Annotated in this window: 56 protein-coding genes, 1 pseudogene and 1 riboswitch (2 of these 58 cut by a window edge); of the genes and pseudogenes, 44 read left to right on the top strand and 13 right to left on the bottom strand. The window is 54.2% G+C overall.

Going from position 1 to position 57671, the window contains the following annotated elements; translation table 11 throughout:
* The 4 genes in view from HF685_RS06880 to HF685_RS06865 are tightly spaced (at most 6 nt apart) and all read right to left on the bottom strand, a layout consistent with a single transcriptional unit that may run on beyond the window.
* Window positions 1-138, bottom strand: partial view of a hypothetical protein gene (locus HF685_RS06880; RefSeq protein ID WP_168818882.1) — the 5' portion only. The gene continues 102 nt to the left of window position 1, outside the view; 138 of the gene's 240 nt are visible here — the first part of the coding sequence; its start codon is at window positions 136-138; the stop codon falls past the left edge of the window.
* The gene (locus tag HF685_RS06875; RefSeq protein WP_168818881.1) at window positions 125-529 is read right to left on the bottom strand and encodes a MerR family transcriptional regulator; all 405 of its coding nucleotides are present in this window, start codon (window positions 527-529) and stop codon (window positions 125-127) included. Before HF685_RS06875 ends, HF685_RS06880 begins: the two co-directional genes overlap by 14 nt.
* Before the next feature lie 6 nt (window positions 530-535).
* Complete coding sequence (locus HF685_RS06870; RefSeq protein ID WP_168818880.1) at window positions 536-772, bottom strand: hypothetical protein; 237 nt, start codon at window positions 770-772, stop codon at window positions 536-538.
* A 2-nt stretch (window positions 773-774) separates the two neighbouring features.
* A complete protein-coding gene (locus HF685_RS06865) occupies window positions 775-1110 on the bottom strand; it encodes a hypothetical protein (RefSeq protein ID WP_168818879.1) in 336 nt (111 codons plus the stop codon).
* 244 nt (window positions 1111-1354) lie between these two features.
* On the opposite strand from HF685_RS06865, the gene HF685_RS06860 reads away from it, so the two are divergent.
* Entirely contained in the window at window positions 1355-2056 is a 702-nt protein-coding gene (locus tag HF685_RS06860; protein WP_168818878.1) for a glutathione S-transferase family protein, read from the top strand.
* Window positions 2057-2059: 3 nt separating this feature from the next.
* Here HF685_RS06860 and HF685_RS06855 read toward each other — a convergent pair whose 3' ends face one another.
* Window positions 2060-2992, bottom strand: a complete 933-nt coding sequence (locus tag HF685_RS06855) for an AEC family transporter (protein WP_168818877.1) — start codon at window positions 2990-2992, stop codon at window positions 2060-2062.
* Window positions 2993-3013: 21 nt separating this feature from the next.
* The gene (locus tag HF685_RS06850; RefSeq protein ID WP_168818876.1) at window positions 3014-3865 is read right to left on the bottom strand and encodes a crotonase/enoyl-CoA hydratase family protein; all 852 of its coding nucleotides are present in this window, start codon (window positions 3863-3865) and stop codon (window positions 3014-3016) included.
* A 286-nt stretch (window positions 3866-4151) separates the two neighbouring features.
* Between HF685_RS06850 and HF685_RS06845 the strand changes: the two genes are divergently transcribed.
* The 28 genes from HF685_RS06845 to HF685_RS06710 all read left to right on the top strand — a co-directional run bounded on the left by HF685_RS06845 (window position 4152) and on the right by HF685_RS06710 (window position 37044).
* The gene (locus HF685_RS06845; RefSeq protein WP_168818875.1) at window positions 4152-5789 is read left to right on the top strand and encodes a peroxidase family protein; all 1638 of its coding nucleotides are present in this window, start codon (window positions 4152-4154) and stop codon (window positions 5787-5789) included.
* A 98-nt stretch (window positions 5790-5887) separates the two neighbouring features.
* Window positions 5888-6883, top strand: a complete 996-nt coding sequence (locus tag HF685_RS06840) for a cysteine synthase A (RefSeq protein WP_168818874.1) — start codon at window positions 5888-5890, stop codon at window positions 6881-6883.
* A 26-nt stretch (window positions 6884-6909) separates the two neighbouring features.
* On the top strand, window positions 6910-7257 hold the full coding sequence (locus HF685_RS06835) for a hypothetical protein (RefSeq protein WP_246218789.1): 348 nt from the start codon (window positions 6910-6912) through the stop codon (window positions 7255-7257).
* Window positions 7258-8058, top strand: a complete 801-nt coding sequence (locus HF685_RS06830) for a Gldg family protein (RefSeq protein ID WP_168818873.1) — start codon at window positions 7258-7260, stop codon at window positions 8056-8058. It begins immediately after the preceding gene.
* A 256-nt stretch (window positions 8059-8314) separates the two neighbouring features.
* Window positions 8315-8818, top strand: a complete 504-nt coding sequence (locus tag HF685_RS06825; protein WP_168818872.1) for a division/cell wall cluster transcriptional repressor MraZ — start codon at window positions 8315-8317, stop codon at window positions 8816-8818.
* The gene (rsmH, locus tag HF685_RS06820) at window positions 8815-9777 is read left to right on the top strand and encodes a 16S rRNA (cytosine(1402)-N(4))-methyltransferase RsmH (RefSeq protein ID WP_168818871.1); all 963 of its coding nucleotides are present in this window, start codon (window positions 8815-8817) and stop codon (window positions 9775-9777) included. Before HF685_RS06825 ends, rsmH begins: the two co-directional genes overlap by 4 nt.
* Window positions 9774-10370, top strand: coding sequence for a hypothetical protein (locus tag HF685_RS06815; protein WP_168818870.1), 597 nt, complete (start codon window positions 9774-9776; stop codon window positions 10368-10370). Before rsmH ends, HF685_RS06815 begins: the two co-directional genes overlap by 4 nt.
* The gene (locus tag HF685_RS06810) at window positions 10367-12055 is read left to right on the top strand and encodes a peptidoglycan D,D-transpeptidase FtsI family protein (protein WP_168818869.1); all 1689 of its coding nucleotides are present in this window, start codon (window positions 10367-10369) and stop codon (window positions 12053-12055) included. The genes HF685_RS06815 and HF685_RS06810 overlap by 4 nt, the downstream gene beginning before the upstream one ends.
* A gap of 5 nt (window positions 12056-12060) precedes the next feature.
* Window positions 12061-13575, top strand: coding sequence for a UDP-N-acetylmuramoyl-L-alanyl-D-glutamate--2,6-diaminopimelate ligase (locus HF685_RS06805; RefSeq protein ID WP_168818868.1), 1515 nt, complete (start codon window positions 12061-12063; stop codon window positions 13573-13575).
* On the top strand, window positions 13572-14966 hold the full coding sequence (locus HF685_RS06800) for a UDP-N-acetylmuramoyl-tripeptide--D-alanyl-D-alanine ligase (RefSeq protein WP_168821337.1): 1395 nt from the start codon (window positions 13572-13574) through the stop codon (window positions 14964-14966). Before HF685_RS06805 ends, HF685_RS06800 begins: the two co-directional genes overlap by 4 nt.
* On the top strand, window positions 14966-16036 hold the full coding sequence (gene mraY, locus HF685_RS06795) for a phospho-N-acetylmuramoyl-pentapeptide-transferase (RefSeq protein WP_168818867.1): 1071 nt from the start codon (window positions 14966-14968) through the stop codon (window positions 16034-16036). Before HF685_RS06800 ends, mraY begins: the two co-directional genes overlap by 1 nt.
* Complete coding sequence (murD, locus tag HF685_RS06790) at window positions 16033-17367, top strand: UDP-N-acetylmuramoyl-L-alanine--D-glutamate ligase (RefSeq protein WP_168818866.1); 1335 nt, start codon at window positions 16033-16035, stop codon at window positions 17365-17367. The genes mraY and murD overlap by 4 nt, the downstream gene beginning before the upstream one ends.
* A complete protein-coding gene (locus HF685_RS06785) occupies window positions 17364-18650 on the top strand; it encodes an FtsW/RodA/SpoVE family cell cycle protein (protein WP_168818865.1) in 1287 nt (428 codons plus the stop codon). The genes murD and HF685_RS06785 overlap by 4 nt, the downstream gene beginning before the upstream one ends.
* Window positions 18647-19831, top strand: a complete 1185-nt coding sequence (gene murG, locus HF685_RS06780; RefSeq protein ID WP_168818864.1) for an undecaprenyldiphospho-muramoylpentapeptide beta-N-acetylglucosaminyltransferase — start codon at window positions 18647-18649, stop codon at window positions 19829-19831. Before HF685_RS06785 ends, murG begins: the two co-directional genes overlap by 4 nt.
* Complete coding sequence (gene murC, locus HF685_RS06775) at window positions 19828-21234, top strand: UDP-N-acetylmuramate--L-alanine ligase (RefSeq protein ID WP_168818863.1); 1407 nt, start codon at window positions 19828-19830, stop codon at window positions 21232-21234. Before murG ends, murC begins: the two co-directional genes overlap by 4 nt.
* Complete coding sequence (murB, locus tag HF685_RS06770) at window positions 21231-22127, top strand: UDP-N-acetylmuramate dehydrogenase (RefSeq protein WP_168818862.1); 897 nt, start codon at window positions 21231-21233, stop codon at window positions 22125-22127. The genes murC and murB overlap by 4 nt, the downstream gene beginning before the upstream one ends.
* 40 nt (window positions 22128-22167) lie before the next feature.
* Window positions 22168-23100, top strand: coding sequence for a D-alanine--D-alanine ligase (locus HF685_RS06765; RefSeq protein WP_168818861.1), 933 nt, complete (start codon window positions 22168-22170; stop codon window positions 23098-23100).
* Window positions 23097-23981 carry a cell division protein FtsQ/DivIB gene (locus HF685_RS06760; protein ID WP_168818860.1) on the top strand — a complete coding sequence of 295 codons (885 nt, stop codon included), beginning with the start codon at window positions 23097-23099 and terminating at the stop codon, window positions 23979-23981. Before HF685_RS06765 ends, HF685_RS06760 begins: the two co-directional genes overlap by 4 nt.
* Before the next feature lie 45 nt (window positions 23982-24026).
* Window positions 24027-25286, top strand: a complete 1260-nt coding sequence (ftsA, locus tag HF685_RS06755) for a cell division protein FtsA (RefSeq protein WP_168818859.1) — start codon at window positions 24027-24029, stop codon at window positions 25284-25286.
* 105 nt (window positions 25287-25391) lie between these two features.
* Window positions 25392-26915 (top strand): cell division protein FtsZ, encoded by a 1524-nt coding sequence (gene ftsZ / locus HF685_RS06750; RefSeq protein WP_168818858.1) that lies wholly within the window; start codon window positions 25392-25394, stop codon window positions 26913-26915.
* A 113-nt stretch (window positions 26916-27028) separates the two neighbouring features.
* Window positions 27029-29104, top strand: coding sequence for an SPOR domain-containing protein (locus HF685_RS06745; RefSeq protein ID WP_168818857.1), 2076 nt, complete (start codon window positions 27029-27031; stop codon window positions 29102-29104).
* A 99-nt stretch (window positions 29105-29203) separates the two neighbouring features.
* Entirely contained in the window at window positions 29204-30283 is a 1080-nt protein-coding gene (locus HF685_RS06740; RefSeq protein WP_246218788.1) for a deoxyguanosinetriphosphate triphosphohydrolase, read from the top strand.
* Window positions 30276-31004 carry an NAD-dependent epimerase/dehydratase family protein gene (locus tag HF685_RS06735; protein WP_168818856.1) on the top strand — a complete coding sequence of 243 codons (729 nt, stop codon included), beginning with the start codon at window positions 30276-30278 and terminating at the stop codon, window positions 31002-31004. The genes HF685_RS06740 and HF685_RS06735 overlap by 8 nt, the downstream gene beginning before the upstream one ends.
* Window positions 31005-31029: 25 nt before the next feature.
* Window positions 31030-31126, top strand: a riboswitch (glycine riboswitch).
* 259 nt (window positions 31127-31385) lie between these two features.
* Window positions 31386-32528, top strand: coding sequence for a glycine cleavage system aminomethyltransferase GcvT (gcvT, locus tag HF685_RS06730; protein WP_168818855.1), 1143 nt, complete (start codon window positions 31386-31388; stop codon window positions 32526-32528).
* Between the two features lie 25 nt (window positions 32529-32553).
* The gene (gene gcvH / locus HF685_RS06725) at window positions 32554-32925 is read left to right on the top strand and encodes a glycine cleavage system protein GcvH (RefSeq protein WP_168818854.1); all 372 of its coding nucleotides are present in this window, start codon (window positions 32554-32556) and stop codon (window positions 32923-32925) included.
* Window positions 32926-33016: 91 nt separating this feature from the next.
* Window positions 33017-34375 carry an aminomethyl-transferring glycine dehydrogenase subunit GcvPA gene (gene gcvPA / locus HF685_RS06720; RefSeq protein ID WP_168818853.1) on the top strand — a complete coding sequence of 453 codons (1359 nt, stop codon included), beginning with the start codon at window positions 33017-33019 and terminating at the stop codon, window positions 34373-34375.
* Window positions 34372-35955 carry an aminomethyl-transferring glycine dehydrogenase subunit GcvPB gene (gene gcvPB, locus HF685_RS06715; protein WP_168818852.1) on the top strand — a complete coding sequence of 528 codons (1584 nt, stop codon included), beginning with the start codon at window positions 34372-34374 and terminating at the stop codon, window positions 35953-35955. The genes gcvPA and gcvPB overlap by 4 nt, the downstream gene beginning before the upstream one ends.
* Window positions 35956-35988: 33 nt before the next feature.
* Window positions 35989-37044 carry a bile acid:sodium symporter family protein gene (locus HF685_RS06710; protein WP_246218787.1) on the top strand — a complete coding sequence of 352 codons (1056 nt, stop codon included), beginning with the start codon at window positions 35989-35991 and terminating at the stop codon, window positions 37042-37044.
* Here the strand turns inward: HF685_RS06710 and HF685_RS06705 are convergent.
* Window positions 37041-37511 carry a methyltransferase family protein gene (locus tag HF685_RS06705; protein ID WP_168818851.1) on the bottom strand — a complete coding sequence of 157 codons (471 nt, stop codon included), beginning with the start codon at window positions 37509-37511 and terminating at the stop codon, window positions 37041-37043. The genes HF685_RS06710 and HF685_RS06705 overlap by 4 nt on opposite strands.
* 47 nt (window positions 37512-37558) lie before the next feature.
* Here HF685_RS06705 and HF685_RS06700 point away from each other — a divergent pair, with 47 nt between their 5' ends.
* Window positions 37559-38197: a DUF938 domain-containing protein gene (locus tag HF685_RS06700; RefSeq protein ID WP_168818850.1), complete on the top strand. Its 639-nt coding sequence runs from the start codon at window positions 37559-37561 to the stop codon at window positions 38195-38197.
* Window positions 38198-38269: 72 nt separating this feature from the next.
* Window positions 38270-39841, top strand: coding sequence for a long-chain-fatty-acid--CoA ligase (locus HF685_RS06695; RefSeq protein WP_168818849.1), 1572 nt, complete (start codon window positions 38270-38272; stop codon window positions 39839-39841).
* Between the two features lie 123 nt (window positions 39842-39964).
* Here HF685_RS06695 and HF685_RS06690 read toward each other — a convergent pair whose 3' ends face one another.
* Both HF685_RS06690 and HF685_RS06685 read right to left on the bottom strand, forming a co-directional pair.
* The gene (locus HF685_RS06690; RefSeq protein ID WP_425500178.1) at window positions 39965-40909 is read right to left on the bottom strand and encodes a copper resistance protein B; all 945 of its coding nucleotides are present in this window, start codon (window positions 40907-40909) and stop codon (window positions 39965-39967) included.
* Window positions 40906-42720, bottom strand: a complete 1815-nt coding sequence (locus HF685_RS06685; RefSeq protein ID WP_168818848.1) for a copper resistance system multicopper oxidase — start codon at window positions 42718-42720, stop codon at window positions 40906-40908. Before HF685_RS06685 ends, HF685_RS06690 begins: the two co-directional genes overlap by 4 nt.
* 61 nt (window positions 42721-42781) lie before the next feature.
* Here HF685_RS06685 and HF685_RS06680 point away from each other — a divergent pair, with 61 nt between their 5' ends.
* The 3 genes and pseudogenes from HF685_RS06680 to HF685_RS06670 all read left to right on the top strand — a co-directional run.
* Entirely contained in the window at window positions 42782-43057 is a 276-nt protein-coding gene (locus tag HF685_RS06680; RefSeq protein ID WP_168818847.1) for a metal-sensitive transcriptional regulator, read from the top strand.
* A 13-nt stretch (window positions 43058-43070) separates the two neighbouring features.
* Entirely contained in the window at window positions 43071-43538 is a 468-nt protein-coding gene (locus HF685_RS06675) for a DUF411 domain-containing protein (protein WP_168818846.1), read from the top strand.
* A gap of 44 nt (window positions 43539-43582) precedes the next feature.
* Window positions 43583-43765: pseudogene (locus tag HF685_RS06670) on the top strand (glutaredoxin); the annotation flags it as partial.
* A 538-nt stretch (window positions 43766-44303) separates the two neighbouring features.
* Here the strand turns inward: HF685_RS06670 and HF685_RS06665 are convergent.
* Window positions 44304-45224: a DMT family transporter gene (locus HF685_RS06665; protein ID WP_168818845.1), complete on the bottom strand. Its 921-nt coding sequence runs from the start codon at window positions 45222-45224 to the stop codon at window positions 44304-44306.
* Window positions 45225-45315: 91 nt separating this feature from the next.
* Here HF685_RS06665 and HF685_RS06660 point away from each other — a divergent pair, with 91 nt between their 5' ends.
* The 9 genes from HF685_RS06660 to HF685_RS06620 all read left to right on the top strand — a co-directional run bounded on the left by HF685_RS06660 (window position 45316) and on the right by HF685_RS06620 (window position 53849).
* Entirely contained in the window at window positions 45316-46818 is a 1503-nt protein-coding gene (locus tag HF685_RS06660; protein ID WP_168818844.1) for a CoA-acylating methylmalonate-semialdehyde dehydrogenase, read from the top strand.
* An 84-nt stretch (window positions 46819-46902) separates the two neighbouring features.
* Entirely contained in the window at window positions 46903-47409 is a 507-nt protein-coding gene (locus tag HF685_RS06655) for a hypothetical protein (protein WP_168818843.1), read from the top strand.
* A 97-nt stretch (window positions 47410-47506) separates the two neighbouring features.
* Complete coding sequence (locus tag HF685_RS06650; protein WP_168818842.1) at window positions 47507-48487, top strand: polysaccharide deacetylase family protein; 981 nt, start codon at window positions 47507-47509, stop codon at window positions 48485-48487.
* An 11-nt stretch (window positions 48488-48498) separates the two neighbouring features.
* Entirely contained in the window at window positions 48499-49746 is a 1248-nt protein-coding gene (locus HF685_RS06645) for a dipeptidase (RefSeq protein WP_168818841.1), read from the top strand.
* The gene (locus HF685_RS06640) at window positions 49743-50885 is read left to right on the top strand and encodes an acyl-CoA dehydrogenase family protein (protein WP_168818840.1); all 1143 of its coding nucleotides are present in this window, start codon (window positions 49743-49745) and stop codon (window positions 50883-50885) included. The genes HF685_RS06645 and HF685_RS06640 overlap by 4 nt, the downstream gene beginning before the upstream one ends.
* Window positions 50886-50919: 34 nt before the next feature.
* On the top strand, window positions 50920-51966 hold the full coding sequence (locus tag HF685_RS06635) for an enoyl-CoA hydratase/isomerase family protein (protein ID WP_168818839.1): 1047 nt from the start codon (window positions 50920-50922) through the stop codon (window positions 51964-51966).
* A gap of 12 nt (window positions 51967-51978) precedes the next feature.
* A complete protein-coding gene (locus tag HF685_RS06630; protein ID WP_168818838.1) occupies window positions 51979-52761 on the top strand; it encodes an enoyl-CoA hydratase-related protein in 783 nt (260 codons plus the stop codon).
* A gap of 2 nt (window positions 52762-52763) precedes the next feature.
* Window positions 52764-53645, top strand: coding sequence for a 3-hydroxyisobutyrate dehydrogenase (mmsB, locus tag HF685_RS06625; RefSeq protein ID WP_168818837.1), 882 nt, complete (start codon window positions 52764-52766; stop codon window positions 53643-53645).
* Between the two features lie 21 nt (window positions 53646-53666).
* Window positions 53667-53849: a hypothetical protein gene (locus tag HF685_RS06620; protein ID WP_211051412.1), complete on the top strand. Its 183-nt coding sequence runs from the start codon at window positions 53667-53669 to the stop codon at window positions 53847-53849.
* Window positions 53850-53858: 9 nt separating this feature from the next.
* On the opposite strand, the gene HF685_RS06615 is transcribed toward HF685_RS06620, so the two are convergent.
* The gene (locus HF685_RS06615) at window positions 53859-55400 is read right to left on the bottom strand and encodes a TadA family conjugal transfer-associated ATPase (protein ID WP_168818835.1); all 1542 of its coding nucleotides are present in this window, start codon (window positions 55398-55400) and stop codon (window positions 53859-53861) included.
* Window positions 55401-55631: 231 nt separating this feature from the next.
* On the opposite strand from HF685_RS06615, the gene HF685_RS06610 reads away from it, so the two are divergent.
* Complete coding sequence (locus tag HF685_RS06610; protein ID WP_168818834.1) at window positions 55632-56507, top strand: DMT family transporter; 876 nt, start codon at window positions 55632-55634, stop codon at window positions 56505-56507.
* Window positions 56508-56550: 43 nt separating this feature from the next.
* Here the strand turns inward: HF685_RS06610 and HF685_RS06605 are convergent, their stop codons facing one another.
* Together HF685_RS06605 and atpD are read right to left on the bottom strand one after the other, a co-directional pair.
* Window positions 56551-56808, bottom strand: a complete 258-nt coding sequence (locus tag HF685_RS06605; RefSeq protein WP_168818833.1) for an ATP synthase F1 subunit epsilon — start codon at window positions 56806-56808, stop codon at window positions 56551-56553.
* Between the two features lie 141 nt (window positions 56809-56949).
* Window positions 56950-57671, bottom strand: partial view of a F0F1 ATP synthase subunit beta gene (gene atpD / locus HF685_RS06600; protein WP_168818832.1) — the final stretch only. It continues 724 nt past the right edge of the window; only the last 722 of its 1446 coding nucleotides appear in the window; the start codon falls outside the window, past its right edge — the gene reads right to left on this strand; its stop codon occupies window positions 56950-56952.

Below are 57671 nucleotides of genomic sequence, written 5' to 3'. Positions count from 1 at the left end.
GATGAGCAATGCATAAGTGGCTGCGAGGATGCAGCCTACTGCAAAGCTAGCGATGAAAATCGGCGATCTTTTTTCCAGTGCATAGCTACCGACCATTATCACGATTGCAAAAATGCCAAGCGCCTCAGTTCCGCTCATGATTGATTACTCTTTTTTGTTTGATACCTGTTTCAATGCACTCGGTTAGTGATCCACAGTTGCAAGATACGAGCTCATTGAGAATACGATCCATCTGCTTCAGTTCCTGGATTTGTGTTTTTAAAATAGCTCGCTTTTCTTCCGCCAGAACCATCCAGGGGCCTTTGGCGCTCGGATCTTTTTCATAGGCTTTCAGTAGTGACTTTATCTCTGCAATTGAAAAACCAGCGGTTTGAGCAAGGCGCACAAATTCCAATGCGAACAACGCCTGTACATCAAATTTTCTTCGACCTGAAACACGTTGCTGTGGTTCGATCAATCCAATTTTCTCATAGTAGCGGATGGTCGAAGCTGGCATCCCTAATTTTTGTGAGACATCCCCTATGTGCATAGCTCGCTAATCCTCTGATTTCCGTTTTCTTATAAAATGAAATGACAAAAGCAGGCTCCCGATGAAAACTAATGCGATGGCTAAGATTTCAATGGATTGCGAAGGACGCAGTACCTTTGCACCAGCGCTCAGGCCGCCAAAACCAATAACCGCCAAGATTACCGGAAGTTCGCAAGCTAACAAAGCCATTGCTCCTAATGCGAGGCTTGATAGGCCGGTTCTTTTCAGCTTTTTCTCGTTCATTTTCAACTGCGTCCGGTTTGGACAGCAGCAGCGAAAATATCTATAGTCGCAGATGCTTCCGGCGGCCCGGATATTTTGAGCGCGGTTGGTTGACCGTCGTCAACATCAATGATTTTGAATGTTAAGAAGCCGCAGCATTGCTGCTCCAATGTGACGAAGTCCTCAATGGTTTGACGAAGGTCACTCGATTGATAGAAGGTAAAGAGGAGAATGTCGCCGGTGCGATCACAACTTTCTATTTTTGGTATGAGCGTGCGCCGTGCCAATGCGCGTCGATCCCGAAATTCTTCATCATTGAGTGAGCACGAAACCGCTGCATTCTTGTCTAATCTTTCCATTTTTATCCCTTTCAAATGATCAGGATCGACTGAGTAGCACTTAAAGCACGCTTTAAGTCAATAGAGAAATTTTTGATGCTGATTGGGGATTGCAGTAGTGCCCTCTTTTGCGCCCATAGCGGACAGTAGGCTTGCACTCTAATAAATGATCTGTCCTGTATTTATATGACCATCAACCAAAATGAGTTGGCAGCAGGTGTCTGACGCTCTAGCAAATAATCAAATCAACGTAGAACCCAAGCCAATGACCACTCCCTATATCCTCTATGGCTCGCCCCTATCCCCCTTCCAGCGCAAGGTCGAAGCCGTGCTGGCGCTAAAGGGTCTCGATTATGAATGCGAGGCGGTTAATGTGATGGGGATGCCGGACTGGTATATGGAAATATCGCCGCTGGCGCGCATCCCGTCACTCCGCGACACTACCATCGCCACAGAAGGTGCGGCGGGAACGATAACCGATAGCTCGGCGATTTGCGGCTATCTGGAGAAGAAGCAGCCGGAACCGGCGCTCTATCCCGATGATGCGTTCGACCATGGCCGGGCTTTGTGGCTGGAGGAATATGCCGATACCGGCATGGCGATGGCGGGCGGGATGGGATTGTTCCGGCCGATTATCTTCAATCTCTTCCAGAAAAAGGAGCCGGACCTCGACACCGCGCGCAAGACCTGGAACGAAAAACTGCCGCCGCTTTATGATTATCTGGAAAAGCAACTCGATGGCCGCAGCCACTTTATTGGCGATAGCATTACGATTGCGGATATTTCAGTTGCCTGCCAAATCTACCAAACCGATATGCTCGCCGGAACGCCGGACGCGAGCAAATGGCCATCGCTCGTCGCGCACTATGAAGCGATGAAATCGCATGATTGCTTTGCCGTCAATCGGACCGCATGCGAAAAAATACTCGCCAAAGTGGTGCCGGAGAAATTTGACCTTTCGGCCTGATGCTTAGCTTTGGGTAAGCAAAAACAGGGCGTAGATCGCTGGCATGGTGAGCATAGATAACACCGTCTGGACCGCAATAAGGTTCGCGGATAGCGTCGCGTCGCCGCCAAGCTGGCGAGAGAGGATATAGCCGCTGCTCGCGGTTGGCGTTGCAGCTGCGATAGTCACGATGGCTAGATTGATCGGCGCAAGGTCGAGCGCCAAACCGATGCCAAGGGTCACGACCGGAAACCCGGTTAGACGGATGACGGACCAGATCATAGTGGTCTTGCCCGCCCGTTTGAACGCATCCACATCGACTGCAGCCCCCAGCACGAGCAGGCCCAATGCAAGCGTTGCACCGCCCAATATGTTGAGCGTTTCCTCCACCATGCCCGTCGGCGCGAGGCCGAGCATATTGAGCGCAAAACCCATGGCACAGGCGATGATCAGCGGATTGCGGAGCAGGTCCATGGCAATATGCGGCTTCGGTTTGCCATTGGGCGCAGCATATCGCGTGAGCGCCCAGACAGAGATGACATTTGCAACCGGGGTCAGCACAGCAGCTGCAAACGCCATCAGGACCAGCCCTTCTTCGCCAAATAATGTGCCGCCAATCGATAGCCCGATAAATGTGTTCCAGCGGACGTTGGACTGGATGATCGATCCCTTTCGCGGGCTAGCCGTTTGCGCCTTATCGCCGGTTTGCCGTGACGCCAGTCCAATCAGGCCGAACACCAGCTGCGCCCCGACCAGAGCAACAGCCATGCCGAGCGGGGCAGTGTCAAACGACGCTTTGGCCAGGAGCTGGACGATCAATGCTGGGAAAAAAATGAAGTAAGTCAGCCGCTCCATCGCGCGCCAGCCATCTTCGGGAATGAAGCTTCGGGCCGCCAGTAGCCACCCCATCATCACCAATATGACGACAGGGACCAGCGCCTGGACAAAAGGTATCATGCGTTCACTCGGGTGATCGGGCTACATCGGCGTTTTGCGCAGTGGCAGCAAATCCGGAAAGTCCGCTTCGCGCTTCTCGCCCATCGCGGCAACCGCTTCCTGAATATGCGAAGGCGGGAACATGCCGGCATTCCACACACCGATATAATCCAGTGTATCGGTGGTGTTATGATCGCGGCCATAGTTGATCAGAACCTTGCATCCGGTCACTGCGAGCGGCGATTTGGACGCGATTTCTTTCGCCGTCTGCATAACATAAGCGAGGCACTCTTCCTGCGTTTCAAACACGTCATTGACCAGGCCAATTTCCTTTGCCTTGGCCGCGTCAATTCGGCGGCCAGTATAGGCCATTTCCTTGACCCAGCCTTCCGGGATGTAACGTTGCAGGCGCGGAAAAGTACCAACGTCGGCGGTCATCCCGATATTGGTTTCCTGAATGCAGAAGAACGCGTCTTTGGTGCACCAGCGGATGTCGCCCGCCGTCACCATATCAATCGCCCCACCAATGACGCCGCCGTGGAGCGCGAATAGCACCGGAATGCGGGCTTCTTCCAATGCGTTAAAACTATGCTGAATGCGACGCACATTGGACCGGAACATTTCGGCGACGACATGCTTATCCGCTCCGTCGATTTTATTGTCGGGGTCTGGCGCAAAAACCGACAGGTCCATGCCTGCAGAAAAATGCCGCCCGGTGGAACTAATCACAATCACCCGCGCCCGGGCGTTCTGGTCAATATCCTCGACGATTTCCGGCAGATCGTTCCAAAACGCCTTGTTCATACTGTTAAGCTTTTCAGGCCGGTTGAGCCGGATATGCGCGATGTTATTTTCGATTTCGACGTCGAAACATTCATATTCTGATTTTGCCATGATTGCGCTCTCCTTGCTTTGCAATATCTTTTGCCCAGAATAGCTGCCTATCCCAATCAGTAAAACTATCAATAGCCGATATCGGTGTTTTTATTCTCTGATCGAATTATTGTAATAGTGCCGCAATCCGAGTGATTTTAAAAGTTTGACACATGCTGCGATTTCTAACCGGTGGATTTCATGCGAAATAATCAACTTCAATTTACGTCCCGAAACATATAGACTGGCGGCATAACAAAAAAACTCCTTTGGGTTCGCACCAACAGTCACATCGAGGGGCTATTGCATGGGAAGTTCACTGGAAGATATCGCGCTTGCGGCAGGATCGTTCGTTCTTGGCGGCAGCAAGCTCAATCGCATTTTGGTCAACAAGTTGGTCAAAGCCGGGCGCAACCGTCCGCATCCCTGGACCACCAAGCATGGATATATTAGCTGGTCCGGGCTGACAGACCGGACTTTTAATGCGCGGCTGTTGCCCGCCAAACCCTATCCAGCGGATGAAGCCTTGGGTACGCGGAGACCGCCGATTGACGATGTGGTTAGATTGTTTCTGGCTGATCCAGCAGGTCAACGCGAGTGCCCCAAGTCTACCATGCTTTTTCCCGCTTTTGCTCAGTATCTGACCGACGGTTTTCTGCGCACCCAAATGTCAAACGATCCGCCATTCGGATCGGGCGAGGAAGATCGCAGGCGCACGACATCCAACCATGAAATCGATCAAAGTCCTCTTTATGGGCGCACGCCGGTCCAAACAGAAGTGTTGAGGACGATGAGTGAGGAAGCCGGAAAACGGGGCCGGCTCAAATCCCAGTCCATGAGCGGAGAAGAATATTCGCCGTTTCTTTTCGGTACAGATGGCAAAGTGAAGCCGGAATTTCTGGATGCCGATGGGAATGCTATTCTTGATTTACCGCTTGGTCTCAGCAGTCTTCCGCCCGGTGCGCCACAATTTGCTAATCTTTTTGCTGTTGGCGGCGACCGGGTCAATTCGACACCGCAGGTGATGATGATGAACACGCTTTGGCTGCGTGAGCATAATAGGCTGGCTGGCATATTGGAAAGCAAGCATCCTGATTGGGATGATGAACGGATGTTTGAAACCACGCGAAACATCATCATTGTGATGTTCATCAAAATTGTCGTTGAGGAATACATCAATCATATCAACACGGCGAAGTTCAAATTTCTGGCCGATCCCAAGGTTGCCTGGGCCGCAGACTGGAACAGGCCCAACCTGATGACCACCGAATTCAGTCTGCTATATCGCTGGCATCCACTGGTTCCTCAGAGTGTCAATTGGGGTGGGCAGGTTCATGATGGTAAATCGTTATTGTTGAACAACTCGGTTCTGATTAATTCCGGTCTGGTACAAAGCTTTGTCGATATTTCAGCGAACCACTCAACCGCGCTTGGTCTTCACAATTCGGCCAGTTTCTTGCTCGCTGCTGAGCAAAAGGCGATTGCGCAGGCACGGACAAACAACGTCGCGACCTATAATGATTATCGCCGCGCGATGGGTATGGATCCCGCAAAGTCTTACGCCGATCTGGTTGGAACATCAAAAGAACCTGCAGAGAGGGCACGGCGAGCGGCACTGGCTGCGGAGCTTCAGCGGTTATATGGCGATATTGAAAATGTTGAATTTTATGTCGGCCTTTTTGCCGAACCAAGCGACAAAAATGGGCCACTGCCCGAACTCATTCTGGCGATGGTAGCGATGGATGCATTTTCACAAGCATTTACAAACCCGCTGCTCAGCGAGCATGTCTATGGAAATGAAGAAAACCGCTTGCTGGCTTTCACCAAGGAAGGTCTTGAAGCGATTAACGACACAGATACGTTGCGCGACATATTGGAGCGCAATTCTACGGGACTGGGTGATCGGTTTGTCGGGATGACCCGGCGCGACTGGAAGAGAAATTGACATTTGAAAAATTGGAAGCTGGCAAATAAAGTAAAGCTTTGTGCTGCCCAAATTCTTCCCTTCTTGCGGCTAAGCAGAGCCACGCCTATTAAGTGGTTATGTTTATCATTCCCAATACGCTCGATCTGATCGGAAACACGCCTTTGGTAAGGCTTGAAACTGCTAGCGAGGAAGCGGGCTGCGACATTTATGGCAAATGCGAATTTGCCAACCCGGGCGCATCAGTGAAGGACCGCGCTGCTCTCTACATTATTCGGGATGCGGAAGAGCGCGGCCTATTGAAAACCGGCGGGCGGATAGTTGAGGGGACGGCAGGTAATACCGGCATAGGCATTGCGCTGGTCGCCAATGCAAAGGGCTATAAGTCAACAATAGTGATGCCCGAAACGCAATCGCGTGAAAAAATGGACACTTTGCGTGCACTAGGTGCGGAACTGATCACTGTGCCAGCTGCGCCTTATTCCAGCCCATGTCATTTTGTCCACCAGTCGCGCCGCATCGCTGAAGAAACCGAAGGTGCGGTCTGGGCCAATCAGTTTGACAATGTCGCCAATCGCCGCGCGCATATCGAAACCACGGCGGAGGAAATTTGGCAGCAGATGGATGGTCGGATCGACGGTTTTACCTGTGCTGCAGGCACTGGTGGGACCATCGCCGGCGTAGGAATGGGCCTGAAAGCCAAAGACGCGAAGGTCACCATTGCCCTAACCGATCCGCATGGCGCAGCGCTATATGAATATTATGCCCATGGCGAATTAAAGTCCGAAGGCAGCAGCGTAGCTGAAGGGATTGGGCAGGGCCGGATAACCGGCAATCTGGAGGATGCGCCGATTGACCGGCAATATCGGATTTCTGACGAAGAAGGTTTGCAATGGGTTGAGCGATTGTTGCAGGAAGAAGGCCTTTGTCTTGGACTTTCATCCGGCATAAATGTCGCTGGTGCTATCGCTCTTGGCAAGGAATTGGGGAAAGGTAGCCGTATAGCGACAATATTATGCGACACCGGATTTCGTTACCTGTCATCACTCTACAATGCCGAGTGGTTGAGGGAAAAAGGGCTGCCCGTTTTTCCGTGGCTTCAGAATGAAGAATAGGAAGATTTGCAAATGAGCAAACGGATATGAGTAATCGTCAAGACACAATACAGCGGCTGCAGGTTGGCGTTATTGGACTAGTGACGGTTTTGTTACTTGTCAGCATAGCAAATTTTGTTCTCCAGCGCGCTAGCGATGAGCCAACCGCGCTGGAGGAAATTCAGGCGGGCACGGCAAATAGTGCGCGTGAATTGGCCGATGGCATCGACGAGAAACCTGCTGAACCGCTTGCGGAAATTGGCATTACGCCCGCACCCATGCCAGAGGACGACGTAATCCAGCCGGTGGTTAAACCCAAGGTAGAAAGCCAGATTGTGCCCGATCTCAAGCCGGATCCCAAACTTGAAGCGCCGATGGATCGGGAATCCCGCTAATTGTTTCGCGCGAGCACAATTTTGCTGGCGTTAGCAGCGGTAATATTTGGTTGCTGGCAGTTATTTGCGTCCAAGTCCGAGGCCGACAATAAAGCCCGTGATAAACCAAGCATAGAGTTGATGACCAGCTTGCCGATTATCTGGGGTGAGGGCTCTTCAATGGAGAAAATTCTCTCCGGCGACGCATCGCCAGCGGCAATTTATGAATATTGGCAATCGCAATATGATCTGAAAGCCGTTGATAGCCTGGAAGGTTTGACCGGCCGCGACACAGATATAGTCATGCTCGCGCAGCCGCGCGCAATGGATCCGGCAGATATCGCATTGCTGGATGACTGGATCAGAAAAGGCGGTCATGCGATCATCCTCACTGACCCGGCCCTGGTCTGGCACAGCGATTTACCGATTGGCGATAGCCAGCGGCCATTGGCGAGCGGAATGCTCTCGCCGTTGCTGCAATATTGGGGTCTGGAGTTGCTGGCACCGGATGATGAGAGAGCAGGGCTTGTCGAATTAGAGTTTGATGATTTTTCGATAACCACTGCGGGCGTCGGATCGTTCGCCGAATTGCAGCAGGCTAGCGAAGCAAAAGCCGTTTGTTTGATGAGCGCTGGCGGGATCATGGCGCGCTGCAAGGTTGGTCGGGGGCAGGCCATATTGGTTGCCGATGCCGATTTTTTAAATCAGGAATTGTGGCCAGATGCTTCTGCTCTGGAGACAGGCGGCGAGACTCAGGCGATGCGGTTTACCGACATGTTATTGGCAGAATCGGGGGATGTTTCGAGTGTTTCCAATGACTAATCAGGTAAATATAGGTAAACTTGTCAACCGGAGGAAAAATAAAATACCATAATATCAGTAATATAACTATCAAAACCCGTTCAATCCCCGATTATCCCCTTTTCACCCATCCAAACCCCTGTTAACCCTGTTGCGTTATCGGGGTGATTTTCCTGTCCGGGATTCTTTTTTCCGGGAGAGGCGCGAATATGCGCTTCTTCCGCCGGGAAAACGCGTCCCGGATGAACCGTTGGGGGTTCAGGATGAGGGATTGGCTGTGTCAGGTGCGTACGCATATTCAGGATCTGCAATATCGGCAATAGACGATAAAGGTCGCCTGTCGATTCCGGCCTTCTTGCGCAATCACCTGGTCGCAAGCAGCAATGGCCGGACCTTGTGTCTTGGATTTCACGAAAAATGGCATTGTCTGGTCGGCTACGGGTTGAGCCGCAAAGCGGATATTCTTTCTGACATTGAGAAACAATGGGAAGCCGCCATGGCCCGCGGCGATGATTTTGACAAAGACGCTGCCGGGGCCAGCAAGTTTACCTCGCTCCAGGAACTAAGCTTTGACGCTAGCGGACGCTTTGTCATGCCCCCGCAGCTCAGCGGCATTCGCAGCATTAAAAACAACGTATTCATCCACGGCATCGGCTCCACTTTCTGCTTGTGGGATCCGCAAACGCTGCTGGACACAACCGACGATGTTCCCGTCGACCGCCAATTGGTAGAATTTTACCTCAAGGAAGCGGATCAGAAAAGCAGCGGGAAGCAGAAATGATTGCTGTCACTGCTCCCCATATTCCCGTCCTGCGTAACGAAGTGATTGAAGCGCTGGCCATTGCTCCTGGCGAAACGCACGTTGATGGTACCTTCGGCGCAGGCGGGTACAGTAAGGCGATGCTGGCAGCGGGGGCGTCGGTTCACGCTTTTGATCAGGACCCGGACGCGATCACCGCTGGGCAACTGATGGTTGAAGAAAGCGGCGGCAGGTTGACGCTGCATCACGCGTGCTACTCGCAAATGGCCGATCTGCTGGCTGACGAAGATATTGACGGCGTCACCCTCGATATTGGCGTGTCCTCCATGCAACTCGATCAAGCCGAGCGCGGTTTTTCTTTCCAGAAGGATGGACCGCTGGATATGCGCATGGCGCAAGACGGGCCTACAGCGGCTGATTTCCTCAATGAAGCGGACGAGGACGAAATTGCCAACGTGATTTATCGCTATGGCGAGGAACGGCGATCGCGCAGAATTGCGAAAGCCATTGTAGATGCACGGCCACTGACCCGCACATCTGAACTGGCGAATGTCGTGCGCAAGGCTCTTGGCCACAAACCGCATGACAAGAAAGATCCGGCAACCCGGACCTTTCAGGCCATTCGTATCTACATCAACCGCGAACTTGGCGAACTGGAAGACGGTTTGGAAGCGGCTGAACGCTTGCTTAGACCCGGCGGCAGGCTGGCCGTTGTTTCCTTCCACAGTCTTGAAGATCGCATCGTCAAAAATTTTCTGCGCGACCGCAGCGGACAAAAGTCCCGCGGATCGCGCCATTTACCAGAAGTTTCAGAGATCCGGAACGCGCCCAGTTTTCACAAACCAGCCAAAGCGGTGCGCCCGGCTAAGGCGGAGCAGGCGTCTAATCCCCGAGCCCGCTCCGCCACCCTACGATCAGCTATCCGGTCCGATGTCCCTGCTTGGGTGTCCGCCAAAATAGCGCAAGGAGGTGCCGCATGAAACTCGCAGCCAAGCGCCTTGAAGGAATTGGATGGCTCGCCCTGGTCTTCCTTGTCGCTATCCTGCTTTATCCGTTGTCGCTTAGCGTTGCGACGATGCGCAGCGATCTGGCGCGGACAGACAAGAAGATCGTCGCGGTAAAAAAAGACATCCGTTATCTGGAAACGGAATTTAGCGCGCGGGCGAATTTGCGGCAGCTGGAGTATTGGAACAAGTTGGAATACGGCTATGTTTCCCCCAAGGCTGCACAATATCTGGACGGCGAGCGGGCGCTGGCAAATCTGGGCGGCACCGATCTTCGCAAACCTGTCAAGGTTGCTGTGATCAGTTCGATGGATCAAGTGGCCCCAGCCGGGATTATCGGTTCGGTTTTTGGTACGGCTTCAGCAAAAGCGCGCAACTCCGATGGTAGTGCCATTGGCACAAAAACTGAAAAGTCGGTACCCTCAGGTGATGAGCCGACCAGCGAAGAGCTCAGCGAAACCCGAACAAAACGTGTTGCGAGCATGGAAGCCAAGCTTCTTGATGATGGCCTTGTCAAAACCTTGAACAAAAAAGCCACTCAGGAACAGACACGGGGTCAGTCCGAATGACTACCTTATTGGCGAACAGCAGAAAAGTGCAGTTCTCCGGCAAGCACAAGCAGATTACCGCCAACGCGCATTTCCGGCTGATGATGCTTTTGCTGGTATTTTTGGCGGGCTTCACTGTCGTGGTTGGCCGCTTGATAAGTTTCAGCATCATCGAAGACGCGCAGCCTAACCGTATTTCCAGTGCAACATATGTACCAGCGCGCGGCGATATTATGGACCGCAATGGTGTCGCTTTGGCGCGGACGATGCAAGGTTATGCCATCCGCGTCGTTCCGGAGCGTGTGTTGGGTGACAAAGAGCTTCTGGCAAATCAATTGGCAGCGCTGTTTCCAGATACTTCACGCGAACAATTTCGTTCGAGGCTAAACGGCAGCCGACCCACATATCTTCGCCGCCGTGCTTTGCCGAGCGAGGTCAAACAAGTCCACGCGCTTGGCGAAATAGGAATTGAGTTTCCGCGCGAAAACGAGCGTCTTTACCCGCAGCGAGAATTGGCAGCGCATATATTGGGCTATGTCGATGCGGATAACCACGGTATCATGGGAATGGAGCGGGTACTCAACGACCGGTTAACCGACGAAAGCCACCGCAGCGAGCCTGCGGTCCTCTCGATTGACAGTCGCGTGCAAGCGGCGTTCGAGAGTGAGCTTTCATCCGCCATGATTTCGCAAAGCGCCAAAGGTGCGGCGGGGATCATATTGGATGTGCAAACCGGAGAGGTTATGGCGCTGGCGTCCCTGCCGATGTTTGATCCGAACAAGATTCGCAGTGAAACCATGAAACATCAGGTCAACGAAGTGACCCAAAGTGTGTTTGAGCTGGGCTCCACCTTCAAGCCTTTTACCATTGCTGCCGCGCTTGATGCCGGAACGGTTACCGATCTCGCCGTGCGCTACAATGCGATGGAACCCATCAAAGTCGGCGGCTTTACAATCAAGGACGATCATAGCCAGGGGCGTTATCTCAATGTTCCGGAAACGCTGGTTCATAGCTCGAACATCGTGACTGCGCGCATTGCTGATAATCTGGGCAAAGAAGGCATGGAGCACATGATCCGAAGCCTCGGCTTTGATGAAAGGCCTCATATTGAGCTGGCCGAGCGCGGGCATCCATTGTGGCCGAAAAGCTGGGGCCGCGTAACCAATATGACGATTGCTTATGGTCATGGCATTGCCGTGACCCCTTTGCATTTGGCCAGCGCTTATGCTGCATTGGTCAATGGCGGAATTTGGCGTCCGGCAACATTGCTGAAAGTCGAACCCGGCAAAGAGTCCGAAGGGCGGCGTGTTTTCAAGGCCGCGACAAGTGCCCGGATGCGGCAATTGCTCCGGATGATCGTTTCCAGCGGTACGGGCCGGAAGGCCGATGCGCCGGGATATCGGGTTGGTGGAAAAACGGGCTCCGCTGAAAAGCCTTCTGCAGGTGGATATAACAAAACCTCGCTCGTTTCGACTTTTGCAGCAGCCTTTCCGATGGACAATCCGCGCTACGTCATCATCGCCATGCTTGATGAGCCGCAGGGCAATGCCGAATCTGCTGGACAGCGGACTGCCGGGTGGACCGCAGCACCGATAGTAAGCAAAGTCGTGACGCGTGTTGGCCCTATGCTAGGGGTTGTGCCTGACGAGCACCGCGACGTTGATGTATCCGAACTAACCCCGCTGCTTTGGGCTCCGAAGGGATAGGATGGATGCAGCTCAGCGCCCTCATAGCCGGATTGACCGACGCTGATCTGAACGGAGATGCGAGCCAGATACCCGCTACCGGTTTCGCCATCGACCATCGAAAGGTCGCTGCCGGTAATATCTTTGGCGCCTTTCGCGGGGCCAAATTTAACGGCGAAGACTATATTGAAGCTGCGGTAAAGGCAGGAGCCATAGCCATTGTCGCTCGACCGGAAGCGGTGGTTGAAGGCGCTGTCCACATCGCTGACGACGAACCGCGCCGGGTTTTTGCACTTATGGCGGCTCGCTATTTCACTCCGTCGCCGCAATATGTCGCCGCAGTTACCGGAACCAATGGCAAGACCTCGACTTCGGAACTGACCCGTCAACTCTGGCGGATGGCGGGGCTGAACAGCGCGTCGATCGGTACGCTTGGCGTTACCACAGCTGACGAACAGGTGAAAACTGGCCTTACGACGCCGGATATCGTTACGTTTCTATCCAATATGTCAGGGCTGGCGCGGGAAGGTGTCTCTCATGCGGTTTTCGAGGCATCGAGCCACGGCCTTTCCCAGTATCGTACGGAGGGGCTGCCGGTCCAAGTCGGAGCCTTCACCAATTTGAGCCGTGATCATCTTGATTATCACGGTGATATGGAAAGCTATTTCGAAGCCAAAATGCGTCTGTTTGAGGAGGTTGTCGAGCCCAATGGCTCTGCCGTCGTCTGGGCGGATGACCTATGGTCCGATAAAGTCATCAAGCGCGCAATGGATCGTGGTCTGAACATCTTCACCGTTGGCGAGCAGGGAACCGCACTGAAACTGGTATCACGCACGCCCACGCAGTTGGGGCAGGTTCTGATGGTCATGGCAGGTGGCAACACCCACCGGATTGCGCTGCCATTAATCGGTGCCTATCAAGCAGCGAATGCGCTTTGCGCGGCCGGGATTGTCTTGAATACCGGCGGCACTCTGGAAGATGTTTTCGATCATATGCAGCGCCTGCAACCAGTTCGGGGACGTCTGGAGCGCGCGGTCATCACCAAGGCGGGAGCGCCCGTCTATGTCGATTACGCACATACGCCCGATGGGCTGGTTGCTGCAATTGGGGCGCTGCTTCCGCACGTCAAAGGCAAGCTCATCACCATCATGGGAGCGGGGGGAGACCGGGACACCGGCAAGCGTCCGGAAATGGGTAAGGTAGCCATTGAATATTCCGATCATGTCATAGTGACGGACGATAATCCGCGCGGCGAGGATCCGGCAAAAATCCGGGCCGATATTATGGCAGGTGCAGCCGGTGCCGAGGAAATCGGGGATCGCCGCGAAGCGATTGCGAAAGCCATTCAACAGGCTGGCGCAGATGATATTATTCTGCTCGCTGGCAAAGGCCACGAGCAGGGCCAGATTGTCGGTGATCGCATCATTCCGTTTGATGATGTGGAAGTGGCGCGGGAATGTGCCGGAGATCAGATCCGCGAACAAACACGTGATCAGGCCCCCGATCAGGCCCATGATAAGAACGCAGAGCAGGCGTCCTGATGGCGCTCTGGACATCATCCGAGCTTGCAGAAGCGGTTGGCGGCAAAGCCAGTGAAATATTCGAGGCCAATGGGGTTGCGTTCGATTCAAGGGAAGTCGGCAAGGGCGATTTGTTTTTCGCGCTGAAGGGCGAGCAAAGCGACGGGCATTTGTATCTGGATAAAGTCTACGCCGCTGGAGGCGCTGGTGCTATAGTCAGTGAAGCGACTGATGGACCCCATATTTTGGTGGACGATACAACCGACGCACTGAACGCGCTGGCAAAGGCATCGCGCAGTCGTACCGGTGCAAAAATTATCGGAGTGACCGGTTCCGTTGGTAAAACCGGCACCAAGGAAGCCCTGTTTGCCGCGCTGGAGCGCAGTTCGATGGGCAAGGCGCATCGTTCGCTCAAAAGCTATAACAACCATGTTGGTGTCCCGCTCAGCTTGTCACGGATGCCCGCCGATACAGAATTCGGCATTTTTGAAATGGGCATGAACCATGCCGGAGAATTGTCCCGGCTGACGCAGTTGGTCAGGCCAGATGTTGCGATCATCACCGCGATAGCGCCCGCCCATATCGGTCATTTTTCATCAGTGGAAGAAATCGCCGATGCGAAAGCAGAAATTTTCGAAGGCCTGACAGCGGTTGGCACAGCAGTTATCCCGTTTGATAGTCCGCATTATGAGCGCTTGAAATCTGCCGCTCTGAAGCACACACAAAATATCCTGAGTTTCGGTTTCTCCGAGCAAGCGGATGTGCGGGCGGTTGATATTGTGCCAGCGCCGCGTGGCGGTTCTCTGGTAACTGCCAGTCTCGGTGACCAAAGTCTGTGCTTTACGATTTCGGAACCGGGCAGGCATTGGGTTTCCAATGCCCTTGCGGTTTTGGCGGCTGTCCGGGCGGCTGGTGGCGATCTTGCCTCGGCCGGTCTCGCACTGGCAGAGTTGGAAGGCTTGGCCGGGCGCGGCAAAAGGCACAAACTGTCGCTGGTCTCAGGTGGCAGCGCGCTTTTGATTGACGAGAGTTACAACGCTAATCCGGTATCGATGAAAGCGACCCTGGCGCAACTTGCGAGTGAGGCCGGCAAAGGCAAGAAAATTACAGTTCTCGGCGCGATGGGCGAGTTGGGCGAGGCTGCTCGAGCCTATCACGAAGCACTGGCTGAAGACATTGCAGCTTCAGGTGCATCGATAATCATCCTTGTGGGCGATGAAATGGCACATACCGCCGCAAAGCTTGACGAGGCGCTTGATCACAACGCTGAAATATTCCATGCCGCCAGCTCTTCGGACGCGCTGACCGAGGTCGCAAAACAAATCGGCGACGGAGACATCCTTCTTATCAAGGGGTCAAATTATCTGGGGCTCGCGAGCGTGGTTTCCGCGTTGGTGAATGGGGAATACTAATGTTTTACTTGCTGGCTCAATGGCTTGAATTTGAAGGTATTTTTAACGTTTTTCGTTATCTTAGCTTTCGCTCGGGCGCCGCTGTGGCTACCGCCTTGTTTATCGGCATGCTGATCGGTCCGCGCTTCATCAATATGCTGCGTATGCGTCAGGGCAAAGGGCAACCGATCCGCGAGGATGGGCCTGTCACCCATCTGAAAAAGGCAGGCACTCCCACAATGGGCGGTTTGATGATCCTGATTTCTCTGATTATTTCGCTGCTGCTGTGGATGGATCTCAGTAATATTTTTGTCTGGTCTTGTATATTCGTGACCCTCGGTTTCGGCGCAATCGGGTTCATGGATGATTACGACAAGGTTACAAAAGCCAGTCATAAGGGGGTTCCGGGCAGAGTCCGCTTGCTGATGGAATTTGCGGTCGCAGGCTTTGCTGCCTGGATGATTATCCAGCAGATTGGCACCAGTCTCTATGTGCCTTTCTTCAACGATGTGCAGATCGACCTCGGCTGGTTTTATTTGCCCTTCGCCGCTTTTGTCATGGTAGGCGCTGGCAATGCCGTGAATTTGACCGACGGCCTCGATGGCTTGGCAACTATGCCGGTTGCGATAGCCAGTGCGACATTCCTGATACTGGTTTATTTGTCCGGCAACGCTGTGTTCTCGGAATATCTTGGTATTCCGTTCGTAAAAGGGGCAGGCGAACTCGCTATTTTCTGTGCGTGCATTGTTGGAGCGTGTCTGGCGTTCCTTTGGTTTAACGCGCCACCGGCAGCGGTTTTCATGGGCGATACCGGCAGCCTGGCTTTGGGCGGTGCGCTCGGAGCGATTGCGGTTTCGATCCATCACGAAATCGTTCTTGCCATTGTCGGTGGATTGTTCGTGCTGGAGGCGGTGTCGGTGATCGTTCAGGTGTTCTTCTTCAAACGTACTGGCAAACGCGTGTTTCGCATGGCGCCGATCCATCACCATTTTGAACAGCTTGGCTGGTCTGAATCCACGGTCGTGATCCGTTTCTGGATTATTTCTCTGGTTCTGGCGCTGGCTGGATTGGCAACGCTGAAGCTGCGATGATTACCTCTCCCGTCTTTGCTGGCAAACGGTACGCCATATTGGGTCTCGCAAGATCCGGCATGGCAACGCTGGATGCCTTGCATGCAAGCGGGGCCGAGCTACTGGCCTGGGATAATCAGGTACACCTTCGTAACGAAGCCGAGGATAAAGCGGATATCGGAGATCTGCTGGAAGCGGATTTAAGCGGCTTTGATGCGATAATTGTGTCCCCTGGTGTTCCGCTTAACAACCACCCGATTTCGCAAAAAGCTAAAGATTCCAATGTTCCGATTATCGGAGATATCGAACTATTTGCGCAAGCGCGGTCAACGCTGCCGCCGCACCGGGTAGTTGGTATTACCGGTACCAACGGCAAATCGACAACCACGGCGTTGCTGCATCATATTTTTCAGAGCACAGCGCGACCGTCATTAATGGGCGGCAATATCGGCATCCCGATTATGGCGCAAAAGCCGTTGACAGCCGGGGGCGTTTATGTGCTTGAGCTTTCCAGCTACCAGATTGATCTGACTCACACCTTGGACTGCGATGTGGCGATCTTGCTCAATATCACGCCTGATCATCTGGATCGTTATGATAGCTTTGACGCTTATGCTGCTTCCAAAGCGCGCCTGTTTGATATGTTATCGCCAAAACATACGGCGATCATTTCCGGCACGGACGATAAATGTCAGCTGATCATAAAATATCTGCGGGAGGAAAACCGCATTGGTGATGTCGTCGATTTAAGCTCTGCTGAAGCAACGGGTCAGGAGACCTGGCCATCCCTGCAAGGACCGCATAATTTGCAAAATGCGATTGTCGCGTGTTCAGCGGCGCACAGTCTTGGAATCAATGAACAGCAGCTGCGCAAGGCGTTGGCCAGCTTCAGAGGGTTGCCGCACCGTATGGAGCGTGTTGCCGAACAGAACGGCGTGCTGTTTGTCAACGACAGCAAGGCCACCAACCCGGCATCAACCGGGCCAGCATTGGGCGCATATCCCAAGATTCACTGGATCGTTGGCGGACTGCCAAAGAGTGAAGACCTGGATGAGTGCGCTGAATTTTTCGGGAATATTGTCAAGGCTTACACTATTGGTGAAGCGGGGCCGATGTTCGGAAAACTTCTTGAACCACATATGCCTGTGGAGCCTTGCGAGATGATGCTCACCGCTGTTCAGCGCGCGGCTGGCAATGCCCAACCGGGTGAAGTTGTATTATTGTCACCGGCCTGTGCGTCCTTTGACCAGTTCAAAGATTTCGAAGCGCGCGGTGCCTGCTTTAAATCGGCGGTCAATTCGGTGATTGAAAAGAAACAAGTCGGCACCGCTGCCGGGGGAACACTATCATGAGCGATGGAATAGCAGATGGCGGATTTCCCGAAACGGCAGCGCCTGAAATAGCAGCCAATCTCAAAAAGAAGCGCTTTCAACTGCAATCGCGCCTTGGTCGCAGCGACAGGACACCGCTTGCCATCTGGTTCTGGGAGCTCGACCGCGTGCTGCTTGGGCTAATCATGACATTAATAACAATCGGCCTGATCGGCATCGCCGCTGCTTCTCCCGTAACAGCGTTGAAGCAGAGTTCGAGCACAGTTACGATTGAACCACTCTATTATTTCTACCGGCAATTGGGCTGGGTCGCGGTCGGCGTGCCCCTGATGCTGTTTGTCTCCATGGCTCCAAAAGAGCAGGCTAGGCGTTTTGCTATTGTTGCCGCTGTTCTGGCTTTCATACTGTTGTTCCTTGTGCCGATAATGGGCAACACGGTAAACGGTGCCAAACGCTGGATCGGCTATGGTTTTGCAACGTTGCAGCCGGGTGAATTTCTCAAACCTTTTTACGCCGTATCCATGGCCTGGCTTCTGTCCCTTCGGGTAAAAGACCCGTCACTTCCCCTGGTGCCGCTCTCCATAGCCATAACCGGCGTGATCGCGCTGCTGCTGCTGATGCAGCCCAATCTGGGGCAAACGATCGTCTTTTGCGGAATATGGTTTACTTTGATGGTGGTATCGGGCTTGTCTGCCAAACTTATTGCAGCGGCCAGCGTCGGCGGGATCGGCGGTTTGATCGGTTCCTATTTCTTCTATCCGGTGGCGACACAGCGGATCAATGCGTGGCTGTTTGGCGGCGATGAATTTGATCAGGTGATGTTCGCACACAAGGCGCTCACCGGTGGCGGCTTGCTTGGCACCGGGCCAGGCTTGGGAACAGCGAAGTTCAAACTGCCGGAAGCACATACTGATTATATTTTCTCGGTTATTGGCGAGGAATTCGGCTTGCTTGCCTGCGTGGCCATCGCGCTTGTTTACCTAGCGATCATCGTGCGAGTGTTCATTCGTTTGCTCGATGAGGAAGACAATTTCATCATCCTCGCGGTCGCCGGTCTCACCGCCCAATTTGGCGGGCAGGCGCTTATCAACATTTCGGTTAATCTCCAGCTCTTTCCGTCGAAGGGCATGACCTTGCCGTTTGTCAGCTACGGCGGCTCATCATTCCTCGCCCTGTCGATGGGCGTCGGACTATTGCTGGCATTCACCCGTCGAAACCCTTATCTGGACCGCTCGGAATATGTTGCGACATGGAGTCCGAAAGGTGCTCCTGATGACGCGTCAAATAATGAGGTGACCAGATGAGCTTTAGCAAACATTATGTCCTGGCGGCGGGCGGTACCGGTGGTCATATGATCCCGGCCTATGCGCTAGGCGCCGAGCTTGTTCAGCGTGGCCACCGAGTGGCTTTGATCACCGACGAGCGTGGCGAAAAAATTCCCGGAATGGTTGATGGCGGGCAGGTGCATGTATTGCCCGCTGGCCGTATCACCAAAGATCCGCGGGGATGGGTGAAGGGCTTGCAGGCGATCTTGAAGGGCCGCAAAATGGCGATGCAGCTCTATCAAACATTTGAACCGTCTGCGGTTATCGGCTTTGGCGGCTACCCTGCTTTTCCTGCCATTCTTGCGGCAAATAAAATGGACGTGCCAACTATAGTGCACGAGCAGAATGCTGTTCTGGGACGCGTTAATCGGCTTGCTGCCCGCACGGTCAATGCCATTGCTACCTCCTATCCCGATATATTGAAACTAAAGCCCAAATATAGAGACAAGGTGCATCTGGTAGGCAATCCCGTTCGGGAGGATGTTCTCGCACTCCGCGACGAGCCTTATCCCCCGCTCACCGAAGACGGAATTTTCCGTGTGCTGGTCACCGGCGGCAGTCAGGGTGCGTCTATTCTGTCTGATGTCGTTCCGGATGCAATGGCGATGCTGCCGATGAATTTGCGCCGGCGCTTGCAGATTACCCAGCAATGCCGCGAGCAGGATATTGAAACGGTTCGCGCCAAATATGCCGAGCATGATATTCCGGCAGAGCTTGCAACCTATCTGCCGGACTTGCCGCAAAGACTGGGTTGGGCGCATCTTGTGATCGGCCGGGCCGGCGCATCGACGATAGCCGAACTGACGGCTGCTGGACGCCCCGCCATTTTGGTGCCGCTGCCGATTGCGACGGATGATCACCAAACCCAGAATGTTCGCGAAATGGTTGCGGCCGGCGGCGCGCGCGCAATTGCGCAACCTGCTTTCACCGCCAAGGAGCTTGCCAAGCAGATGCAGAAAATGGCGCTTGGCCCCGGCGCGCTGGAGAATGCTGCGCGCTTTGCCAAAAAATGCGGACGCCCCGAAGCGGTGCGCGATCTTGCTGACCTGGTTGAGAGCATCGGCACTTCGCCGCTTTCCAAAACGCTTAAGGTGAAGCAGGAGCGTTCGGGACTGTCGATCTCGCCGCGTCCCGCACTCGCAAAAGAGGCTGCTGAATGAAGGGTGTCGGTACAGATATTGGCACAATCCACTTTGTTGGTATCGGCGGGATTGGCATGTCCGGTATTGCCGAGGTTATGCACAATCTTGGCTATAAAGTGCAAGGCAGCGACATTGCCGAGGGCTATGTGATTGAAGGCCTGCGCGGTAAAGGCATTGATGTGAAAATCGGCCACAGCGGTGAAAATGTTCATGGCGCGGCGGTTGTCGTTACATCGACTGCGGTGAAACGCGGCAATCCCGAAGTCGAGGCGGCGCTTTCGCATCGTATTCCGCTGGTCCGCCGCGCCGAGATGCTGGCTGAACTGATGCGGCTTAAATCCACAATCGCTATTGCCGGCACCCACGGCAAGACAACCACAACCTCAATGGTTGCCGCGATGCTGGATGCTGGCGGCATTGATCCGACTGTCATCAACGGCGGTATCATCAATAATTACGGTTCGAACGCCCGGCTCGGGACCAGCGAGTGGATGGTGGTCGAGGCCGATGAAAGCGACGGCAGTTTCCTGCGGCTTGATGGCACGATTGCGGTCGTCACCAATATCGATCCTGAACATCTCGATCACTATGGCAGCTTCGACAAAATCAAGGACAGCTTCCTGGAATTTATCGAGAATGTGCCCTTCTACGGCGCAGCAATACTCTGTATCGATCATCCCGAGGTGCAGGCAATTCTTCCGCGCATCCGTGACCGGCGCTTGATTACCTATGGTTTTTCAGCCCAAGCCGATGTGAAGGGCATAAACGTGACGCCGGTTCCGGGAGGCAATCGTTTTGACGTTGTGGTTACCGACCGCGATGGGGGGCAACGAACAATTGAAGGTATCGAACTGCCGATGCCCGGCCGCCATAACGTCCAGAACGCAATTGCCGCTGTGGCTGTTGGCCTCGAAATGGGGATGACGGATGAACAGATTGCGCGTGGCTTTGATCAATTCGGCGGCGTCAAGCGAAGATTCACCAAAGTCGGCGAAGTCGGTGGCGTCGTTATCATTGATGATTATGCGCACCATCCGGTTGAGATCAAGGCCGTGCTATCGGCTGCGCGTGAAGGTGCCGAAGGACGCGTTATAGCAGTGGTCCAGCCACACCGCTTCACCCGTTTGCGCGATCATATGGAAGAATTCCAGCAGGCGTTTAATGATGCTGACATGGTTTACGTCACCCCCGTCTATGTCGCGGGTGAAGATCCGATTGAGGGCATAACGAGCGAGGCTCTGGCGGAAGGTTTGCGCAAGCGCGGACACCGTGTTGCCGAAACCGTTGCGGATGAAAAAGATCTGGCCGTCCGGCTGGCCGACGTGACAGAAAACAAAGATATGATCGTCTGTCTGGGCGCTGGTGATATCACCAAATGGGCTGCTGGATTGGCGAACGGTATCAAGGACGTGCGGTCATGAGTGCCGTTCTGTCTCTCCCTGAAACACGCGGAAAACTGACCGCAGATGCGCCACTCGCCAAGCTCGTCTGGTTCAAGACCGGCGGACCTGCACAATGGTTGTTCGAACCAAAGGATATTGACGATTTGCAGCAATTTCTCCGCGATCTTGATCCGGAGATAGCGGTCTGGCCCCTGGGGCTGGGGTCCAATCTGATCATACGCGATGGGGGCATCAAAGGCGTAGTGATCAGATTGGGCAAGGCTTTTGGCGGTATCAAAGCAGACGGCCTGACGCTCACATGCGGTGCCGGTGCGCCAGGTATTTCAGCCGCGAGCATGGCACGCGATCATGCTATTGCAGGGATGGAGTTTTTGCGCGGTATTCCCGGTACTATTGGCGGCGCGGTTCGGATGAACGCCGGGGCTTACGGACGCGAGATGTGCGACATATTGGAAAGCGCCGATATTGTGCTGCGTACCGGCGAGCTGAAAACCATCCCGCTTGCCGAAATGGGATATACCTATCGGCACAGCGCGCTGCCGGATGGCGCGGTTGTAGTCTCCGCCAAATTGCGCGGGCAAAGCGGCGACTCTGAAATCATCGCGGCTGAAATGAAACGCATTGGCGACGAGCGCGAAGCCTCGCAGCCGCTGCGGACGAAAACCGGCGGCTCGACTTTCAAAAATCCGGATGGGTATAAAGCCTGGCAACTGGTCGATGAAGCCGGATGTCGCGGATTGACTATTGGTCAGGCGCAGGTTTCTGAAAAACATTGTAATTTCCTGATCAATCTCGGCGGAGCCACTTCGGTGGATATTGAAGCGCTCGGCGAAGAAGTGCGCAAGCGCGTGAGAGCGCACAGCGGCGTTGAACTGCAATGGGAAATCCAGCGAGTAGGAGAAATTCTATGATGCTTTTCTCTCACCCGCTCAGGACGAACGGAGTTTGTAAATGACCACCGCTCAAAAAGATAAACTCCACGTCGCCGTCCTGATGGGCGGCTGGTCCGCCGAGCGCGAGGTCTCGCTCATGTCCGGAAACGGCGTTGCCGATGCGCTTGAGAAAAACGGCCATCAGGTGAGCCGCGTCGATATGGATCGCAATGTTGCAATGGTGCTCGACAGCATCAAGCCCGATGTTGTTTTCAATGCGCTGCACGGCTGCCCCGGCGAAGACGGCACGGTGCAGGGTATGCTTGATTTGATGCAAATACCGTACACACACAGCGGCTTGGTCACCTCAGTGATCGCCATTGATAAGGAATTGACAAAGCAGCAGCTTGTTCCTGCTGGTATCCCGATGCCCAAAGGAACAATCGTTTCATCAGCGAGTCTTTTTGAAGCCGATCCGCTGCCACGCCCTTATGTGCTCAAACCGGTCAACGAAGGTTCGTCGGTCGGCGTCGCGATTGTGACTGACGAGAGCAATTACGGCAATCCGATTGGGAAGGATGTTGCCGGGCCGTGGCAGGAATTTGATGAACTGCTGGCGGAGCCATTCATCAAAGGCCGCGAAATGACAACGGCTGTGATTGGCGGCAAGGCGCTTTGTGTAACCGAGCTGAAACCCGTGAAGGGCTTCTATGATTATGACGCCAAATATACCGAAGGGCTGACAACCCATGTTTGCCCTGCCGAGATACCCGAAGATATCGAAAAACTGTGTCTCGACTATGCACTGCGTGCGCACGAAGGGCTCGGATGCAAAGGCACGTCGCGCACAGATTTTCGCTGGGATGATGAATTGGGTGCCGATGGATTATTCGTACTCGAAACCAACACCCAACCGGGCATGACTCCGCTCAGCCTCGTGCCGGAACAGGCAAAGCAAATGGGCATCAGCTATGAAGAACTGGTCGAAATGATCGTGAGAGAGGCTTTATGACAACCGCGAAACGCACCAATCGCAAGGTTAAAGGAAAGCCGCGCAAGGCCGCCAAGCGCAAGGTCAAGCAGGTATCGATTTTCGACAAGATGCTGCGCGCGATGCCGGTCACCGAAGCGCAGGTCCAGAAGGGTCTGACCTGGGGCCTGGTGGGCGTGTTCATTCTTGGTGCTTATACCGTTGCCCATTATTCCGGGATCAACGAAATGATTAAAACGGAAGTTGCTGCTGCGGTCGGCAATGCCGGTTTCGAAGTGAAGCGGGTTGAAGTCTCCGGCGTGAACCGGATTGATGAATTGAAAGTCTACGAGATTACGCTGGCACAAAAAGATCGCTCGATGATGCTCGTGGATATCGATCAGGTTCGTGAAGACCTCATGGCCAATGGGTGGATTAGAGAAGCGCGAATTTCGCGGCGATTGCCAGATACGTTAGTGGTGGAGATTATCGAGCGTGAGCCGGCTGCGGTCTGGCAGCGCAATGGGAAATTGTCGCTGATCGACAAAACCGGTTTCCCGCTGGAAGACATCCAGAAGGAGGAAGTGCCTGACTTGCCGGTGATTGTGGGCAAGAAGGCCAATGAACGCGTGCCCGAACTCACCAAATTGCTGAGCGTCGCACCAGCGTTGAGCCCGATGGTCACCGGCGCGACCTGGATTGGTAACCGTAGATGGAATCTGGAATTTGAAAGCGGTGAAACTCTGGCTTTGCCGGAAGGTGAGAAGACAGCGGCAGCAGCCTTTTTGAACTTCGCGCGCATGGATGGGGTAAACCGTTTGCTGGGACGCGGTGTCGTCCATTTTGATCTGCGTGACGCGGAACGCGCCTATTTGCGGATGCCGAAAAAGGCTGATGCAGAGACCGACGCGCCGGAAACGTGAAGAACAAGACTTGAGGCAGTTGAAGAGGTTTAGGAAAGGCAGGACATGGCAGCACGAGTAGAAAAAATCTTCACAGCAGTCGACATTGGGTCATCCAAAATTACGGCGATGATCGCCGGCCGGATGGACAATGGCGAACTGACGGTTCTGGGCACCGGGCAGCGCGAAAGCAAAGGCGTCAAGCGCGGTTATATTGCGGACACCGAAGTGACGGAACTTGATGTGCGTGATGCGGTTGAACAGGCCGAGCGGATTGCCGGGACCAATATTGATGATGTCTGGGTGAGCTTTTCGGCTGGCGGTTTAACGAGCATGCTGACCTCAGTAGAAACCGAACTTGGCGGTCACCGCATTGAGCAGGAAGATATTGATATGCTTCTCGATGCCGGGCGCAACAGCATTGATCCCAAAGGCAAGATGGTGCTGCACGCGCAACCCGCCATGTACACGCTGGATGGACTGAATGGGGTGAAAAAACCCAAAGGCCTTCATGCAGACCGGCTTGGCGTGGATATTCATGTCATTCTGGCTGATGGTTCGCCGGTTCGCAATATCGATATGAGCGTACGTGGTGCCCATCTGAATGTGCGATCCATCGTCGCCTCACCGATCGCCACCGGGACGGCGTGTCTCTCCAAAGAAGAGCGCGAACTCGGTGTGGCTCTTGTCGAACTGGGCGCAGAAGTGACCAATGTTTCGCTTTTTGCTGGCGGGATGCTGGTTGGCTTGCAAACGCTGCCATATGGAGCGGCAGATATTACCGACGATATAGCATCGTCCTTTGGATTGAGGCGCGCGCAGGCTGAGCGGATCAAATGTTTTCATGGGTCAGCGACAACCAGCCCGCGCGACAATCATGATGTGATTGATCTGGAGCTCGAACACCCGAGCGATCAGACCGACGAGGAAGGCCGGATCACCAAAGCGCAATTGATTTCGGTTATTCGCCAGCGGCTGGATCATCTGATCGGCGAAATCGGTCAGGCGCTAAAGACTCTTGGTTTTACCGGACCGGTTGGTCGTCAGGTCGTCCTTACCGGCGGCGGGGCAGAGTTAAAGGGCATTGCAGATTACGCGCAATCGGCACTTGGCCGGACGGTTCGGATCGGTAAGCCGACTGGGTTATCAGCGCTTCCAGAAGCTCATAGCGGCCCCGCATTTGCCGGTTTGGCCGGCTTGGCGCTTTATGCATCCCAAGACCCGGTTGACCTCAGATATTTGCCGGGCAGGCATCAGAAAGTCCATAAATACGGAAGCTCGGCAATGATTGGCAGACTAATGTCAGCAATTCGCGGAAATTTTTAAAGAATATACATAAAAACTTCACTTTTGGGGTGATTCTTGCTGAAAAATTGTGCAAAGCGTTAACTAATTAAAGCACCAGTAAATTATGTCTGGGGAGACATCGAAATGAGCATCAATATTGGCCCGCCTGAAGTGGAAGAACTGAAGCCGCGTATCGCTGTGATTGGCGTCGGGGGAGCAGGTGGTAACGCGATTGCAAATATGATCGCTGCCAAAGTTGAGGGTGTTGATTTCATTGTCTCCAACACCGACGCGCAATCGCTTAACAGTTCTCCGGCAGAGCGCCGTATTCAACTCGGCCCGGATATTACGCAAGGCCTTGGTGCAGGTTCTCGCCCGGAAGTCGGGCGTGCCGCTGCAGAAGAAACGCTGGAACAGGTCGAAAAAGCTCTGGAAGGCGCGCATATGTGCTTTATCGCCGCTGGCATGGGCGGCGGCACCGGCACCGGTGCGGCTCCTGTTATCGCTAAAGCGGCGCGCGAGCGCGGCATTTTGACTGTCGGCGTTGTGACCAAACCCTTCACCTTTGAAGGCACAAGACGCATGAACGCGGCTGAAGCGGGCATCGAAGAACTGCAAAAAAATGTCGACACGCTGATTGTCATTCCAAACCAGAATCTGTTTCTTGTCGCCAACCCGAACACCACATTCAAAGAAGCCTTCCTGCTTGCTGATGAAGTGCTCCAGCAGGGTGTTCGCGGTATTACCGATCTCATGGTCATGCCTGGCCTGATCAATCTTGATTTTGCCGACGTTCGCAGTGTGATGGCCGAAATGGGCAAAGCAATGATGGGTACTGGTGAAGCCGAAGGTGATGGCCGCGCTCTTGAGGCTGCCGAAAAAGCCATTGCAAATCCGCTGCTCGATGGCGTTTCGATGCAGGGCGCGAAGGGTGTTATCGTTTCCATAACGGGCGGCGAAGATATGCGCTTGATGGAAGTGGATGAAGCGGCAAACCATATCCGCGAACTGGTTGACCCGGACGCCAATATCATCTGGGGCAGCGCCTTTAACGAAAATCTCAATGGTCGTATTCGGGTGTCTGTTGTCGCGACCGGTATTGATACAGATAGTTATAATACTGCGCCACCTCCCGCCTCGTCTTTTGCAATGGGTAACCCGGTTCCTGCGGCACAGACAGAGCCAGCGGCATCTCCCTTCTCATCAGATTTGAGTGCGGACGATAGTGAGACGGCACAAGATGATATGGCTGAGCCAGATCCCGTGGATGAAATGGAAGCTGCTCCGGAAATAGAGCTTGCTCCAACGCCCTCGGCTGCATATGACGACGAAGATGATGAAGAGCAGGATGAAGGCGTCGCTCCTTCGTTCGCTTCGCTTACGCCAGGCATGTCAAGCGATGACGAAGAAGTCGATGAGGATGAGTTGGTACTCGGGGGTGATGACGCACAGCCCGTAGCTGAATATTCTGACGATGATGCGCCCGCGCCAACACAAGCACCTCCGGCTCCCCGGGTAGCAAGTGGCGGCGGAACGTTGTTTGAACGGATGTCTAACCTCACGCGTGGCGGTGGTAAATCAGATGATGCAGGCGATGAAGAGGACGGCGAAAAATCCCGTGATCCGCTCGATATTCCCCGTTTTTTGAACCGGCAGAATAATCAATAGGGATATTGGCGCGCCTTTGCTCTACTCGGCGTTTGTCGATTGAGAAGGGCGGCTGGCCTCTTGAAGCGCGGATATGAGTTGATTTTGATCAATTTTCCCCGTTTATCAAACTGGTGATTCATCGTTCCAAAAATATCTTTTTGGCGAGCCTTGCTTTTGCCATGGTCGTTTCGACGCCGACAATTGCGGTCGCCCAGTCCAGTTCGCAGAGCAGTACGGAAGATCTGCAAAATGCGCTGCGTAAAATTGCCCAAAATTCCGACGATTCCTCGGCGCTTGCCGATGCCGGATTGGCTGCCCTTGACCTGGGTGACACCCGGGCGGCCATTGGTTTTCTTGCTAAAGCGGATCAAATATATCCCAGAAGTGGACGGGTAAAGGCGGGACTTGGCCGCGCGCTTCTGGAAGAGCAAAACCCGTTTGCAGCACTGCGTTATTTTAACGAAGCGCTGGACAATGGTATCTCTCTAAGGGAAATTGCTGCTGACAGAGGTCTGGCTTATGATCTTATTGGCCGTAATCGCGACGCCCAGAAAGATTACGAGTTTGCGCTGAAAACCAATCGTAGTGACGAGTTGCTGAGCCGCTACGCTATCTCGCTCGGGATCAGTGGTGATATCGAGCAGTCCGACGCAAAGCTCGATCCCTTATTGCAAAAAAGTGATCGGGACGCGTGGCGTCACAGAGCGTTTATCCTTGCAATGAACGGGAAAGAAAAAGCCGCAAACGACATTGCCCGCCAGACAATGCAGCGTCAGATGGCAAAAGCAATAAAGCCTTTTTTTGACCGGATGCCAAAGTTGACGGCAGCGCAAAAAGCGGCCGCAGTCCATTATGGACATTTTCCGGCGAGCGAAAACATCGGTGTCGATGTCGCCTCGGTGCAATATGCTGCGAATACCGCCGTGAGAGGCGGCGATGGCGCCGATGCTGGTCTGATCCCGCTCGGAGATCCATTGGGCGAAAATGTGACCAAGCCAAAAATACTGGCGATGCCGGATACCAAGCCACGCCGTCGCCCCGGCAAGGCCAGTACGGTGAAGTTTACTGACGATATAAAGCTCACCAAAAAACAACAGCGGGAACTGGACCGCCAAGGATTTGTAAGAATATCAAAGGATCAATTGCCCGTTCCCGAGGAAGCAAGGCCGTTGGAAAAACCGGCGGTTTCACGTCCGGAGCAAGCGGTGGCCGCCGTCAGCAGCCAACCAGCACCTGCTATCAGTACGCGGCCCGCGCAGCAATTGGCTTCTGCGGTCATCAAACCTGATCCCGCACCTTCATCGCCAAGTGTCGAAACCTTGAGTAGGCCGCAGGAAAAAGCTGGGCTTACTCCGGGATTTGAAACTCCGCTTGGCGTTAGTGACAACCAGTCCAGAACCGTGCTTGCGGAGGCTACCGGTTCCGCACCGGCAAAACCGCTGGTTTCTGAAACCATTGAACGGCGTGTGGATATCAGGACGGGAAATCCGGCTAGCGCCGCGACGCGAGTGGCTACACTTCCTGCGGTTTCCTCACCGCCGCCAACGCAGGCCGCACCTTTCCAAGAGAGCACCTTAGCTCAAAACGCGGGAACAAATCCTGCGACGTCATCGGTCGCTGTGATAGCTACTGGCAATGGTCCTGGTGAGTCGAAAGCAATTACTGGACCCGCTACGAGCGAACTGACCGAGAAAAAGCCTGTGCAGCTGGTCAATTTCGATCTCGCCAAGGCTCTCCCGTCGCCAGTTTCTGGTCAGCAAACCGCAGCCGTAACAGCGACCCGCAGGCCGCTGGCGGATATCATCGGTTCTCTTGATACTTCGGTCGAAGAGCAGAAGACCGCTGTCGTCCCGGTTGATCTGGAGTCAATAACGCCCGCGACACCCAAACCGAAACCAGCGCCCGTGAAGGTAGAGACCAAAGAGCCGGAACTGAAAAAGGCCGAGGCAGAACATCCCAAACGCTATTGGGTGCAGATTGCTACCGGTTCCAATCTTAGCGCGCTCAAATATGATTATCGCCGGATGGCCAAAAAGCACGGTGATCTATTTTCCGGTAACGAAGGCTGGACTTCACCTTGGGGTCAGACCAGACGACTTGTCGTCGGTCCGTTTGATGATCTGAAGGCCGCGAAAAGTTTCGAGGCTGATTTCCGCAAGGGGGCGGCGATGGCTTTCCGTGGGTCAGCGCGCAGGGCACGGAAGTGAACAAACTCGGCAAATGACAATATTGGCCGGCTATGCCAGCGACCCGAAGCACAGCCGGGGCGGCTTCATGATGAAAAACGCGGGATAACGCCGGGCTATGTGCGCGGTCCGCGCGATGATTTCCAGCGGGATCGCGACCGTATCATCCACAGCATATCATTCCGTCGCCTGCGTCATAAAACCCAGGTATTTGTTGCACCCGACGGCGATCATTATCGTGTCCGCCTGACCCACAGTCTGGAAGTTGCACAGATCGGACGGACGATTGCCCGCGCCTTGGGGTTGAATGAAGACCTGACCGAAGCGCTGTGCCTCGCCCATGATATCGGCCATCCGCCTTTCGGGCATGCCGGGGAAGACGCGCTGCAGGAGGCGCTGGCCGGCTTTGGCGGATTTGATCATAATGCGCACACCATCCGGACGCTCACGGCGTTGGAAAAGCCATATCCACGCTGGGATGGACTTAATCTGACATGGGAAATGCTGGAAGGACTGGCCAAGCATAATGGCCCGGTTCACAAAGCCACCTGGGCACTGGAAGAAGCGAATGCGGCGATGGATATGGAGCTTACAAGCTGGCCATCTCTGGAAGCGCAGGTCGCTGCGGTGTCAGATGATATTGCTTATGATAATCACGATATAGATGATGGCCTGAGAGCCGGTCTGCTGACGCTGGATCAGCTGCTCGAATTGCCGTTTATAGCTGAGCGCTGGCAGATTGTTTGTGATCGTTTTCCGGAAATAGACCCCGATAAACTGGTCCCCGAATTGATCCGCGATCAAATCGGATTGATGGTCAATGATGTGCTGGAAACCACCAAGCAAAATATGGACCGTCTGAAGATCAGGACGGCACAGGATGTTCGCGATGCGAGGCAGGCACTTTGCGGTTTTTCAAAGGAAATGACGGCCAACGAACGCAGTTTGAAAACCTTGATGTATACCAAGCTCTATCATCATCCGCAGCAGCTGACAGTGGCACGGGGAGCGCGTATCAAGGTTACCGAGCTGGTTGCAGCCTATCGCGATAAACCGGAATTAATGCCGGAGAGCTGGTTTCAGTCTTTGCCTGACGCAGAACCTGATCGTATCAGACATATAGCCGATTTTCTTGCCGGGATGACTGACCGCTATGCGGCCGATCGCCACGCTGAAATCTTTGGAAAAACAGATGGATGACAAAATATTGATAGTCGGCGCGACCGGATTGATTGGCGGGCATGTCGTGCGCCAGTTGATTACGGGTGGCCGAGACAAGAACCTGCATCTCCTGATGCGGCGGGATTTTTCAGGAGAGACTGGAGAGGCGAAACAGCATGTTGCCGATAATGCGAATTGGCCAGAAATCATCACGTCTGTAAAACCGGATGTAACAATCTCATGCCTTGGTTCTACAATGAAAAAAGCCGGTTCAAAGGAAGCCTTTGCGGCGATTGACCGCGATCTGGTGACGGCAGTTGCAGAAGCTGCAAAAGCGGCTGGTACAAGACATTTTCTGTCAGTATCGTCAACCATGGCCAATTCTAGCGCCTCAAGCTTTTACCTGAAAGTCAAAGGTCAGGCCGAGGATGCACTGCGCGCGCAGAATTTTGACCGGTTGGACATAACCCGTCCCGGCCTGCTGCGCGGGGAACGAACCAATGATCCGCGTCTTGGCGAGAGCTTGGCAATTATTGCAAGCCCGCTGATGGATATGCTGCTGCAAGGGTCGTTGCGGCGCTATCGCTCGATTGACGCAAAGGATGTGGCCAGAGCCATGGTGGCATTGCTGGGACATGGCGATCCCGGCCAATATATCCACGAGAATGATGGACTATGGGAGCTTGCAAATGAGACCAGAGAAAAAATAGACCCACCGCATAGAATCATTGACTTAACCGCGGCCCTAAGCCACTTCTAACTCTGCTTTTGGCTGGCAACAGTCGCGAGGCTGTGCGGGAGAGAGCTGACTCCTTGAATATACCAGCCGCCGAAGGAGCAACCGCCCCGGAAACTCTCAGGCACCTGAACCGCATAAGTCTTACAAGCACTCTGGAAAGAGTCCGCCACAACTTAAGCGATGGTGGGCCACCGAAGGGGTAAATGGCGCTGGATTAGATCCGGCATGAACGTCCGCCGTTCGTCCTGAGCTTGTCGAAGGATGATTGAAAGACGTACTTCGACAAGCTCAGTGTGAGCGGAAATCGGAGTAAAAAGGCCATGAAACTCTCAGGTTCCGTGACAGAGGGGGCAGTTTTGCAGGGCTTTTCTGTGAGCTGTCTTTTATCTGAGCGGAATCTACATGAGTGAAAATAGCGAAAATCTGAAACAACTGCCACTCGGTGACTGGCACCGCAGTTTGGGCGCGAGGATGGTGCCTTTTGCTGGCTATGAAATGCCTGTGCAATATGAAGGCGTGATGGCCGAGCATATCTGGACGCGCACCGAGGCGGGATTGTTCGATGTGTCGCATATGGGCCAGTTGCAGCTGATTGGCAAAGGCGCTGGCGATGCGTTGGAGGCGATCACGCCGGGCAACCTGTCGGCTTTGGGTGCCGGGAAAATCCGATATACGTTGCTGCTGGCTCAGGATGGCGGGATATTGGATGATCTGATGGTTACCAATACGGGGCATAATCTCTATCTGGTGGTCAATGGTGCGACCAAGCATGACGATATCGCCTATTTGCGCGAACAATTGCCCGAATATATCACGCTGAACCATATGGAAGACGCAGCCTTGCTGGCACTTCAGGGCCCGAAAGCTGGCAATGCCTTGGCGAAACTGAACATTCAGCCGTTGCAGGACGGGTGGCCAGTCCCAACCGATCTTTACTTCATGGAAGCAGGCCCATTTCTCTGGAATGATATCCCGCTCGGGATCAGCCGATCAGGCTATACCGGCGAAGACGGGTTTGAAATCAGTGTTCCGTCCGAACACGCCGTGGCGCTGGCGGTGGCTCTGACGGATTTGGAAGAAGTAAGGCCGATCGGGCTAGGTGCACGCGACAGCTTGCGGCTAGAAGCGGGATTGCCACTCTATGGCCATGATATGTCGCCTGAGGTTTTGCCAGTTGAAGCAAACCTCAATTTTGCGCTTTCCAAGGCCCGCCGGGAAGAAGGCAATTTTGCCGGAGCCGAGCGGGTGCTGGCGCAATATCCCGACAAGGCCGAAACCAAACGCGTTGGGCTATTTGTCGATGGCCGTCAGCCGGTAAGGGAGGGTGCGTCAGTTGTGGACGACACGGGCGCAACCATTGGCCACGTCACGAGCGGTGGTTTTGCGCCGAGTCTGCAGCGTCCGATAGCCATGGCGTACGTCCCCGCGGCACTTTCGCAACCTTCGACCCCGATCACCGTCGAACAGCGCGGCAAGCAAATCGCTTGCACCGTCGCCGATATGCCCTTTGTGCCGCATAACTATCACCGCAAACCAAAACTATGAGATTTCACGAGAAGAGGACGAGACTATGAGCCGATATTTTACCGAGGAACATGAATGGGTCGATGTCGAAGGGGACACTGCGACCGTTGGAATTACCGACTATGCGCAGGAGCAGCTGGGCGACATTGTGTTCGTTGAAACGCCGGAAGTCGGCACAGAGCTGGAGCAGGGCGATGATGCGGCCGTCGTGGAATCGGTCAAGGCTGCGTCGGATGTGTACGCCGCCGTATCCGGTGAAGTGATCGAAGTGAATGAGGCGCTCGAAGACGAGCCGGGCCTGGTTAATTCATCGGCTGAAGAAGATGGCTGGTTTTTCCGGCTTACCCTCTCGGACAAGGATGAACTCGACGATCTGATGGACGCAAAAGCCTATAAGGCGTTTGTCGATAATTTGTAAGACAGCAACGTCGTTCGTGTCGAGCGAAGTCGAGACACGGATTGCATATATTGCCTCTCGACCATGCGCGAGGCGAACGGAGTTTTAGAATATGCGTTATCTACCTCTCACCGCTGATGATCGCGAAGCCATGCTGGCCAAAGTGGGTGCGTCATCGATTGACGATTTATTCGTCGATGTACCTCAGGAAGCGCGGCTTACCGGGCCGATCCATGACCTGCCGATGCACGCTGGCGAGATGGCGGTCGAGGCGCATATGAAAGCGCTGGCCAAGAAAAATCATGCAGCGGGCGATATGCCGTTTTTCCTTGGGGCGGGGGCTTATCGCCATCATGTACCGGCCAGTGTCGACCATATCATCCAGCGCGGTGAATTTTTGACCGCCTATACGCCATACCAACCGGAAATTGCTCAGGGAACGCTGCAGACTCTGTTCGAATTCCAGACACAGGTCGCGCGGTTATTCGGCGTCGATGTTGCCAATGCGTCCATGTATGACGGCTCCACCGCATGCTGGGAAGCCATCACCATGGCGCGGCGCATAACCAAGCGGGGTAAGGCGCTATTATCCTCCGGCCTGCACCCGCATTATGTTTCAGTCGCGAAAACCATGGCGCGGTTTACCAAGGATCAGTTGGTTTATGCCGCGCCGACATTGGAAACGGCTACGGATGGAACGCATCTGCTCGATCAGATCGATGATGATACGAGCTGTGTTATCGTGCAATATCCCGACATATTGGGACGGATTGACGATCTGTCGGCGATAGCCGAAAAAGCCCATGCCCATAAAGCTCTGCTGATCGCGGTTGTGACAGAACCGGTGGCGCTCGGAGCGATCAAATCTCCCGGTGAAATGGGCGCAGATATTGTTGTCGGCGAGGGTCAGTCGCTCGGTGTCGGATTGCAATTTGGCGGGCCTTATGTTGGCCTATTTGGTTGCAAGCAAAAATATGTCCGCCAGATGCCCGGGCGGCTCTGCGGCGAGACGGTTGACTCCGAAGGCAAGCGTGGTTTCGTCCTGACGCTCTCCACCCGCGAACAGCATATCCGCCGCGAAAAGGCGACTTCTAACATCTGCACCAATAGCGGGCTTTGCGCTCTGGCGTTTACTGCGCACATGACTTTGCTGGGTGAAAAAGGCCTGCGCGAACTGGCGATGCTTAATCACAAAAAAGCGGTGCAGGCTGCTGAGAGGTTGACCAAGATCAAAGGCGTAAAGCTATTGAATGATAGTTTCTTCAATGAATTCACGCTTGTTCTGGATAGCGATTCCAGACCGATTGTACGCACACTCGCAGATCAGAAAATACTCGCCGGTGTTTCATTGGGACGGCTTTATCCCGAGCATGAAAAACTGGCCCACGGTCTCCTTGTCGCAGTGACAGAAACGGTAAGTGACGTTGATGTTGAAGCGCTGGCCAAGGCGCTTGAGGGAGAACTGGCATGAGCATGCTCGCAGAAGGACGCCCGACCAGACAGGAAGAGAATATTATCATGGGACAGCAAACTGACGTGAAAACCCATACCGGTAACCGGGCGTTGATGGTCGATGAGCCATTGATTTTTGAAACTGGATCGCCGGATCGCAGCGGCGTGGATCTGCCAGCCGCTCCGGACGTTGAAAGCCGGTTGGGCGGATTGGATCGTTCTGACCCGATTGCCATTCCTGGACTTTCCGAGGCCGAAACCGTGCGCCATTACACGCGGCTGAGCCGGCAGAATTATGCGATTGATGTCGGCTTCTTCCCGCTGGGCAGTTGCACAATGAAGCATAATCCGCGACTCAATGAGAAAATGGCGCGGTTGAAAGGCTTTTCCGATATCCATCCGCTCCAGCCTACCGGTACGGTGCAAGGCGCGCTGGAGTTGATCTACCAACTGGCAGACTGGTTGAAAACACTGACTGGCATGCCAGCGGTCGCGATGTCGCCCAAGGCCGGCGCGCATGGGGAATTATGCGGTATTCTCGCTATCCGCTCTGCGCTGGAAGCGCGTGGCGATGCGCGAGAGGTGATTCTGGTTCCCGAAAGCGCACACGGAACCAACCCGGCCACCGCCGCTTTTGCTGGTTATAAGGTGGAAGATATTCCCGCGAATGCTGATGGTCGCGTGGATGTGGCTGCGCTCAAGGCGCGGCTCGGCCCTGACGTGGCTGGCGTTATGATAACCAATCCGAATACCTGCGGGTTGTTCGAGCCCGACATGAAAGAAATTTCGGATGCGGTGCATGCGGCGGGCGGACTGGTCTATTGCGATGGCGCGAATTTCAACGCGATTGTCGGCCGCGTTCGCCCCGGTGACCTTGGCATTGATGCGATGCATATCAACCTTCATAAAACCTTCTCGACCCCGCACGGTGGCGGGGGTCCGGGTTCCGGGCCGGTGGTGTTTTCCGAAGCGCTCGCGCCGTTTGCGCCGCTTCCATTTGTTGAGCAAACCAATGATGGAAAATTTCATCTGGTCGAAGAGGAAACGGCCGAAGATCATCATGAAAGCAGCTTTGGCCGGATGGTCGCTTTTCATGGCCAGATGGGTATGTTCACGCGCGCGCTCACCTATATGCTGAGCCATGGGGCAGATGGACTGAAACAGGTGTCTGAAGATGCTGTGTTGAATGCCAATTATATTCTCCGCAGCCTGGAAGATGTGCTTGATGCGCCGTTCGCCAAATCCGGCCCGTGCATGCATGAGGCCTTGTTCTCTGACAAAGGTTTTGCCAACGGCTTGACCACGCTTGATCTGGCCAAGGGCATGATTGACGAAGGCTATCACCCGATGACCATGTATTTCCCTTTGGTGGTTCATGGTGCGATGCTGGTCGAGCCGACAGAGACCGAGAGCAAGGCGGCGATTGATCAATTTATCGGTGCCTTCCGGTCTGTAGCCGAGCGGGCGAAAGCGGGCGATGAGTTGCTCAAGTCTGCGCCGCATTATGCACCGCGCAGGCGGCTTGATGAAACACAAGCTGCGCGCAATCCGATACTGGTGTGGACTGAGGCCGAGGAATTTGCCGAAGCGGCCGAGTAAGATTCGTGGAAATCACTCGTCATTGCGAGCGTAATGTGGCAATCCAGGGCGTCGCTTGGTCACTCTGGATTGCCGCGTCGCTCCGCTCCTGGCAATGACGATACACGGGCAATGATCCACCGCCTGACCAACCTGTTTGCCCTGTGGACAGTTTTGGGGACAGCCTGGGCATGGTTTATCCCGGAGCATTTTCTATGGGTGGTTGACGGGCGGTTCCGTCCCTTTGGACAGCCGCTGGTCAGCGTGATGCTCGGCCTCGTGATGCTCGGCATGGGATTGACGCTGTCATTTGATGATTTCAAGCGGATCGCCAAAATCCCGAAATGCGTCGGGGCAGGGGTGATCCTGCAATTCACCATCATGCCACTGGCCGGCATTGCGATAGCCATGGCCTTCGGTCTCGAAGCCGGGGTGGCGGTTGGCTTGATCCTGGTTTCTTGCTGTCCCGGTGGAACAGCCTCCAATGTCGTCGCCTATCTCGCCAATGCCAATCTTGCGCTATCGGTTACAATGACCATGGCTTCGACCTTGATCGCAGTCGTGGCGACACCGCTGCTCACAGGCTGGCTGGCCGGCAAATATGTCGAGATCGACCAGTGGAATCTGTTCATAAATATGGTCTCGATCGTATTGTTGCCAGTGGTCGTCGGGGTGCTGCTCAACCGCTATTTCCCAATAGCTACAGAGAAAATATCCATCATCTCCCCGTTGGCTTCAGTGATCGTCATTGTGCTGATTGTGGGAGGGATTATTGCCAATAGCAAGGTGTTGATCGAGGAGCATTTTGGCGCGTTGATGCTGGCGGTTCTGTTGCTCCACGTCTTCGGCTTCGGGCTGGGCTATCTCATCACCAAGGCGTTGGGTTTTGGTATCGACGAACGCCGAACGATCAGCATTGAGGTTGGCATGCAAAATAGCGGACTTGGCTCCAGCCTGGCCTCTACACCTGCCTTTGCTGCGCAATTTGCCACCCCGATGCAAGCGGCGTTGGCTCCTGTGCCGAGTGCAATATCCGCGGTGTACCATGTCGTAATAGGCAGCTTTCTTGCTGCAATCTGGCGGCGACAACTCGCACAGAAAGCTGATTAAATCCAGCGGCGCACCAGAGTTTTGTAGTCCGCATAGGACTGACCAAAGCGGGCTTCCAGATAAGCCTCTTCGCGGGTGATAACCAGCCGGTCGATGATAATCGCCGCGACAAGACCCAAGCCCATAACCGCATAATTGCCAAAAAAAAGACCAACTGCGATTACAATCAGCGTCATACCCAGATACATCGGGTTGCGCGTAATTTTATAGATGCCTTCGGCGATCATCTTTTCGCTGCCGGTCCAGGGAATCACATTCTCCTTTTGCTTCTTGAACTGCATCACGCCGCCAATATTCACTGCGATGCCAGCCAGCAATAGGACGGCGCCGAGCAGTCGCAATATATCATCCGAAAGAGAAATTGCAGGGATCGGTAACAGATAATCAAGCAGCCAGCCAAACAGGATCGCTCCCAAATATAACAGCGGTGGTGGAAATTTCACTGCAGGTGGAGGGATATCGCTCATGATAGTCTTTATAGCCAAAAAAGACCGGATTGACTATGGCGGCATCCATGAATGACTCAAAGCGATGGCTCACCGCCGAAACGCGCCCCGAAGACGAAAAACACGCGCCCGCCACATTGCGCAATCGTGACGCTATTGTAGCGGTTCTCGCGGATGTACTTCCCGGCAATGGAACGGTGCTGGAAGTCGCCAGCGGTACAGGCGAACATGCGGTCTATTTTGGTGAGAAATTTCCACATCTGACGTTTCAACCCAGCGATCCCGATCCGGACTGCTGCCGGTCTATTGCGTCTTGGACCAAGCGGGCAGAGGTGGACAATCTTTTACCTCCGCTGCAACTGAACGCCTTAGCGAGAGATTGGAATGTCGATAGCCCCGCCGCCATATTGTGCATCAACATGATCCATATCGCGCCGTGGGAAGCTGCTATCGGACTGTTCAACCATGCAGCCAAACTGCTCGAACCCGGCGCACTCTTCTATCTTTATGGCCCCTACTTTCGGGACGAGGTTGAACCTGCGCAAGGTAACCTTGAGTTTGAGCGCAGTCTTAAAAGCCGCAATCTGCAATGGGGAATTCGCGATGTCGCGGATATGGATAAGCTGGCAGCCAAGACAGATTTTGAACGCGAGAGCCTGATTGAAATGCCCGCGAATAATATCTCGCTTGTTTACCGGAAGGCATGATTCTGAACGCACTTGCGCCTGCCTGAGCATCCTCTTAGTCCAGTGTTTAAAGAAAAGAGAGGATTCGCAACGATGACCGAAACACGCAGATGCATGGGTTCATCCATCGCCCACTGGGCCGCCAAAACACCGGATAATATGGCGATAGACTGTCCTTCTGGCCAGCTTAGCTATGCTGAACTGGACAAGGCGGCGACCGACTATGCACGCGCTTTAACCGGCGCGGGTTTCAAAAAAGGTGACCGGATTTGCTGGCTGGGCAAGAACAGCGGACTTTATTTCACCCTGTTCGCCGCTGCGAGCCGCGCCGGCATGGTGATTGCGCCGATCGGATGGCGGCTGGCGGCTCCTGAAGTTGCTTATGTGCTGAAAGACACACAGGCACCGCTACTGATCTGCGAGCCCGGATTTGCCAGCGTAGCCAAGCAGGCTGCCGCAGAGGCAGGGACGCAGCAAATCCTCTGCACTGAAGCTGTGGATGGCCTGCAATCGCTGGCCGATTGGCGCGATGAAACTGCGCCGGGTGAGCTTTCGGAAACAGATTCCGCCGAGGGTGTGTTACAGCTTTACACATCGGGCACCACCGGCAACCCCAAGGGCGCGGTGCTATCCAGTGACAATCTGTTCAAGCTGCGCCCGCTGGTGGAGGATCATCCCGACCATGCGTGGATTGATCTCAAATCGGGTGATAGTACGCTGGCGGTGATGCCCTGCGCGCATATTGCAGGATCTGGAATTGGTCCAATTGCGATGTATAACGGTGCGACGATGATGGTGATTCCCGAATTTACTCCGGATGCCGTGCTGGACTGCATCGACAAGGGCCTCAACCAGTTTTTCCTCGTACCCACAGCGCTTCAGATGCTCGTCAGTGTCCCGCGCGCGCAGGAAACCGATTTCAGCAAACTGCGGTCGGTTACATATGGCGCCGCGCCAATCCCGCTGGAACTGCTGCGGCAATGCATAAAAACCATGCCCAACGCCCTGTTCTGCCAGCAATATGGTATGACCGAAACGACCGGCACCGTATGTATTCTCCCGCCCGAGGATCATGATCCGGAAGGCAATGAGCGGATGCGCGGCATTGGCATTCCGCTGCCCAGTGTGGAATTAAAGATTGTTGACGAAAATCATCAGGAAGTTCCGCCCGGTACGATTGGCGAAATCGCGACGCGCAGCGGCCTCAATATGCTGCACTATTTCAACAACCCGGAGAAAACCGCCGAGACCATCGACGCAGACGGCTGGCTTTATACCGGCGATGCAGCGATCATGGATGAGGATGGGTATTTTTACATCAAGGACCGCGTGAAAGACATGATCATTTCTGGTGGTGAAAATGTTTATCCGGCAGAAGTCGAAAACGCGATTTTCGGCCATCCCCAGGTGAATGAAGTCGCCGTCATCGGCATCCCCGATCCGAAATGGGGAGAAGCGGTGAAGGCGGTTGTTTCGCCCAAACCGGGGGTTGAGGAAATCGACGCCGAGAGTGTGATCGCCTGGGCGCGGGAACGGATTGCGGGGTTTAAAGTACCCAAATCGGTGGACGTGATCGCGGAACTGCCCAGAAACGCCAGTGGCAAGATTTTGCGCCGGGAATTGCGTGCACCGTATTGGGAAGGGCAGGATCGGGGCGTGAATTGAGGGTAATCCTGTCTACCTTATTTTGCGAAAAACTCCGTTCATGCTGAGCTTGTCGAAGCACAGCTCCCACACAATGTCCTTCGACAGGCTCGGGACGAACGTCTCAGTTGAGCGAAGCAGGCCCTAAAACCAGAAGCGCATACCTACGACAAAATTGGTAACGCTCGGGTCTTCTCCCGCAAGACGCGCGAAATCCCTACTGCCACCCAGTTTCCATTCCTGTTCGATGCCGATATAGGGCGCGAATTCGGGGATGATTTGATAGCGCAGCCGCAGCCCGAGTTCGAGATTATCGATGCCGCTGCCGATGCCCAATTCGGGGATATCTTGTGCTGACAAGTTCACCTCGGCGCGCGGTTGCAGGATCAGTTCCTGGGTGATGCGCTGGTCATATTCCGCCTCGATGCGTACGGTTATGTCACCTTTGTTCGATAGAAAGGCGGCGGCGTCGACCTCAAACATATAGGGTACGAGTCCCTGGACACCGATCGCGGCATGGGTGCGGGTGGGGCCGGTTAGATCCTGCCGGATACCTGCCTGAAGATCGAAGAACGGCGCGATGGCGCGGCTATAGAGCGCCTGTACCTCCGCATCCTCAATCGGTTCGCCGAAACTGCCTTCGCCTTCGCTCTTGAACCAGAATTTGTGGATGTCGCCGCCATAATAGCCTTGCACATCCCAGAGATAACCGTCTTCGCCTTCGCGCGCGCGATACTCAAAGCGGTCGCCCTGAAACCAGAAAATCTGCATATTGCCATGCTCTGCATAAAGCGCTTCGCGGGATGGGCGCATGGCTTCCGCGCCCCAGATGGCGTCGGCGGCGCGGATGCGTCCGGTTTCCGTGTTGGGCGTGGAGGCTTGCGGTTTGGCAGGCTGATGGCTGGAATGGTCCATCGTGCCGTGATCCATTTGGTCGTGATTTATTTTGTCGTGATCAACCTCTGGCTCCGCTTCTTCAGCTGCTGGCATCTGGTGCGCGCTGTGATCCATCTTGCTGTGGTCTTGCGCCATCAGCGGCGTGACTGCGGTCGATGCCGCCAAAATTGTCCCGAACATCCAGCGCATCATGCGTCCTTCGGGAAAGCGACGCTGACCGTCTGCATCATTCCCGCATGCATGTGATAGAGCAGGTGGCAGTGAAACGCCCAGTCGCCGGGCTCATCGGTGGTGACGTCAAAGGTCGCGCTGCTGCCCGGCTGGACAATCACGGTGTGCTTTTTCGGTTGATGATGGCCTTGCCCGTTGACCAGCTCAAAAAACATGCCGTGCAGGTGGATGGGATGCGCCATCATCGTGTCGTTGACCAGCTTCACCCGCACGCGTTCATTATAGCCGAAACGGATCGGATCATCGCCAACCGCGCTGAATTTCTTGCCATCAAGCGACCACATATAGCGTTCCATATTGCCGGTTAGATGCAGTTCCATCTCACGGTCCGGCTCGCGTTTGTTGTGGTCCATCTCGACCGATTTGAGCATGCGATAGTTCAAAACCCGGTGCGGAACATTGTCGAGACCCAACCCCGGATAGCCAGTGCGGTCCTGCGGGTTCATGGCCACCATATCGATACCCGGACCCACTTCGACACTATCGGGAAGCAGATTAGTGTCGCGCATCGTCATGCCGCCACTCATATCCATAGCGCTCATATCGTGTCCGCTATGGTCTGCGGCAGGCGCGGGGTCCGGCATGGCATGATCCATGGCAGCATGATCCATCTTCGAATGATCCATCCCGCCGCCATGTCCGCCGTGACCACCTTCAGCCATACCGCCATGTCCCATATCTGTCATCGACAGCAAAGGGGGATCGCGCAGTTCGGGGAAACTAGCCTTGCGTCCGGGTTGCGACGTCAAAGTCGCCTGCGCCATGCCGCTGCGGTCCATTGATTCCGCTGCCAGCGCAAAGGCACCATCCTCGCTTGGCGTGACAATGACATCATAGGTTTCTGCAACACCGATCTGCAGTTCATCGACCTCGACCGGTTGCACATTGATGCCATCTGCCTGCACCACCGTCATCGGCAGGCCGGGCAGGCGGACGTTAAAGAAGGTCATCGCGCTGCCATTGATAATTCGCAGTCGCACCCGCTCGCCGCGCTTGTAAGGCAACTCCAGTCCGTCATCGGGACCGTGGCCGTTGATCAGATAGGTATAGGTCGGCGCGGAAACATCGGCGATATCGGTCGGCATCATCCGCATCTGCCCCCACATCCGCCGCTCTTCGCCGCTGAAATCGTAGTCATCGAACGCTGCCGTCTTCTGCTGACTGAAATAGCCTTCGGATACTTTCAGTTTCTTCATGATCTGGTGCGGATGCATCGGCGTAAATTCGCTCAGCAGGATGATATGTTCGCGGTCATATCGCACCGGGTCTTCGCCAGCGGGGTCAATGATGATCGGCCCGTAATGGCCGGATTGTTCCTGCAGGCCGCTATGACTGTGCCACCAGTAGGTGCCTGATTGACGCAACTTGATCGGTACATCAAATCGCGCGCCCGGCTTAATCCCCGGAAAGCTGATCCCCGGAACGCCGTCAAACTGGAATGGCAGCAACAAGCCGTGCCAGTGAATAGAGCTGTCAACGTTGAGCATATTATGCACCGATAGAGTAACATCCTGACCTTCTTTCAGCCGGATCAACGGCCCCGGCACCGAGCCATTGACCGCAATCGCATGACCCGAACGCCCGCCGGTGGCAAAGCTGCCATCGCCGATATGCAGATCGATTTTGGAGCCGGACAGCTCATGGATACCTTTGCGCATCGCGCCGCCCATTTTGTGGTTCATCCTGCCTTTTGCCCAGGCAGGCATGGGCAGGGCAGCGGTGCTGCTCAGCGCGGCGAGGGAGCCGATCATGGCGCGGCGGGAGAAATTCATATTGGCCTTTTCCTTTGAAATGGCATATACCCCTATAAGGTATACATTCAAGAGGAAAAGCATGGCTAAAGGTGCAGTTGATCAGAAAATAAACCGGCTCCGTCGTATAGAAGGACAGGTTCGTGGAATCGCGCAAATGGTGACCGATGATCGCTATTGCATGGATATATTACATCAGGTGCAAGCGGTAAAATCAGCGCTCGCAAAGGTGGAAAGCCAGATATTGAAAGATCATGCGGCTTGCTGTGTGAACGAAGCAATTGCGTCCGGCGATCCAGCGCAGCAGCAAGAGAAATTTGCCGAGCTGGTTGATTTATTCGAGAAAGTGAAGCGGTGAAATGGAGCAAAGCATGATAGGAAAAATTGCAGGAACATTGAGAGAAACTTCGTTTGCCGGAGTGCTGCTTGCCTCGCTAGCCGGCTGTTCTATGGCGTCCCAGGCGGCGACTTACACGATGTACCGGGATGCCGGTTGTGGCTGCTGCCTGAAATGGGCGGACCACGCGGAGGAAGGCCTGAACGCGACCGTGACTGCGGAGAATGTGCCTGATCTCAACATGGTCAAAGAGCTGCACGGCGTGCCGGTCAATCTGCGCGCCTGCCACACGATGATCGTCGACGGCTATGTGATCGAAGGCCATGTCCCGGCAGAAGCAATCCGGAAATTGATCGAGGACAAACCGAAGGATGTGCTGGGCCTGGCCGTTCCCGGCATGCCCATGGGATCGCCCGGCATGGAGCATCCCACGATGAAACAGCCCTATCAGGTGATCGCGTTCGGCCCCAAAGGACAGCGGGTATTTGCGAGTTACAATTAACCACCAGGCGGTTTCGAAATATCGACGTCCTGAACTGCGGATTGCTGTTTATCGCGAGCACCGGTGCGGTATCCGTGTTCAAAGCGGTCTATATCGACAAACGCGAAATAAAATGCTCCTGCGTCGGTGGCGATAGCAAATTACCGCTGGGCTTTGTATCGCTGACCGAGAATGTGATGATGATCGGGATGGCGGTGTGGATGACGTATAAAATGTTACCGATTTAAATCCGCTCTTTCCTACACCCGCCCCAATCACCTAAGCTCAGGACCGGCTCTTTGACAGATTGGATCAGACACCAGCCTATCAGCGGCCGGACGCGCTCGGTCGTTTCCCGTTTAAACTTCGCCCGCGCTTGAGGTGGTGTGATACTGAATCAATTTCAGCACAGGCCATTTGCGACTTTTCGCAATGCAACAACCAAGCCACATTGTCATTGCGAGGAACGAAGCGACGAAGCAATCCAGAGTCATGCGCGCCGCTCTGGATTGCCGCGCTGCGTTCGCAATGACCGGGAACGGAAGAGTGTGAACTCGTGTGAACCTCCGCCGCGCGATATGGGATTGCAGTGAAGACAATTTGTGAAGTTGGACGCGGTGAAATGACGTCCTTGGCCCAAACTTTGACAAACTTTGGGATTGGAGCGGTTTCACCAGAATGTCCTTCGGCAAGCTCAGGACGAACGGGTTTTATTGCCGTAGCGGGGGCGCGGCCCTGATGGACGAGACGCGTTTCAGCATGTTTTCTTCCCCCTATGGCAGGAGGTTATGCAACTGGTTCGACCTGGGCAACCGTCAGCTTGCTTGACTTTACATGTTCGCGCCACGCAATGAACAGACCTGAGCCGATGATGATCGGTGCGCCAAGCCAGATCGACAGACCGGGATATTGGCCAAATATCAATATCCCGAACATCGTCGCCCAAATCAGCGCGGTGTAATCCATCGGCACAATGGTTGACACGGGAGCGTAGCGCAGCGACTGGGTTATCGTCAGCTGACCCAACGCCCCGAACATCCCGATACCGAGCAGATAGAGCCATGTTCGCGGTTCATGTCCGCCGCCGTAAATATAAGCACAGATCGCCAGCGCGGGGAGGGTGTAGACCGAGAACCAGAAAATAGTCACAATGCTGGTTTCGGTGCGGCCCAGCATGCGAATGACCAACGTCACCGATGCGGTAACCAGCGCGCCGACCAGTGCCACCGAAGCGCCAAAGGCTGGGATCAATGTTCCACCCGGCTGGATAACAATGAGAACGCCAACAAAGCCGATTAAAATCGCCGACCAGCGCCTGATGCCGACTTTCTCACGCAGGATCAATGCGGCAAACAGGGTTGCGAAAATCGGTACGGTGAAACTAATGGTGGTGGCGTCAGCGAGCGGCAATAGCATCATCGCCCAGAAGTTGAGGCCCATCGCGAAGATACCAAGAAAGGACCGCAGTATATGGAGTTTATGCTTGTTTGATTTGATCGCAGGCCATCCCGCTTCGCTTCGCCAAATGAGAAAGCAAATCAGCGGCATCGCGGTCAGCTGTCGGTAAAACAGGCTCTCGGTAACATGCACACCGTCTTGACCCGCCAGTTTGACGAATGCGAACATGATTGCTAGCGAAAGCATCGCACCCAATCGGGTCAATATCCCGGCAATGGGGCGATTTTGACCTAAGGCGTTGTCGTTCATAGATTATGGCCAATAAAGATAGGACCGCAAGAGTTGTGCATTGCTGCGGTAAATAGCATATAGCTCGCAAAAGCAATCAGGAGTCTGTTCAATGCGCACCGTTACCCATGTTTTAGCTTCCGGAGGGACTGCTACAGCTACCCGTCAAAGTGATATTTTCGATCCCAATAATGGCGGTATTCAAGGCAAGGTCGACCTTGGCGATGCAGCGACTCTGGATAAAGCGGTGCAGTCGGCACTGGCGGCGCAACCGGAATGGGCCGCGACCAATCCGCAGCGCCGCGCGCGGGTGTTCTTCAAGTTCAAGGAGCTTGTTGAAACGCATATGGATGAACTGGCCGAAATGCTGTCCCGCGAACATGGCAAGGTGATTGCCGACAGCAAGGGCGATGTGCAGCGCGGTCTGGAAGTTATTGAGTTTTGCTGCGGCATCCCGCACGTGTTGAAGGGAGAATATACGCAGGGCGCTGGTCCCGGCATTGATGTTTATTCGATGCGCCAGCCGATCGGTATTGGCGCAGGCATTACCCCGTTTAACTTTCCCGCGATGATCCCGATGTGGATGTTTGGTCCGGCAATCGCGACCGGCAACGCGTTTATCCTGAAGCCATCCGAGCGCGATCCTTCTGTCCCTGTTCGGCTATGTGAATTAATGCTGGAAGCGGGTCTACCGGAAGGCATTTTGCAGTGCTTGCAGGGTGACAAGGAAATGGTCGATGCGATTTTGGACCATCCCGCGATTGGCGGAGTAAGCTTCGTTGGCTCCTCCGATATCGCGCATTATGTTTACCAACGCGGCGTCGCAGCTGGCAAGCGGGTGCAGGCCATGGGCGGGGCGAAAAATCACGGTATTGTTTTGCCGGATGCAGACATGGATCAGGTTGTGAACGATCTATCCGGTGCGGCTTTTGGTTCGGCTGGTGAACGCTGTATGGCGCTGCCGGTTGTTGTTCCTGTCGGCGAAGATACGGCCGAACGCTTGCGCGAAAAAATGATCCCGGCAATGGCAGCTTTGCGAGTCGGTATCTCTACCGATGAAGAAGCCCATTATGGTCCGGTAGTTAATCCGGCGCACAAACAGCGCGTGGAAAACTGGATACAAACCGGCGTTGACGAAGGCGCGGAACTGGTTGTCGATGGGCGTGGGTTTTCGTTGCAGGGTCATGAAGAAGGCTGCTTCATAGGACCGTCCTTATTCGATCATGTGAATCCGGAAATGGAAAGCTATAAAGAAGAGATTTTCGGGCCGGTCCTGCAAATCGTTCGCGCCAAGAATTTTGAGGAAGCCCTAGAACTACCCAGCAAGCATCAATATGGCAACGGCGTCGCGATCTTCACCCGCAACGGCCATGCGGCTCGCGAATTTGCGAGCCGCGTGAATGTCGGCATGGTCGGTATCAATGTACCAATTCCGGTTCCGGTCGCCTATCACAGCTTCGGCGGCTGGAAGCGCAGCGCATTTGGCGACACCAACCAGCACGGCATGGAAGGCGTGAAATTCTGGACTAAAGTCAAGACAATCACCCAGCGCTGGCCCGACGGCACAGCAGACGGTGATAACAAGGATGCTTTTGTTATTCCGACAATGGGGTGAGAAAAAATGAACTTCGCTAGATCATTGATTGGTACAATCGCTTTGCTCAGTTCGGTAGCCGCTGCACAGTCAGCTGCGGCGCATATGGTTGACGGCAATTGTTCCGAATACTCAAACATGCTGGTAGAATATCCAGATGGTGTGACCGCATATAAATTTGAAGATGCAGGGTCGGTTTGGCTCTGTTTCAAATTGCCTGAAGGCAGCTATCCATCGGGAGAATTAATTCTGTCTACCCCGGAGCTGGAGCAGCCACTGGTTATTCATTTTTCTGCGCAACTTGGTGAATGGCAACTTGGTGACAAGGATGCTGAACCCAAAGTGGCAACAAGCGACAAGTGGTGGAATAACAAGGATTGGATTGGAACTGTTTCGCGGTTTAACGGAATGGAAGAATTTGAGGGTGAACCCAGTCCTCGTTTTCTGAAGGCTGATGCCCAGGAGCTTCAGTTTTCCAAGAGTCGATTTGGCGCGGGGGAGTGGCGGCTGAGTGGGGCATTATGGGCGGTGAATTCGAAAGAAAGCGGCCTGAAACGATTGAATATTTCACCAGAGGGGCAGGAATATTTGACCTTCATGGTAACAAAATAGTTTTCCAACTTTAGGTTGGGCATCAGGTTCAGTCTCAATCTAGGACAGAAAGGTTAATAGCGTAGCAAATTCGCGGATTGCGTAGGACAAGGATGCCATGATCGCGTTGTCACCTCGCGGATTACTATTGCTTTTGCTGCTGGTCGGGTTTCTCTATGCCGCACCGCGTTTTGCTGCGCCTGCTCAGGAACCGATAGCCGCCGCAGATCCGACGGTTCAATCCGACAAACGCATTGCTTTTAGTTTTGATGATACACCGCGCGGGGCAGGAGCTTTTCTGGAGAAGGACGAGCGGCATGAGCTGCTCATAGAAGCTCTCGAAACCGCTGGCATTGAGCAGGCTGCTTTCTTCATCAATCCGGGACGCATTACACCTAGCGACCATGATGCAGAGATCGTCATGGCTTATGCGAAAGCGGGCCATGTGCTGGCCAATCACACCGCCCATCACAGCAAATTAGCTTCCACCTCGGTCGAGAAGTTTCTGGCCGATGTTGATGAGGCTGCGGAATGGCTGGAGGGTAAACCTAATTTCCGTCCCTGGTTCCGATTTCCGCATCTGGATGAGGGCAGCAAAGACAAGGCGAAACGCAATGCCGTTCGCAAAGCCCTCAAACAGCGCGGTCTGATGAATGGCTATGTTACGATCGACGCATCAGACTGGTACATGGAGGACCTTGCACTGGCGGCCTCGAAATCTGGTAAGTTGATCGATTGGAATGCGCTCCGGGATCTGTTTGTTGAATCCTATGTCCAGTCTGCCAATTTTTCTGATGATCTGGCGCGCCGGACATTGGGCCGCGCGCCAGTGCAGATGATTCTGCTTCACGAAACCGACTTGGCCGCAATGTTTGTCGATGATCTGGCCGAAGCGCTCAAAAAAGACGGCTGGATCATTGTTTCTGCTGATGAAGCCTATCGCGATCCGATTGCTTTTATGGAACCGGATGTAGAATTTGCTGACGGCACCCGTACCCAGATGCTGGCGGCGGAGCGAAAAGTCAGTAATCGCTGGTATGAACGCAATGATCAAAAAGTAGCAAAAAAGCTATTTGCCGAGAGGGTGTTGCACGAGTAGGTCTTTTGGCCATGAAAACAAAAAAACTCTTATACAGCCTGACCATCGCGATAGCCGTTCTGGGTGCCGCACCGGTCCAGGCACAAACCCCGGAACAGCTCGCTCAGCAAGTACTCGCGAAAAGCCCGGTCATTGATGGGCATAATGATGTGCCGGAACAAATTGCCGAACGGTTTGACAGCGATTTTTCCAAATTTGATTTCCGCAACACGTTGCCTAGTCCGGGAACCAAACCAAAGCCGATGCACACCGATATCGCGCGGCTCCGCATGGGTAAAGTGGGCGGACAGTTCTGGTCGGTCTGGATCGATCCCGAATTGCCCAAATATGAAGCTGTTCAAAAGGTGATTGAGCAGATTGATATTGTTCACCGGCTGATCGAAAAATATCCCGCTGATCTGCAACTTGCATTGAATGCTGCCGATATTGACGCTGCGCAGAAAAACGGCCGGATCGCCTCGCTTATTGGCATGGAAGGCGGGCATTCGATTGGTAATTCGCTCGCGGTATTGCGACAGACCTACACGCTCGGCGCGCGTTATATGACGCTGACACATTGGAAAACCCTCGATTGGGCCGACAGCGCGACCGACGCACCCAAAGGCGATGGATTGTCCGAATTCGGTGTTTCAGTGGTGCAGGAAATGAACCGGCTTGGGATGATCGTGGATATCAGCCATGTTTCGGAAGCCACAATGAATGACGCGCTGGATGCAACGAAGGCGCCGGTCATTTTCAGCCACAGCTCGGCTGATGCGGTGACCAGGCATCCGCGCAATGTGCCTGATCCGGTGCTCAAGCGTCTGCCCGCCAATGGCGGAGTGGTGATGGTGACTTTCGTGCCATCCTATATCAATGCTAAAAACCGGGATTGGGATGCCGCCCAAAAAGCCGAGGAAGCGCGGGCAGCGGCATTATTTCCAGGAAGCGTTGCGGATCGCGAAGTCTGGATGACCAATTGGAATTCCGCCAACCCGATGCCGCCGGCAACCGCGAAGGATGTCGCCGATCATATTGATCACATCCGCGATATCGCAGGGATTGATCATATCGGTATCGGCGGAGATTATGACGGCATCACCTTCACCCCCGATGATCTAGGTGATGTCTCGACCTATCCCGTGCTCTTTGCCGAATTGGCAAGCCGGGGATATAGTGCCGCTGATCTTACAAAGATTGCGCGGGGCAATGTCCTGCGGGTATTGCGGGGCGTCGAATCAACCGCCGCAAATATGGCCAAGAACAAGAACGGACTATGACCCAATTTTCCCTGAACGAAGACCAGCTTGCCATTCAGGAAATGGCCCAGAAATTCACCGCTGATGCGATTACACCCCACGCTGCGCAGTGGGATGAGGACCATATTTTCCCGCGTGATGTAATCAAGCAAAGCGCTGACCTGGGTTTCGGGGGAATTTATGTGTCCGAGGAATCGGGTGGAATCGGACTTGGACGGCTCGAAAGCGCGATCATCATGGAGGCGATGGCCTATGGCTGTCCGTCAACCAGTGCCTTTATTTCAATCCACAATATGGCGGCGTGGATGATCGACACGTTCGGCTCGCAGCCGGTGAAAGACAAATATCTGACCGATCTGGTCTCCATGGAAAAAATCGCCAGCTACTGCCTGACCGAGGCGGGTGCCGGTTCGGATGCGGCATCGCTCAAAACCAAGGCGGTCCGGGACGGCGATCATTATGTCGTCAACGGCTCCAAGCAATTTATCTCTGGCGGCGGCGAGAATGAAATTTATGTCACTATGACGCGCACGTCGGATGACGGCGCAAAGGGCGTGACTTGTCTGGTGATAGAAAGGGATATGGAAGGCGTTTCATTCGGAGCGAATGAGAAGAAGCTTGGCTGGCATTCCCAGCCCACGGCGCAGGTGAATTTCGACAATGTGCATGTTCCGATCGAAAATCGCGTTGGTGATGAAGGGGAAGGGTTCCGCATTGCGATGGCCGGTCTGGACGGCGGAAGGCTCAACATTGGCGCCTGTTCGCTAGGCGGAGCGCAGCGCTGTCTCGATGAAGCTGTAAACTATACCAAAGAGCGCAAGCAATTCGGCAAGGCGATATCCGACTTCCAGAATACCCAGTTCATGCTGGCCGATATGGCCACCGATCTGGAGGCCGCGCGCGCATTGCTCTATCTGGCTGCCGCCAAAGTGACTGAAGGCGCACCTGATAAAACAAAATTTGCGGCCATGGCCAAGCGGCTGGCGACCGACAATGGATCGAAAATTGTAAACGACGCGCTCCAACTGTTTGGCGGTTACGGCTATTTGCAGGACTATCCTATCGAGCGGTTCTGGCGCGATTTGCGGGTGCACTCGATCCTCGAGGGCACGAACCAGGTCATGCGCATGATTGTATCGCGTGAGATGTTGCGGCAGTAGTCGTAGCTTGTAAAAACAGGATTCGAAAAGAAAAATGACCGAAGATCTAATTATCCGGAAATCCGGGCGTGTCGGCCATATCAGCCTGAATCGGCCAAAGGTTATCCATTCACTTAACCTTGAAATGTGCATGGCGATGACAGACGTGCTGTTGGAATGGAAAGACGACGATAGCGTGGACGCGATCATCATTGATCATAGCGAAGGCAGGGGTTTCTGTGCGGGCGGCGACATCGCCATGCTCCGCGAATCTGGAATGAATGACGGAAAAGAAGGCCGCGAATTTTTCTACAAGGAATATCAGCTCAACCATCTGCTGTTCGAATATCCCAAACCGGTGGTCGCTTTCATGGACGGGATCACGATGGGCGGTGGCGTCGGTATATCGCAACCAGCCAAGTATCGTGTCGCGACCGAAAATACCCGGTTTGCCATGCCTGAAACGGGAATCGGATTGTTTCCGGACGTTGGCGGAGGCTGGTATCTATCGCGGCTGGAAGGGCGATTGGGTCAGTTTCTGGCACTCACCGGAGCGCGTCTCGACGGTGCGGAGTGCAAGGAGGTGGGGATTGCCACCCACTATCTGCCATCGGAAGCGTTGCAAGAAGCAAAGGAGCGCATTGCCGAAAAACCCGACCGGATTGAAGGTATATTGGGACAGTTATCCGATACCCCGCCGGAAGCGCGTATTGTCAAAAACCTGGACAAGATCGACCGTCTTTTTGCCTCTGATGACTATGAAGAAATTCTCGCTGATCTGGAAGCCGAGGGATCGGAATGGGCTGATAAAGAGCGCGACACTTTGGGCACGAAAAGCCCGCAAACCTGCAAGGTCGCTTTGCGGCAACTGAAAGAAGGCGCGGCGATGGAGACATTTGCCGACGAGATGCGTAATGAATATCGCATCGGCTATCATGTGCTTGTGCGGCACGACTTTCTGGAGGGGGTACGGGCGCTTATTGTGGATAAGGATAATGATCCGAAATGGAATCCTGCAACGCCGCAAGAAACCAGCGATGCATTAATCGACGAAATATTTGCTTCGCTTCCTGATGGGGAAGAGTGGGAGCCACTGGCTTAAAAGGAACATATCATGAGTTACGAAACAATATTGGTAGAGCAACGTGGTGCGGTAACGCTGATTACGCTCAATCGGCCCAAGGCGCTGAATGCGCTCAACAGTCAGGTGCTGGATGAGTTGATCGACGCCTTTGCCGCCTATGAGGGGGATGATGGCCAGCGCTGTGCTGTCCTGACCGGTAGTGGTGACAAGGCTTTTGCGGCGGGTGCGGACATTAAGGAAATGTATGACAAGGCTGCGGCTGATTTCTATCTGGAAGATTTCTTCTCCAAATGGACCAGCCAGATTGTAAAAACGACCCGCAAGCCCTGGATCGCGGCGGTGAACGGTTTTGCGCTCGGGGGCGGGTGTGAACTCGCGATGATGGCGGATTTCATCATTGCTAGCGATAACGCCAAATTCGGACAACCGGAAATCAAGCTTGGCGTTGCGCCGGGTATGGGCGGGTCACAGCGGCTTACGCGTGCTGTAGGTAAATCCAAATCGATGGATATGTGCCTGACCGGCCGGATGATGGATGCCGAAGAAGCTGAGCGTTCGGGATTGGTGGCGCGGGTGGTGCCGCTGACTGAATTGATTGACGAAGCCGTGAAAGCTGCTGCTGCGATAGCTTCCATGCCGCCCATGGCCGTGCAAGTGAATAAGGAGATGGTGAACGCCGCCTTTGAAACCATGCTCGACCAGGGGTTGCTGCATGAGCGACGGCTGTTCCAGATTTTGACGGCGACCGAGGATAAGAAAGAGGGCATGGCGGCCTTTATCGAGAAGCGTGAAGGCAATTGGAAGGGGCGCTAAAAATGAAAATCGGATTTATCGGACTGGGCAATATGGGCGGCGGAATGGCCGCTAATCTGGCAAAAGCAGGGCACGAGGTTCATGCTTTTGACTTGTCCGGCGAAGCGTTGGCCAAAGCAGGTGCGGCGGGATGCCATCCGGTTAGCGACGCAGCTGATGCAGTGAAGCATATGGAAGCGGTGGTCACCATGCTGCCTGCGGGCAAGCATGTGCGTTCGGTTTATGCCAATGATGTTGTGATTAACGCAGGACCGGGAACGCTGGTGCTGGATTGCTCCACCATCGACGTCGATAGCGCGCGCGATGTCGCCGAAATGGCCAAAGCCAAAGGCATATTGCCGGTTGATGCGCCCGTTTCAGGCGGCATTGCGGCTGCTAATGCCGGTACGCTGACATTCATGGTTGGCGGCAGCGAAGAAGCCTTCAAACGCGCCGAGCCGATCCTGTCAGATATGGGCAAGGCCGTTATCCACGCTGGCGACAGTGGCGCGGGGCAGGCGGCTAAAATCTGCAACAATATGCTGCTCGGCGCATCCATGATCGCTACCTGCGAGACTTTTAAAATGGCCGAGAAGCTGGGCCTCAATCTCCAGACGTTCTACGATATTTCTTCCAAAGCATCTGGTCAGAATTGGTCGATGACCAGCTATTGCCCGGTTCCCGGCGTTGGTCCGCAAAGTCCGGCAGACAATGGTTATACAGGCGGATTTGCTGCTGCTTTGATGCTCAAGGATTTGCGGCTTGCGATGGAGGCAGCGGCAAGCGCAGGCGCTGAAGTCCCGATGGGCGCAGCAGCCGCCAAGCTTTACGAGCAATATGCCGAAACCAACGAACAGGGCGGTATGGATTTTTCCGGTATCATAAATATGCTCGGCAACAGCTAAAGCCCTATGTTGCCGACATGGATGATCGTGTGCTCTGTATCAGCGGGCGTTGCCGTTATTTCCGAAATAGGAAATCGCAGACGGAATAATCGCAAGGATATCGACAAAGTCGGCTTTATGCCGTGGTCATTTGTCACCGCTATGGCGCTGCTCGTTTTCGGCATATCAGTGGCGCTTGGAACCGGCCTCATCTCGACCGAATAAAACCGCCGCCTAGAGACAAGCCTCTAGCAATGGCTGATCAAAGCCATATTGGCGCGCTTTATCTAGGGTATAGGGGCGCAGTCCAGCTGATTGATATTCACCAATAATCTTGCCGTCGGCATCTTCATCGATATATTGATATTTGAACAATTCCTGGGTCACGATAACATCGCCCTCCATCCCGATGACCTCGGTGATATTGGTAGTGCGACGTGAACCATCACGCAAACGTTTCACCTGAACGATCAGGTCAACCGATTCAGCAATCTGCCGTGAAATAGCCTCTTTCGGAATCTTGATGTCACCCATGAGGATCATGTTTTCCATACGACCGAGGCACTCACGGGGAGAGTTGGCGTGGAGTGTACACATCGAGCCATCGTGGCCCGTGTTCATGGCGGCCAGAAGATCGAAACACTCCGCGCCACGAATCTCGCCGAGGATGATACGGTCGGGACGCATGCGCAGGGCGTTTTTCACAAGATCGCCAATGGTAATCGCGCCTTCACCTTCCAGGTTTGGAGGGCGGGTCTCAAGCGGCAACCAGTGCGGTTGCTGCAAGCGAAGCTCAGCGGCATCCTCAATCGTCAACACGCGCTCGCCGGGATCGATCATTTTCGACATGGCGTTGAGCATCGTCGTCTTACCAGAACCCGTACCGCCAGAAATGACGACATTGAAGCGGCAAGCACCAGCGATTTTCAGCGCTGTACACATCTGGACGGACATGGAACCAAAGCCCTGCATCATATCGAGAGTAATCGGTTTTTCGGAGAATTTACGAATTGAGATCGCGGTGCCTTTAAGGCTGAGCGGCGGAACAATAACGTTCACACGAGAGCCATCAGCAAGGCGCGCATCGGCAAGCGGCGTGGTTTGGTCGACCCGGCGGCCAACCATGTTCACGATACGCTGTGCGATCTGGAAAAGATGCTCTTCATCGCGAAACTGGATCGGCGCGATTTCGAGCTTACCTTTGATCTCGATATATGTCTGTTCCGGGCCGTTGACCATGATATCCGAAATATCAGGGTTTTGCAGAAGCTCTTCGAGCGGTCCGAAACCGAGCAATTCATCAACCAGAACCTTTTCAAGCGCGAATTGTTCGCGGCGGTTCAATGTCAGTTTGAGCTCGGTCAGCACTTCCATGATTATCGGGCGGAATTCTTCGGTCAGCTCTTCCTTGTTAAGCGTTGCCGCAGCCTCGGGATCAACCCGTTCCAGCAAACGGGGAAGTACTTGTTCCTTGATTTTGTGAACGGAAGCGCCAAAGCCCTCGTCCTTGTCGCCTGCTTCCGCGAGCGGCTGAGAGCGCTCGGAAAGCCGCGCCATCGCATCGCTTTCTTTGGGAGAGGGATTATCGGCTTTTTGCTGTTCACCTGGCAGCGGAACGGAGTCGATTGGCGGAAATTGCTCGCCGCCTTCTGAGCCGTGCTTATTGTCGGTTTCACTATTGTCGGAACCTTTGGAACCGCCGCCGTTCATCGGTTTTGCGACACCAAAAGATGGCCTGTTGCCACCTAGTCCATTCTTCTTGCCAAATGCGCTCATGTCTCTCCGCCGGAAATAGTTGTTTCCAAGTGATCAGCGGTTCTTTTCAACGAAAATGGTTAATGTTCGGATAACAAATAGCGAGCAATTTGCCAAAAATGTGCAGCTATCCTGCATGTTTTACCGGTTGTATCTTGCAGGATAGGCTGCAATCAGACGGTTTACAGCAAATCGGAATCTCCTCAGTTGAATATCCAGGACACCAAAAAATTTATCCTCCCGGGCAGCGGCGTGACGCTTGCACTTGTTGCCTTTACCGGTTTCCCGCTCGGCGATGTTCTGGTGAAGACGATGGCCGGCGACTGGCCTGTGCCTGCAGTTGCAGCCTTTCGTTTTTCCATCGCAGCCATTGCCTTGGCGCTGTTGCTTTGGCTGAAAGAGGGCCGGAGTGGTTTTCGGATTAACCGACCTTGGTTGCACGCGGCGAGAGGATTGGCATTGACCGTCGGCACTATAACGTTCTTTTCAGCTATTTATGTCATGCCGCTGGCGGATGCTGTCGCGATATCTTTTATCAATCCGATGCTAACGGCGTTGTTCTCTGACTGGTTTCTAAAAGAGAAGATGCGTCCGGCGACCTGGATCGCGACGATTGTTGCTTTTGGCGGCGTATTGATCATGCTTCGGCCCAATATCGCTGCCTTTGGCTGGGTAGCCGTTCTACCCCTGATTGCGGCTGTGGCCATGTCATCGATGATCATATTAAACCGGATGGTTTCAACTCAACGTTCAATCTTCGCAGCGCAATTTTACATTGCGTTCTGGGCGTCGGTATTTCTCACCATCGCGGCCGTGATCGGGCATTGGACGATTGATGTCATGTACGTGCCCGGTCTGCCGGATTGGAGCGTGGTCATCAAATGCGGTATTATAGCAATTACCGCCACCTGCTGCCATTTTCTGCTCTATATGGCGACGATGCGGACCACGGCAGCGGTAATTGCGCCTTTGGTCTATATTCAACTGATCATCGCAACGATATTTAGCGTAACTGTTTTTGGTGATGCAATTGATCGGGTAGCGCTGATCGGTGGGGCTTTGATCCTGCTAAGTGGTGTTTTCCTTTGGCGCAGTGAGCGCCGAGCGACAACGGTGTTGGAGGCTTAGTGCCGGCCAAGCAGTTGCTCCGCATCAAGTGCGAAAGATATGTTCAGGAAACGGCCTCTGCCAATACCGTCAGACCCGCTTCGTTTACTTCTGCAAAGCCGCCCTGAACGGTGATTGTTTCAGGCGTACCGCCTTCTGTGGCATAAATAACCAGATCGGCATCACGGATCGTCGACATCACCGGCGCGTGTTTGGCGAGCACACCAAAGTCGCCCTCTGTACCGGGCACAACCACCATGAATACATCTTCCGACCGGACGAGCTTTTCAGGGGTTACGAGTTCGAAATGTAGGTTTGCCATTTTCTGCCTCTTCAAAGCCCTCTCCCCTTCAGGGGAGAGGGTTGGGAGAGGGGGAGTCCATTCTGACATCCCCTCTCAACTGCGACTAGCTGACAAGCAGCAAGTCTTCGTATCTCTCCCCTGAAGGGGAGAGAGTAATAATTAAGCCGCTTCCGCAGCCAGTTTCTTGCCTTTTTCAATCGCTTCCTCGATGCCGCCGACCATGTAGAAGGCGTTTTCGGGAAGGTGATCATATTCGCCGTCGACAACTGCCTTGAACGATTTGATCGTGTCTTCCAGATCAACAAATTTACCAGGAATGCCGGTAAAGACTTCCGCAACGTGGAACGGTTGCGACAGGAATTTCTGGATTTTCCGGGCACGCTGCACGACCAGCTTATCTTCTTCGGAAAGCTCGTCCATGCCGAGAATGGCGATGATGTCCTGCAAAGACTTATATTTTTGCAGCGTTTCCTGAACAGCGCGGGCCGTATCATAATGCTCTTGGCCAACAACGCGTGGTTCCAGAACACGTGACGTTGAATCGAGCGGATCAACAGCAGGATAGATGCCCAGCTCTGAAATCGCACGGTTCAAAACGGTGGTTGCGTCCAAGTGGGCAAAGGAAGTCGCCGGAGCTGGATCGGTCAAGTCATCGGCAGGAACGTAAATTGCCTGAACCGATGTAATCGAGCCCTTGTTGGTGGAGGTAATGCGCTCTTGCAACGCGCCCATGTCGGTGGACAGGGTAGGCTGATAGCCCACAGCCGAAGGAATACGGCCAAGAAGCGCGGACACTTCTGAGCCAGCCTGCGTGAAGCGGAAGATGTTGTCGATGAAGAAGAGAACGTCCTGACCTTCTACATCACGGAAATATTCCGCCT

Origin of the sequence: Parasphingorhabdus halotolerans (assembly GCF_012516475.1) — a bacterium.
GTDB classification, from domain to species: Bacteria; Pseudomonadota; Alphaproteobacteria; order Sphingomonadales; family Sphingomonadaceae; genus Parasphingorhabdus; species Parasphingorhabdus halotolerans.
Note: the sequence above shows the minus strand (reverse complement) of the source record. Positions and strands in the feature narration are given on the sequence as shown.

Excerpts from the sequence above, each read along its gene's own strand:
- HF685_RS06665 (WP_168818845.1), bottom strand. The coding sequence starts at position 45,224 with ATGAACGACAACGCCTTAGGTCAAAATCGCCCCATTGCCGGGATATTG.
- HF685_RS06680 (WP_168818847.1), top strand. The coding sequence starts at position 42,782 with ATGGCTAAAGGTGCAGTTGATCAGAAAATAAACCGGCTCCGTCGTATA.
- HF685_RS06620 (WP_211051412.1), top strand. The coding sequence starts at position 53,667 with ATGATCGTGTGCTCTGTATCAGCGGGCGTTGCCGTTATTTCCGAAATA.
- ftsA (WP_168818859.1), top strand. The coding sequence starts at position 24,027 with ATGGCAGCACGAGTAGAAAAAATCTTCACAGCAGTCGACATTGGGTCA.
- HF685_RS06640 (WP_168818840.1), top strand. The coding sequence starts at position 49,743 with ATGACCCAATTTTCCCTGAACGAAGACCAGCTTGCCATTCAGGAAATG.
- HF685_RS06660 (WP_168818844.1), top strand. The coding sequence starts at position 45,316 with ATGCGCACCGTTACCCATGTTTTAGCTTCCGGAGGGACTGCTACAGCT.
- HF685_RS06870 (WP_168818880.1), bottom strand. The coding sequence starts at position 772 with ATGAACGAGAAAAAGCTGAAAAGAACCGGCCTATCAAGCCTCGCATTA.
- HF685_RS06645 (WP_168818841.1), top strand. The coding sequence starts at position 48,499 with ATGAAAACAAAAAAACTCTTATACAGCCTGACCATCGCGATAGCCGTT.
- HF685_RS06735 (WP_168818856.1), top strand. The coding sequence starts at position 30,276 with ATGGATGACAAAATATTGATAGTCGGCGCGACCGGATTGATTGGCGGG.
- HF685_RS06690 (WP_425500178.1), bottom strand. The coding sequence starts at position 40,909 with ATGATGCGCTGGATGTTCGGGACAATTTTGGCGGCATCGACCGCAGTC.
- HF685_RS06650 (WP_168818842.1), top strand. The coding sequence starts at position 47,507 with ATGATCGCGTTGTCACCTCGCGGATTACTATTGCTTTTGCTGCTGGTC.
- mmsB (WP_168818837.1), top strand. The coding sequence starts at position 52,764 with ATGAAAATCGGATTTATCGGACTGGGCAATATGGGCGGCGGAATGGCC.
- HF685_RS06785 (WP_168818865.1), top strand. The coding sequence starts at position 17,364 with ATGAGCGATGGAATAGCAGATGGCGGATTTCCCGAAACGGCAGCGCCT.
- HF685_RS06710 (WP_246218787.1), top strand. The coding sequence starts at position 35,989 with ATGTGGCAATCCAGGGCGTCGCTTGGTCACTCTGGATTGCCGCGTCGC.
- murB (WP_168818862.1), top strand. The coding sequence starts at position 21,231 with ATGAGTGCCGTTCTGTCTCTCCCTGAAACACGCGGAAAACTGACCGCA.
- HF685_RS06850 (WP_168818876.1), bottom strand. The coding sequence starts at position 3,865 with ATGGCAAAATCAGAATATGAATGTTTCGACGTCGAAATCGAAAATAAC.
- HF685_RS06810 (WP_168818869.1), top strand. The coding sequence starts at position 10,367 with ATGACTACCTTATTGGCGAACAGCAGAAAAGTGCAGTTCTCCGGCAAG.
- gcvPB (WP_168818852.1), top strand. The coding sequence starts at position 34,372 with ATGAGCATGCTCGCAGAAGGACGCCCGACCAGACAGGAAGAGAATATT.
- HF685_RS06605 (WP_168818833.1), bottom strand. The coding sequence starts at position 56,808 with ATGGCAAACCTACATTTCGAACTCGTAACCCCTGAAAAGCTCGTCCGG.
- HF685_RS06815 (WP_168818870.1), top strand. The coding sequence starts at position 9,774 with ATGAAACTCGCAGCCAAGCGCCTTGAAGGAATTGGATGGCTCGCCCTG.
- gcvH (WP_168818854.1), top strand. The coding sequence starts at position 32,554 with ATGAGCCGATATTTTACCGAGGAACATGAATGGGTCGATGTCGAAGGG.
- HF685_RS06705 (WP_168818851.1), bottom strand. The coding sequence starts at position 37,511 with ATGAGCGATATCCCTCCACCTGCAGTGAAATTTCCACCACCGCTGTTA.
- HF685_RS06635 (WP_168818839.1), top strand. The coding sequence starts at position 50,920 with ATGACCGAAGATCTAATTATCCGGAAATCCGGGCGTGTCGGCCATATC.
- gcvPA (WP_168818853.1), top strand. The coding sequence starts at position 33,017 with ATGCGTTATCTACCTCTCACCGCTGATGATCGCGAAGCCATGCTGGCC.
- mraY (WP_168818867.1), top strand. The coding sequence starts at position 14,966 with ATGTTTTACTTGCTGGCTCAATGGCTTGAATTTGAAGGTATTTTTAAC.
- HF685_RS06760 (WP_168818860.1), top strand. The coding sequence starts at position 23,097 with ATGACAACCGCGAAACGCACCAATCGCAAGGTTAAAGGAAAGCCGCGC.
- HF685_RS06700 (WP_168818850.1), top strand. The coding sequence starts at position 37,559 with ATGAATGACTCAAAGCGATGGCTCACCGCCGAAACGCGCCCCGAAGAC.
- HF685_RS06860 (WP_168818878.1), top strand. The coding sequence starts at position 1,355 with ATGACCACTCCCTATATCCTCTATGGCTCGCCCCTATCCCCCTTCCAG.
- HF685_RS06695 (WP_168818849.1), top strand. The coding sequence starts at position 38,270 with ATGACCGAAACACGCAGATGCATGGGTTCATCCATCGCCCACTGGGCC.
- HF685_RS06685 (WP_168818848.1), bottom strand. The coding sequence starts at position 42,720 with ATGAATTTCTCCCGCCGCGCCATGATCGGCTCCCTCGCCGCGCTGAGC.
- HF685_RS06845 (WP_168818875.1), top strand. The coding sequence starts at position 4,152 with ATGGGAAGTTCACTGGAAGATATCGCGCTTGCGGCAGGATCGTTCGTT.
- HF685_RS06840 (WP_168818874.1), top strand. The coding sequence starts at position 5,888 with ATGTTTATCATTCCCAATACGCTCGATCTGATCGGAAACACGCCTTTG.
- HF685_RS06675 (WP_168818846.1), top strand. The coding sequence starts at position 43,071 with ATGATAGGAAAAATTGCAGGAACATTGAGAGAAACTTCGTTTGCCGGA.
- HF685_RS06805 (WP_168818868.1), top strand. The coding sequence starts at position 12,061 with ATGCAGCTCAGCGCCCTCATAGCCGGATTGACCGACGCTGATCTGAAC.
- HF685_RS06615 (WP_168818835.1), bottom strand. The coding sequence starts at position 55,400 with ATGAGCGCATTTGGCAAGAAGAATGGACTAGGTGGCAACAGGCCATCT.
- HF685_RS06875 (WP_168818881.1), bottom strand. The coding sequence starts at position 529 with ATGCACATAGGGGATGTCTCACAAAAATTAGGGATGCCAGCTTCGACC.
- rsmH (WP_168818871.1), top strand. The coding sequence starts at position 8,815 with ATGATTGCTGTCACTGCTCCCCATATTCCCGTCCTGCGTAACGAAGTG.
- murD (WP_168818866.1), top strand. The coding sequence starts at position 16,033 with ATGATTACCTCTCCCGTCTTTGCTGGCAAACGGTACGCCATATTGGGT.
- gcvT (WP_168818855.1), top strand. The coding sequence starts at position 31,386 with ATGAGTGAAAATAGCGAAAATCTGAAACAACTGCCACTCGGTGACTGG.
- ftsZ (WP_168818858.1), top strand. The coding sequence starts at position 25,392 with ATGAGCATCAATATTGGCCCGCCTGAAGTGGAAGAACTGAAGCCGCGT.
- murG (WP_168818864.1), top strand. The coding sequence starts at position 18,647 with ATGAGCTTTAGCAAACATTATGTCCTGGCGGCGGGCGGTACCGGTGGT.
- HF685_RS06765 (WP_168818861.1), top strand. The coding sequence starts at position 22,168 with ATGACCACCGCTCAAAAAGATAAACTCCACGTCGCCGTCCTGATGGGC.
- HF685_RS06630 (WP_168818838.1), top strand. The coding sequence starts at position 51,979 with ATGAGTTACGAAACAATATTGGTAGAGCAACGTGGTGCGGTAACGCTG.
- murC (WP_168818863.1), top strand. The coding sequence starts at position 19,828 with ATGAAGGGTGTCGGTACAGATATTGGCACAATCCACTTTGTTGGTATC.
- HF685_RS06865 (WP_168818879.1), bottom strand. The coding sequence starts at position 1,110 with ATGGAAAGATTAGACAAGAATGCAGCGGTTTCGTGCTCACTCAATGAT.
- HF685_RS06855 (WP_168818877.1), bottom strand. The coding sequence starts at position 2,992 with ATGATACCTTTTGTCCAGGCGCTGGTCCCTGTCGTCATATTGGTGATG.
- HF685_RS06655 (WP_168818843.1), top strand. The coding sequence starts at position 46,903 with ATGGTTGACGGCAATTGTTCCGAATACTCAAACATGCTGGTAGAATAT.
- HF685_RS06835 (WP_246218789.1), top strand. The coding sequence starts at position 6,910 with ATGAGTAATCGTCAAGACACAATACAGCGGCTGCAGGTTGGCGTTATT.